This is a genomic window from Actinomadura gamaensis (assembly GCF_042652125.1).
Taxonomy (GTDB): domain Bacteria; phylum Actinomycetota; class Actinomycetes; order Streptosporangiales; family Streptosporangiaceae; genus Spirillospora; species Spirillospora gamaensis.
Genome location: NZ_JBHSIT010000003.1, coordinates 341,378 through 399,048, shown reverse-complemented (window position 1 = coordinate 399,048; position 57,671 = coordinate 341,378). Strand labels below are relative to the sequence as shown.

Here is a 57,671-nt window from a genome sequence, read left to right as displayed (position 1 = left end):
TCAGCAGGCCCAGGGACGGCTGGCAGTCGATGAGGATGTAGTCGTAGTGCGGGACGGCCGACTTCAGCGCCCCGGCGAGGATGTACTCGCGGCCGACCTCGTGCACGAGCTGCACTTCGGCGCCGGACAGGTCGATGTTGGACGGCAGCAGGTCCATCCCGTCGACGCCGGTCTCGATGACCACGTCCTCCCACTCGGTGTCGCGTTCGAGCAGCAGGTTGTGGATGGTGACGTCGAGCTGGCGGGGGTCGCCCTTGCCGAGGCCCACCGACAGGGCGCCCTGCGGGTCGAAGTCGACCAGCAGCACGCGGCGGCCGTACTCGGCCAGCGCGGCGCCCAGGTTGATGGTGGTGGTCGTCTTGCCGACGCCGCCCTTCTGGTTGCAGATCGACACGATCCGCGCCGGGCCGTGCTCGGCGAGGGGCTCGGGATCCGGGAAGACCGGGACGGGGCGTTGCGTCGGGCCCAGGGCACGACTCGGGTCGGTCTCGATGGTGGCGGAGGACAGCATGCCCTCCGTAGCCCGTGTGCTCGTCACCAGATCCCTCCCCGGCGGCCTGAAAATGCCTACCAGAACGGGGACTCTATGGCCCCGCCGCCGCCGTCTCAAGCCGACTCGCGGTCGATGCGTCGCGTTTTGTCAGCCGCTCTTGTCAGCCGCGCGCCCGCGGATGCTCAGCCGCGCGCCCGCGGATGCGACGTGGCGTAGACCTCGCGCAACAGTTGAACCGTTACGAGAGTGTAGACCTGGGTCGTCGTCACCGAGGCGTGACCGAGCAATTCCTGGACGACCCTCACGTCGGCGCCGCCGTCCAGCAGATGCGTCGCGAAGGAATGGCGCAAGGTGTGCGGTGACACGTCGGTCAGTTTCGCGCGGTCGGCGGCGGCTCTGAGGACCATCCACGCGCCCTGCCGGGAGAGGCGTCCGCCGCGCGCGTTGAGGAAGAGGGCGGGGCCGCCGCGTCCGGTGCCCGCCAGTTCGGGACGCGCGCGCACGAGGTACGCCTCGACGGCCCGCCGCGCGTACTCGCCGATCGGGACGATCCGGGTCTTGCCGCCCTTACCGGACACGCGTGCGAAGCCCTCGGCGAGGTCGACGTCGTCCACGTCCAGGCCGACGGCCTCGGAGATGCGCGCACCCGAGCCGTAGAGCAGCTCCAGCAGGGCGCGGTCGCGGAGCGCGCGGGCGGCGGCGGTGGCGTCCCCGCCGTCCCCCTCCCCCGGCCCGGAGGCGGCGTTGAGCAGGCGCTCCACCTCGGCGAGCGAGATCGCCTTCGGCAGCCGCCGGGGCGGCGTGGGGGGCCTGACCTCGCGCGCCGGGTCGTCCGCCGCGAGGCCCTCGCGCAGCGCGAACCGGTGCAGCCCCCGGACGGCCACCACCGCGCGGGCCGCCGACCCGGCCGAGAGCGGCGGGTGGTCGGCGTCGCCCTCCCGCAGCCCGACCAGGAACGCGCGGACGTCGTCCTCGGTGACCCGGGCGATGTCGGCGCGCCCGCGCGCGGCCAGCACCTCGACGTAGCGGCGCAGGTCGCGCCGGTAGGAGCTGAGGGTGTTGGCGGCGAGGCCCCGCTCGACGGCCAGGTGCCCGAGGTAGGTGCGCACGGCGGACTCCAGCGCCGTCCCGGACGCGCCCTCCGGGGCGGCGCTCTCGGCGCGCGCGCCGCTGCGGCCGGTCGTGCTCGGTGTCAGTGGGGGACCTCGTTCCGGACGCGTCGCGCGGGCGGACGGTCCGCCGCGCCGGGTCGCTCCCGTCCCGCCGGGCGGGGGGCCCGCGCCCCATCATGCCCCCTCGCGAGCACCGGGGTTACGTCAACGCCCCGCCGTCCGGCAGGACGGCGGGGCGTGGCGGTAACGATTCGGCGATGACGGCCGACGGCCGCCGGCCGCCGATGCCGGGAGAGCGGTCCCGAGGGCGGTCCCGCAAGGGCGGTGCCGCGAGGTGCCGGACGGTCAGCCCTCCGGCGCCTCGACGGGACGCAGGCCGGTGAAACCGTCGGCGCGGGCCGCGTGCGCGGCGAGCACCCCGGACACGGCGATCATGTTGTGCAGCTCGCCGGCCAGCGCCTTGCGGACGGCCTCGGCCAGCGGCACCCACACCACCGGCATGTCGGCCTCCTCGTGCACCCGCTCGAAGTCGATCTCGTCGTCGGGCACCCGGACCAGGTCGCGGGCGAGGAAGATCCGGGTCCGCTCGTCCGACATGCCGGACGAGGGGAACAGGTCGAGCAGGACGTCCCAGCGCCCGGCCCGGTACCCGGCCTCCTCCAGCAGCTCGCGGGCGGCGAGCGTGTGCAGCGGCTCGCCGTCCACGTCGCGGAGCCCGGCGGGGGCCTCCCACAGGTAGTGCCCGACCGGGTGCCGGTACTGGCGCAGCAGCAGGACGCGGTCCCGGTCGTCCAGGGCGAGGATGCCGACCGAGCCGGGATGCTCGATCACGTCCCGGCCGACGACCTCGGTCCCGTCGCCCTTCGGCATGCGGACCCGGTCCCGCCGGACGCGGAAGACGTGCCCGGAGAAGACCTCCTCGGCGCCCTCGGTGGGCCAGCGCTCGGGGACGTCCCGGACGTCCCCGACCCCGAACCCGGTCACGGCGCGGTCGTCGCGGAGGCGGCCGCCCGGCGGGCGTCGGCGTAGTCGATCGCGGCGGCGACCAGGCCCGCGAACAGCGGGTGCGGGCGGGTCGGGCGGGACCGGAACTCCGGGTGCGCCTGGGTGCCGACGAAGAACGGGTGCGCCTCGCGGGGCAGCTCCACGTACTCGACCAGCCGCCCGTCCGGGGACAGGCCGGAGAACCGCAGGCCGGTCGCCTCCAGTTGCGCGCGGTAGGCGTTGTTCACCTCGTAGCGGTGCCGGTGCCGCTCGGACGCCTTCGCCTCGCCGTACAGCTCGCGGACGATGGACCCCTCGGCGAGGTCGGCCGGGTAGAGGCCGAGCCGCATCGTGCCGCCCATGTCGCGCTCGCCGGACACCACGTCCAGCTGGTCGGCCATGGTCGCGATGACGGGGTGCGCGGTGGCCGGGTCGAACTCGGCGCTGCCCGCGTCCGGCATGTCGCCCAGGTTCCGGGCGGCCTCGATGACCATGCACTGGAGGCCGAGGCAGATGCCGAGCAGCGGGATCCGGTTCTCGCGGGCGTACCGGATCGCGCCGAGCTTGCCCTCGATGCCGCGCACGCCGAAGCCCCCGGGGATGAGGACGCCGTCCACGCCGTCCAGCTCGCGCTTGGCACCCTCCGGCGTCTCGCAGTCGTCGGACTTGACCCAGCGGATCGTCACGCGGGCGTCGTTGCCGAACCCGCCGTGCCGCAGCGCCTCGGTGACCGACAGGTACGCGTCGGGCAGGTCGATGTACTTGCCGACCAGCGCGATCGTGACCTCGCGGGACGGCTGGTGGACGTGCTGGAGCAGCTCGTCCCAGGAGCCCCAGTCGACGTCCCGGAAGGGCAGGCCGAGCCGCTGCACGACGTAGGCGTCCAGGCCCTCGGCGTGGAGGACCTTCGGGATGTCGTAGATGCTGGCGGCGTCCACCGCCGAGACCACGGCCTCGCGGTCCACGTCGCACATCAGGCTGATCTTCTGCTTCAGCCCCTCGGTGATCGGCCGGTCGGAGCGGCACACGATCGCGTCCGGCTGGATGCCGATGGAGCGCAGCGCCGACACCGAGTGCTGGGTCGGCTTGGTCTTCAGCTCGCCGGACGGCCCGATGTAGGGCAGCAGCGAGACGTGCAGGAAGAAGCAGTTGTCCCGGCCGATCTCGTGCCGGATCTGCCGGACGGCCTCCAGGAACGGCAGCGACTCGATGTCGCCGACCGTGCCGCCGACCTCGGTGATGACCAGGTCGACCTCCTGGCCGTCGGCCATGCCGCGGATGCGGTCCTTGATCTCGTTGGTGATGTGCGGGATGACCTGGACCGTGTCGCCGAGGTACTCGCCGCGCCGCTCCTTGGCGATCACGTTCGAGTAGACCTGGCCGGTGGTGACGTTGGCCGATCCGTGCAGCTCGGTGTCCAGGAAGCGCTCGTAGTGGCCGACGTCCAGGTCGGTCTCGGCGCCGTCGTCGGTGACGAAGACCTCACCGTGCTGGAACGGGTTCATCGTTCCGGGGTCGACGTTGAGGTAGGGGTCGAGCTTCTGCATGGTGACCCGCAGGCCGCGCAGTGCGAGGAGTCGTCCCAGGCTGGAGGCCGTCAGTCCCTTGCCGAGGCTGGAGGCGACACCGCCGGTGACGAAGAGATGCTTGGTAGGACGCGAGCTACCAGTGGTGGCCGAAGGCAAGAAGAACTCTCCCGTGGTCGAAACGAGGCGGATGAACCGGAGATCGGTCCCGCACTGTCCACGGGCCACCAGGATATCATCCGCCGACCGTGCGACATCCGGGACGGCCCCGTCCGGGCGTGTCCCGCCCTGAAACGGCACGCCGAACCGGACGCGGCGCACGTTCCAGGCCCACTCGACGCGGCGACACGAGCGATTCGCCGCCAGGCCCCCGAGTGACGCCTGATGCCCTGCGAGGCGGCGTCCCCGGCCGCGGGCCGTCCGGACTGAGGAGCCGAGGGGGCCCGCGACCGGAGCGGCGAGGGAGGACGGCCCGCGGCCAGGGGCCGCGCGAGCGCAGCCAGGGGCCGCGCGAGCGCGGCGAGCCGGGCTAGCGCTGCGCTCCCGTGGGCATGATGGTGCGGAGCTGGCGGGTCAGCTCGTCGATGAGGCCGCGGGCCTGCTCGGACGCCTGCTTGGCGGCGTCGCGCTCCTGGGTGAGCTCGGCGATCTGGGCGCGCTGCTCGGTGACGGCCTGGGCGAGCTGGTCGACCCACTGGTCGCGCTCGGCGAGCTTCTCGGCCACCGCGTCGCGCTCGCTGGCGAGCTGCCGCATCGCGGCGGACGCCTGGTCGCGCTCGCGGACCGCGGTGTCGGCGCGCCCGCGGGCGATGGTCAGCTCGGAGTCGGCGCGGGCCTGGGCCTGGACGGCGGCCTCCCGCTGGCGTTCGGCTGCCTCCAGCGCGGCGACGGCGGTGTCGCGCTCGCGCTCGGCCTTCTTGGCGGCGTCGAGGGTCTGCGCGGCGGTGTCGAGGGCCTGCTTGCGCTCGGCCTCGGCGGCGTCCGCGCGCCGGTCGGCGTCGGCGGCGCGGCGGTCGGACTCGGCGAGCCGGCGCTCGGCCTCGGCGGCGCGGGACTCGGCGGCCTTCATCCGGGTCTCGGCGGCCTGGCCGCGGCGGTCGGCGTCGGACGCGCGCCGAGTGGCCTCCTGGGTGCGGCGCTCGCTCTCGGCGGCGCGGCTCTCGGCGGCCTTGGCGCGGACCTCGAACTCCTGGGTGCGGCGCTCGGCCTCCTGGGTCCGGCGCTCGGCCTCGTTCGCGCGGGCCTCGGCGGCGCGCATCCGCGTCTCGGCGGTCTGCGCGACGTTGCGGGCCTCCTCGGCCTCCTTCGCGGCGGCGGCGACGGCGTGCTGGAGGTTCTGCGCCTGCATCTCGGCGTCGGCGAGCTTGGCGCGGGCCTGGGCGAGCTCGCCGCGCGCGCTCTCCAGGGCGCGGGACAGCTCGGCCGCCTGCTCGGCGAGCCGGTCGCGCTCGGCCTCGACGGCGCGGCGGGCGGAGACGGAGTCCTCGACGGCGCGCAGGGCGTCGTCGCGGGCCTCGCTCATCTGGTCGCGCTGCGTCATCGCCTGCCGGACGGTCGCCTCGGCCTCGGCCGTGCGGCGCTCGGCGGCCTCGGCGCGTCCGGCGGCGGCCTGGGCCTCGGCGCGCGCCTGCTGCTCCTGCTGGCGGGCCTGCTCGGCCTGCGCCCTGGCCTGCTGCTCCTGCTGGCGCGCCTGCTCGGCCTGCGCCTGCGCCTGCTCCATCGCGGTGCGGGCCTGGTCGGCCTGGACGCGGGCCTGCTCGGCCTGGACCTGCGCCTGCTCCATCTGCGCGCGGGCCTGGTCGGCCTGCTGGCGGCCCTGCTGCGCCTGGTTCCAGGCGGCGGCCGCGTCGCGCTGCGCCGCCTCCTTCTCGGCCTGGACGGCCTGGATCTGCGCGGCGGCCTCGGCCTGCGCCTCGGCGAGGCGCCGCTCGGCGTCCACGGCGCGGCGCTCGGCCTGCTCGGCCTGGCCGCGCGACCGCTGGACCTCGCCCCACGCGGCGGCGGCGTCGCGCTGCGCGGTCTCCTTCTCGGCCTGCATCGCCTGGACCTGCGCGGCGGCCTCGCTCTGCGCGCCGGCGACCTGGGCCGCCGCGTCCGCCTGGACGGCCTGGATCTGCGCGGCGGCCTCGGCCTGCGCCTCGGCGAGGCGCCGCTCGGCGTCCACGGTGCGGCGGTCGGCCTGCTCGGCCTGGCCGCGGGCGCGCTGGACCTCGCCCCACGCGGCGGCGGCGTCGCGCTGGGCGGACTCGCGTTCGGCCTGGAGGGCCGAGATCTGGGCGGCCGCGTCGTTCTGCGTCTGCTCGACCTTGCGCTCGCCGGCGGACAGGGCGTCGCCGATGAGGTCGGCCATCTGCCGGAGCCGCTCGACGATGTCCCAGGGCTGCGCCTCGACCTCGCCCGCCGGGGCGGGTCCGCCCGACTGCCCGTTCGCCTGGCCGTTCGCCTGGCCCTGGACGACCTGTCCGGGCACGATCTGCCCGGGGACGACCTGCCCGTTCGCCGGTCCCGCCGCCTGCACGGGAACGTCCGGCTGGGGGGCGGTGTCCCGGCCGAGCACGGGCCAGGCCGCGTCGGCGCCGGGGACCCCGCGCGAGCCGCCGGATCCGTTCAGTTCGCTCACCGCATCCCTCGCCTGGAGTCAGCGAGCCGTGACCCGGGGCGGGCCGGTCGCGTGGGGGGCACCGCCGCGATCGCGGCGTTCCCCGCCGCACGGCTCGTCGCTTCGCTCACCAAAGGCACTCTAGTGCCGACACGCAGAGCGTTTGCCCAGTTTGGGGTTTGGTTCCTTGATCCTCACGATCACCTAGCCGCGGGGCCAGCGTGGAAAATCACAGCTCATTCGCCTTCAACGGGACTCGTCGGGAGTCCGGATCCGGGCGATCACCAGTTCTTCGGCGGCCGTCCTGCGGTCGGCGAGCAGCGCCGCGCCCGCCGCGATCCGCACGAGGTCCCGTTCGATGTCCGGAAGGTCGCCCGCCCGGCGCAGGGCGCGGGTCCGTCCGCCGGTGATCGAGTCGGAGCGGTGCCGGAGCTCGTCGGCGAGTTCGGCCACTCCGACCGCGACGCACACCGCGCCGAGGAACAGGTCGGAGACGTCCGGCGCGGGCAGCGCGGCGCGCGAGCGGATCCGCTCGGAGCGGCCCGCGAGACGGCCCACCACCCCGGCCGCCCACCGGGTCGAGCCGTCGGCTTCCGGGGTGTCCAGGACGTTCGCGTGGCGCCGCGCGGAGGCCAGCAGCGCGGCGAGGTCCTCCAGCGGGTCGTCGGCGTCGGGACGGTCCAGTTCGGCGACGCTCGCCGCGAGACGCTTCTCCAGCTCGTCGCCGAAAGCGCCGTGGAGCTCGCGCGCCCGGTCCCAGCCGGACGGCACGGCGAGCGCGCGGCCGAGGGCGTGCCCGAACATCTGCACGCCGATCTCCTCGGCGACGCGCGCGGTCAGTTCGGCGACGGACCGTCCGAGGGGTTCGCGTTCGATCAGGGCCTCGGCCCGGCGGCGCTCGTTCTCGGACGGGTCGGGCCCGGCGATCTCCACGATGCGCCGCGCCAGTTCCGCCTCGCGCCGTTCGGCGTCCTCCATCGCGCGGTGCAGGCCGTAGGAGTGCGCTTCGTCGTCGACCCGGTCGAGCGTGAGGGCGAGGGACGGCGGCATCCGGTCGGCGAGATCGCGGCAGAGTTCCTTGAATTCCGCTCGGATATCGGCACTCGACCGTCCTTTCGGAAGGTCTCCTTTGGACGCGGCCTGCGTCGCCCAGAGCGCCTTCATGCGCGCGCGTCGGAGCATCATCAGGCGGTGCGGGTTCGCCTCGCGTTCTTCAGCACGCCGCAGGACGGCGTCCACGCCCAGCCAGCGCAACGCCGTTAAGCACACGGCCAGATCGGGGAAATCCGCGCAGGCCGCATGGATGTGCTCGTGTGCGGTGGCGAGAATCCCCTCGGTGGTGCACAGCGCGGGGGTTTCGTCGTAGGTCACGCGCAGGTGCTTCCCCTGGGAAGGGCCCTGGGCCCAGACGCCGCGCTCCAGTGGGTCGCCGTGCATGGCCGCTCCGGCGGCGTGCAGCTCTCCCGCCGTGGGAAGCCGGTAGCGGGGCGTCTCGCACATCGCGTTCGCCCAAGCCACGAACGCGCGCGCGTCACCCGCCCGGACGCCGGTCACGACCGCGCCCGGATCGTCGTGCGGCACCGGCGCGGGCGCCGCCGGACGGCCCGCGTCCGGCGCGCGCGGCTCGCCCCGCGCGGCGCAGTCGTCGAGGAACGGCTGGTACAGCAGCCACCGGACGGACCGCAGGCACACGCCCGACGCGTCCGCGTACCGGTCCAGGTCCTTGGCCAGCAGCGCCCGGACGACCCGCGCCCGCAGCTCGCCGCCCGAGCGCCCGCCGCGCAGCGCCCCGAACAGCCAGCCGAGCCGGTCGGCCCCGGACCAGCCGACGAGCAGGGCGTCGGCGATCCGGTCGAGGCGCCCGCTTCCGGAGCGTCCCCTGCTCAGCGCCCGCAGGCTCACCGCGAGCCGCCCGTCGCCGCTCCGCTGGGCGAGGGCCTCGCCGATCCAGGTCCGGAACCGCGCGCGCAGCTCCTCGGGCAGCCGCGCCCCCTGCTCGTCGATGTCCAGGGCGAGCGCCAGCGCCGCGTCCGTGCGCAGCTTGAGCGCCCGCTCCAGGATCGGCCCGGCGGGGGCCTGCGCGGTGTAGAGCAGGATCGTCTCCCACCACCACGACTCGCCGACGTGCCTCCTCAGCTCGCGGATCTGCGCCGGGTCGTCCCGGACGTACCCGGCGGCCAGGTACTCCTGCAGCGTGAGGTGGGCGAAGGCGCAGCCCCCGGCGCGCGTCTCGACCATGAGGCCGCTCGCGAGGAACTCCCGGACGACGTCGTCCTCGTCCAGCCGCTCGGCGTACTGCCGCAGCTGCGCGGCGACGATCTCGCGGAGCCGCGCCGCGCCCAGCTGGGTGCGCCGCTCGACCATCATCCGGAACGCGACCGCGCTGAGGGCCTGGTCGAGCCGCTCGCCGCGCACGACGCCCTCGTCCCGCCAGCGCCACAGCAGGCCCGTGCAGATCTCGCCGTACAGGTCGGCGCGGGCGTCCGGCAGCCCGCCGCGGAACCGCTGCACGTAGATCATCATGGTGAGCAGCAGCGGGTTGACGGCGAGGGCCCGCAGGCCGGGGTTCAGCTCCAGGTTCGCCAGGAGCCGCTCGGTGGCCCGGTCCGCGCGCGCTTCGGCGCCGTCCGCGCGTTCGTCCCGCTCGGCCGCCAGGTACCACGCGCGCACGAGCCGCCGGACGCGTTCCTCGCTCAGCGGCAGCGGACGGTACGTCCGCACGCCGTCCACGGGCGCTTCGAGGTATCCGGGCGGACGGGACGTGACGACGAAGTCGCAGTCGCGGTACAGGTCCATCTGGTGCTCGACCCAGCGGGCGACCTCGTGCCGCCGTTCGGGGTCGGCGATCTCGTCCAGGCCGTCCAGCAGGACGACGCACTCCCCCGCCTCCAGCCTGCGCACGAGCCACTCGTCCGGCATGCGGCGCGCGTCGTCGTCGCCGAGCGAGTCGCGGACGCACGCCTCCAGCCCGATCCGGGGGCGCGCGGCGATGGCGGCCGCGTGCTCGTGCAGGCGGAGCAGCACGGGGATCGGCCGCCGCGGCCCTCCGCGCCGTCCCCAGCGCGGACGGTCCGCCTCGCAGAGCGTCCGCACCAGGTGGCGCAGCATGGTCGACTTCCCGGTTCCGGGCGCGCCGACGAGCGCGATCGCGGCCCGCTCCTCGCGCCCGACGAGGTCGGTGAGGAGGCACTCGCCGTCCGGCCCGTTCCGCTGGTGCTGCTCGTAGGCGCCGCCGAGCGGGTCGTTGCTCACGTCGATGGCGGCGCTCTTGGCGAGCGGGACGTCCACGTGGACCGCGTCGGTGCGCGGCTGCTCGGCGACGTTGACCAGGGCGCCGCGTCCGCCGCCCGTCCGGAGCATCAGCCTCCGGTAGCGGGTCTCGTACCGGCGCATCGGACGGTCCGCATGCAGCGGCCGTTCGACCCGCCGCTCCACGGCGGCCGGGATCACCGCGGTGGCCCCGCCGGCGGCGGCCCCGAGCACCAGCCAGGGCCAGTGCAGCGTGCCGCCGGCGTAGATCTGGTCGCCCGCGACGTTGCCGAGCACCCCGACGACCGGGGCCGCCACGGCCCACCGCAGCGTCCACCGGTACCTGGCTCTCCAGCCCATCATGCGCCCCGCCCGCGGTCGGCACCCCCCGCCGTCCGCTGGTGACGGTACCCGGCGTGCCCCGGACTCACCGCGGAACCGGCGGCCTGGTGCGGACACGCCGCCGTCCGCCGCCGCTACGTTGGGCGGGGCCGATCGGTGTGCCATCGTGTGCCCGGTCGCCCCTTCACCAGGAGTTTCTTGACGGGAGAGTTGAACGTGGGAACCGAGCTGCGCACCCTCTATCCGCCGATCGAGCCGTACGACTCGGGCATGCTCGACACCGGCGACGGCGACCAGGTCTACTGGGAGGTCTGCGGGAACCCCGAGGGCAAGCCGGCCGTGATGCTGCACGGCGGCCCCGGCGGCGGCTGCTCCCCCGACCACCGCCGCCAGTTCGATCCGGAGAAGTACCGGATCGTGCTGTTCGACCAGCGCAACTGCGGCCGCAGCACGCCGCACGCGTCCGACCCGGCCGTGTCGCTGGAGAACAACACCACCTGGAACCTCGTCGCGGACATGGAGCGGCTGCGCGAGCACCTCGGCATCGAGCGCTGGCTGCTGTTCGGCGGATCGTGGGGCAGCGCGCTCGCCCTCGCCTACGCCGAGACGCACCCCGAGCGCGTGACCGGGCTGGTGCTGCGCGGCATCTTCACCCTGCGCCCGTTCGAGCTGACGTGGTTCTACGAGGAGGGCGCGTCGCTGCTGTTCCCCGACCTGTGGGAGCAGTACGTCGCGCCGATCCCGGAGGAGGAGCGGGAGAACATGCTCGCCGCCTACCACGAGCGGCTGAACTCCCCCGACCGCGAGACGCGGGAGACGGCGGCGCGGGCGTGGGCGAGCTGGGAGGGCGCGACGGTCTCGCTGCTGCCGAACCCGGACCGCGTCGCGGAGTTCGCCGAGGTGGACTACGCGGTCGCGTTCGCCCGGATCGAGAACCACTACTTCGTCAACGACGGGTTCTTCGAGTACGAGCAGCTCATCGGCGACGTCGACCGGATTCGGCACATCCCGGCGGTGATCGTGCAGGGCCGGTACGACGTGTGCACGCCGCCGGCGACGGCGTGGGACCTGCACCGGGCGTGGCCCGAGGCCGAGTTCCACCTGGTGCCGGACGCGGGCCACGCCTACAACGAGCCGGGCATCCTGCACCACCTCATCGAGGCGACCGACCGCTTCGCGAACGAGGACTGACGGCAAAGGCGCCACGACCGGCGCCGGCCTGCGCCCATCGGACCCGACCGTTCTCACGACCGCGGGCCGTTCAGCAGAAAGGGCTCCACGCTTCGGCGTGGGGCCCTTTCGCGTCGGCGGCCACGGCCCTACCGTGGCTCTCTTGGGCGGCGCCGTGCGGGACGCGCGGGCCTTCCGTCGCGATGACACCTCCTCGAGTGATTCACATCACAAAATCGAGACCCGATGTCCCGGAGGCGCGCGGCGCCGGGGCAGGGGATCGTCCTGCGCCCGGACGCGCCGGGCCCGTCCGCCGCGACTGCGGCGTCTCCCCTGGGCAGCACCGGAAAAAAGCGTCCCGAAGGCGTCCCGAAACGTTCGGGAAACGTCCACGGAAATGCAAGCGGGTCACCCTACCCGCTCCCGGCGGCACCAAACATTCGAAAAATAACGAAAGATAACGATGGCCACCGGCATTCGCTAGGTTGCCTGGACATGGCAGTGAAACCCCTGCGTTCCGCCCCAGGACGGACCGTTCCAAGCGCCGGTTTCGTCCTCGCGGAACCGACCCTCCGGGACGGCCCGGAGTTGTGGCGCATGGCGCGCGACTCAGCGGTCCTCGACGTCAATTCCCCCTACAGCTACACGCTGTGGTGCCGCGACTTCGCGGCCACCTCGATCGTGGCCCGCGAGGACACCCCGCAGGGCCGCCCGTGCGGATTCGTCACCGGATATCTGCGTCCCGACGCCCCCGCCACGCTCTTCGTCTGGCAGGTCGCCGTGGACCGCGAGCACCGCGGCCACGGCCTCGCCCGGCGCATGCTGGACGGCCTCGCCGAGCGCCTGGTCCCCCGCGGCGCCCGCGCGCTGGAGGCCACCGTCACGCCGGACAACACCGCCTCGACCGCGCTGTTCACCTCGTTCGCCCGCGACCACGGCGCTGAGCTGACCCGCTCACCGCTGTTCGGACCGGACGTGCTCGCCGGCGGCCACGAGCCCGAGGTGCTGTTCCGGATCGGCCCGCTGGGACGGGGCTGACCGCCCCGCGTATCCCGGCCGGATCTCTCCGCCACCCACCCGCCAGAACGAATCCCGCCAATCCCAAGCTCCTACCTCCGGAGGAACACATGGACGTTTTCGCGCGCCTGGAATCGGAAGTCCGCGGTTATTGCCGAGGCTGGCCCACGGTGTTCACCACCGCCCGGGGCAGCCGGCTCACCGACGAGAACGGACGATCCTTCCTCGACTTCTTCGCGGGCGCCGGAACGCTCAACTACGGACACAACGATCCCGCGCTGAAACGGCGGCTGCTCGACTATCTGGCGCAGGACAGCATCGTCCACGGCCTCGACATGCACACCGCCGCGAAACGCCGGTTCCTGGAACGTTTCGACGAGATCGTGCTGAAGCCGCGCGGGCTCGACTACAAGGTCCAGTTCCCCGGCCCGGCGGGGAACAACGCCGTCGAGGCGGCGCTGAAGCTGGCCCGCAAGTACACCGGCCGCGAGACGGTGGTGTCGTTCACCAACGCGTTCCACGGCATGACGCTCGGCGCGCTCGCGGTCACCGGCAACTCGATGAAGCGCACCGGCGCGGGCGTCCCGCTCGGCCACGGCGTCGCGATGCCGTACGACAACTACCTCGACGGCCGCACCCCCGACTTCCTGCTGTTCGAGACGATGCTGGACGACTCGGGCAGCGGTCTCGACAAGCCCGCCGCGGTGATCGTGGAGACCGTCCAGGGCGAGGGCGGGGTCAACGTCGCCTCCGCCGACTGGCTGCGCGGCCTCGCCGACCTGTGCCGGCGGCACGAGATCCTGCTGATCGTCGACGACGTGCAGATGGGCTGCGGCCGGACCGGCCCGTTCTTCAGCTTCGAGGACGCCGGGATCACCCCCGACATCGTCTGCCTCTCCAAGTCGCTCTCCGGCTACGGGCTGCCGTTCGCGGTCACGCTCATGCGCCGCGACCTGGACGTCTGGGAGCCCGGCGAGCACAACGGCACCTTCCGCGGCTTCAACCCGGCGTTCGTCACGGCCGTCGGCGCCCTGGAGGACTACTGGACCGGGGACGGCCTGGAGGCGCAGACCCTCGCCAAGGGCCAGCAGATCGAGCGGGCGCTGGGCGACATCGCGCTGGAGCACGCGGGCGCGATCGCCGACGTGCGCGGCCGCGGCATGGTCTGGGGCCTGGAGACGCGCGACCCGGAGACGGCCTCGCGGATCTGCGCCGAGGCGTTCGGCCGCGGCCTGCTGATGGAGACGTCCGGGCCGGACGACGAGGTCGTGAAGCTGCTGCCGCCGCTGACCACCACCACCGCGGAGCTGGCCGAGGGCCTGGAGGTGCTGGCCGACTCGGTCGCCGCCGTCCGCACCGCGGTGCACGCCTGACCCGACCCCTTTCCGACACGGAGGAGACCCAGTTGATCGTCCGATCTCTGAACGACATCGTCGGCACCGACCGGGACGTCCAGGCCGAGACCTGGGCGAGCCGCCGGCTGGTGCTGGCGAAGGAGAAGGTCGGCTTCTCGCTGCACGACACCGTCCTGTACGCCGGGACGGAGACCCGCATGTGGTACGCGAACCACATCGAGGCCGTCTACTGCATCGAGGGCGAGGGCGAGCTCGTCAACGAGGAGACCGGTGACAAGCACCGGATCGAGCCCGGCGTGATGTACCTGCTGGACGGCCACGAGCACCACGTGCTGCGCGCCCACACCGACGTGCGCACCGTCTGCGTCTTCAACCCGCCGTGCACGGGGCGGGAGGTCCACGACGAGAACGGCGTCTACCCGCTGATCACCGAGCAGGAAGGAACGGACGCGTGAGCGTGATCGAGACCCATCCGAGCATCGACGACGCCTATCCGACCCGCAAGTGCGAGGAGGCCGCGCTCCTCTACCGGCAGGACCCGGTGGTCTACGGCACGCCCGCCGACGGCCCGATCGACGCGGCGACGCTGGAGGGCTACGACGCCGACGGCTACCTGACGATCGACCGGCTGCTCGAACCCGGCGAGGTCGAGGACTACCGGGCCGAGCTGCGGCGGCTCGCCGCCGACCCGCGGATCCTCGCCGACGAGCGGACGGTGACCGAGCGCGGCACCGACGAGGTCCGGTCGATCTTCGAGGTGCACCGGATCAGCGAGGTGTTCGCCCGGCTGGTGCGGGACGAGCGGGTCGTCGGCCGGGCCCGGCAGATCCTCGGCTCGGACGTGTACGTCCACCAGAGCCGCGTGAACTACAAGCCGGGCTTCACCGGCAAGGACTTCTACTGGCACTCCGACTTCGAGACCTGGCACGCCGAGGACGGCATGCCGCGCATGCGCGCGGTGAGCATCTCGATCGCGCTCACCGAGAACTTCGTCCACAACGGCGGGCTGATGATCATGCCCGGCTCGCACCGGACGTTCGTGGCGTGCACCGGCGAGACCCCGGCCGACCACTACAAGGAGTCGCTGAAGAGCCAGGAGATCGGCACGCCCGACCCGGGCAGCCTGTCGATCCTCGCCGACAAGCACGGGATCGAGCTGTTCACCGGCCCGGCGGGCTCGGCGACGATGTTCGACTGCAACTGCATGCACGGGTCGAACGGCAACATCACGCCGTTCCCGCGCTCGAACGTGTTCATCGTGTTCAACAGCGTCGAGAACGCGTGCGTGGAGCCCTTCTCCGCGCCGACCCGGCGTCCGTCCTTCATCGGCGCGCGCGACTTCACCCCGGTCCGCTGACCCCACGCCGCTAGAAGCGACCCCTCTTCTCAGCACGACCTCTTTCTCAGCACGACCTCTCCTCCACTGTCCGACCCGAGTACCGGCCGCGTCCGCCGGTCCCGTCCACGGGGGCCCGGCGGGCGCGGCTCATCCCAGGAGTCGAAGATGACCAACGACAGAGCGTCCGGCACCGACCGGCGCGGGTTCCTGCGCACCGCCGCGCTGCTCGGCGCCGCGGTGCCCCTCGCCGCCGCCGGCTGTTCCACCACCGACCCGAAGGCCGAACGGGAGGGCGGCGGCACGCTGAAGCGGGCCCGCCAGGACGGGAAGATCACCGTCGGGTTCGCCAACGAGTCGCCCTACGGCTACACCGACAAGGACGGCAGGCTCACCGGCGAGGCGCCCGAGCTGGCCCGGGTGATCTGCAAGGAGCTCGGCATCGGCAAGATGGACGGCGTCAGCGTCGACTTCGGCGGCCTGATCGGCGGCCTCAAGGCCAAGCGTTTCGACGTGATCGCCGCCGGCATGTTCGTCACGCCCGAGCGCTGCGGCGAGGTCGCCTTCGCCGACCCGGAGTACGTCGCCAAGACCGCCTTCATGGTGCCGAAGGGCAACCCGAAGGGCGTCCACAAGTTCGAGGACGCCGCCCGCCAGAAGCTGAAGGTCGGCGTGCTGACCGGCGCGGTGGAAGGCGACTACGCCACCAGGCTGGGCGTGTCCAAGGGGAACCTCAAGACCTTCCCCGACCAGCCGAGCGCGTTCGAGGGCCTGAAGGCCGGCCGGATCGACTGCATCGCGCTGACCCGCATCTCGCTGGCGGACCTGCTGGCCAAGCACCGGGGCTCGGCCTTCGAGGTGACCGACGCGTTCGTGCCGGTGATCGGCGGCAAGGAGCAGTTCGGCGCGGGCGCGTTCGCGTTCCGCAAGGCCGACACGGACCTGGTCCAGGCGTTCAACGGCAAGATCGCCGAGCTGAAGAAGAGCAACCGGCTGCTGCCGGTGATCAGGCCGTTCGGGTTCACCGAGGCCGAGCTGCCCGGCCCGAACGACACCGCCGCGCGCTTCTGCAAGGGCTGACCGCGCATGTCCGAGGTTCTCGACAGCTATCCCCAGCTGCTCCGGGGCGCCTGGATCACCGTCCAGATCACGGTGTACGGAGCGGTGCTCGCGCTCGTGCTCGCGCTGGTCTTCGGGCTGGCCGGGACGGCGCGCAGCGCCCTGCCGCGCGCGCTCAACCGGATCTACGTGGAGTTCTTCCGGGGCATCGCCGCGCTGGTGCTGATGTACTGGTTCTTCTACGCGCTGCCGCTGCTCGGGCTGCGGTTCACGCCGATCGCGGCGGCCGTGCTCGCGATCGGCCTGAACTACGGCGCGTACGGCGCCGAGGTCGTGCGCGGCTCGGTCAACGCCGTCCCGCGCGCCCAGTGGGAGGCGGCCCGCGCGCTGAACTTCACCCCCTTCCAGCGGCTGCGCCGGGTGCTGCTCCCGCAGGCGTTCGCGCTGATGCTGCCGCCGTTCGGCAACCTGCTCATCGAGCTGATGAAGGCGACGGCGGGCGTGTCGCTGGTGTCGATCGCCGACCTGACGTTCCGCGCCAAGCAGGTCCAGGCGTCCACGGGGCAGACGGCCACGACGTTCGCGGTCATCCTGGTCGTCTACTTCGTGATCGCGCAGGCGCTCCAGGTGCTGGTGCGGCTCGCCGAGCGCCGGTCCGACCGGGTGCTCGGGCGCCGCCTTCCGACGCGTCCGGCCCCCGTCGCCGCGACCACCGGGACGGTGGTGTCGCCGTGAGCTGGGACTGGCACTACAGCGGGCAGGTCATCCCGGACCTGCTGGACGGCCTGCGCGTCACGGTCATCGCGACGCTGCTCGGCTACCTGATCGCGCTGGCGCTCGGGCTGGTCTGGGCGCTGCTGCGGCGCTCGCCCTACGCGGTCGTCAGCCGGACCGTCCGGTGGGTGACCGAGTTCGTCCGCAGCACGCCGCTGCTCGTGCAGCTGTTCTTCATCTTCTACGTGCTGCCCTCGTGGGGGATCACGCTCGGCGCGCTGACCGCCGGGATCGTGGGCCTCGGGCTGCACTACTCGACCTACACCGCCGAGGTGTACCGGGCGGGCATCGAGGACGTGCCGCGCGGCCAGTGGGAGGCGGCGACCGCGCTGAACCTGCCGCGCCGCCGCGTCTGGCTCGGCGTGATCCTGCCGCAGGCGGTCCGCCGGATCATCCCGACGCTGGGCAACTACCTGATCGCCCTGTTCAAGGACACGCCGTTCCTGCTCGGCATCACCGTGACCGAACTGCTGGGCAGCGCCTACGACGCGGGCGCGCACAGCCTGAAGTACCTGGAACCGATCACCGTCGCCGGGCTGTTCTTCATCGTCGTGAGCGTCGCGTCCTCCCTGGCCCTGCGACGTCTGGAGCACCGCTATGCCACCAACTGACCTCACCTCGCCCGCCGAGCCGCTGCCGGAGCGGGCCGCGGGCGGCGCGACCGCCAAGGCGCCGACCCGCAAGCCGTGCGGCATCAAGTTCGAGAAGGTGGTGAAGCGGTTCGGCGACAACGTCGTCCTGGACGACCTGGACTTCCGGGTCGCGGCCGGGGAGCGGGTCACGCTGATCGGGCCGAGCGGCTCGGGCAAGACCACGATCCTGCGGCTGCTGATGACGCTGGAGCGCCCGGACAGCGGGGTGATCCGCGTCGGCGACGACCCGCTGTGGCACATGGAGCGCGGCGGGAGGCTCGTCAAGGCCAACGAGAAGCACCTGCACGAGATGCGCAAGCGGATCGGCATGGTGTTCCAGCAGTTCAACCTGTTCCCGAACATGAGCGTGCTGCGCAACCTCACCGAGGGGCCGGTGCACGTGCTCGGGATCAGCAAGGACGAGGCGGTCGAGCGGGCCCGCGGCCTGCTGGACATGGTCGGCCTCGCCGACAAGGAGGACGCGCACCCGACCCAGCTGTCGGGCGGGCAGCAGCAGCGCGTCGCGATCGCGCGGGCGCTGGCGATGGAGCCGACCGTCCTGCTGCTGGACGAGGTGACCTCCGCGCTCGACCCGGAGCTGGTCGTCGGGGTGCAGGACCTGCTGCGCGACATCGCCCGGAGCACGGACGTCACGATGCTGTGCGTGACGCACGAGATGGGCTTCGCGAAGGACATCTCGAACCGGGTCCTGATGTTCGACCAGGGCCGCATCGTCGAGGAGGGCACCCCGGAGGCGATCTTCGAGGACCCGTCCGAGGAGCGGACCCGCGAGTTCCTCCGCGCCGTCCTGGCGTCCTGACGGCTCCGCCGGAAACCCTCCCCGGCGCTGCGCCGGCGCCTTTCCGGCGCCGCGTCGGCGCCCTTCGGGGCGCTGCGCCGGTGCCGTCCGCGCGCGGCGGGCGGCGCCGGCGTGCCGGGGATCGGCGCGTGAAGCCTGCGTGAACGCGGGCCGAGCGCGGGGGCGGGACGCGGCCGTGACCTCGGCCGCGTTCCGCCCATAGGCGTTCCTTATGGCGGCCATCGCGCGATCAGTCTGGGCCGGGCCGTGCTCCGGGGGTTGCATGACGGGCGGAATCTCCGTGCGTTCCTCCCCCAGAGAGGTCTCCCCCGATGCACCGATCCGCCCGACTCCTGCCGTCCCTGGCCGCCGCCGCGCTGGTCGCCGCGCTCTCCCCCGCCGCCGTCGCCCACGCCGCGCCCTCGCCGACCGCCCCGAGGACGGCACGCGCTGCCGCCCAGGCCGCGCCGTCCAACCGCCACGTGGTGGTGTTCGGCACGGACGGGACGCGGTGGGACAAGGTCCTGGCGTACGACACTCCGACGATCAAGTCGCTGATCGGCTCGGGGTACGCGTCGCCGACGTGGCTGTACGCGCAGCCGATGGCGCCGACGCTGAGCGGTCCCGGCTGGTCCACGAACCTGACCGGGGTCTGGCCCGACAAGCACAAGGTCGTCGACAACTCCTTCGCCGGCAACCAGATCGCGCAGTACCCCGACTTCCTGACCCGCATCAAGAGCGCGAACCCGGCGTTCAGGACGTACGCGGCCGTGGACTGGAAGCCGATCGGCACCTACCTGCTCGGCGCGGGCGTGGACCGCAAGGACGTCCTGGACGGCGACACCGACGGCTACCCGGGCGACGACGCGAAGATCGCGAACACGGCGGCGTCCTACATCCGCGACAACGGCCCGGACGCGTCGTTCGTCTACCTCGGCAACGTGGACGAGGCGGGCCACCAGTACGGCGGCGCGAGCACCCAGTACCGGACGGCCGTCGAGACCGTGGACAAGCAGATCGGGCAGGTGATCAGCGCGATCAGGAGCCGCCCGACGTACTCGTCCGAGCAGTGGCTGTTCGTGGTGACCACCGACCACGGGCACACCGACGCGGGCGGGCACGGCGGGAACTCGCCCGAGGAGCGGCGTTCGTTCGTGGTGGCGTCCGGCCCGGGCATCCCGCACACCACTCCGCCGATCACCGGCAAGAACGTCGATGTCGCCGCGACGGCGCTGGACTATCTCGGCGTCGCCCGGCCGTCCGCGCTGGACGGTCAGGACGTCACGGCCGGATCGTCCGACCCGTTCGACGCCCTCGCCGGGAGCCTGAAGTCCCGCGTGGACGAGACCGGCATCCCCGCCTCGACGCTCGGCTGGACGCAGCAGGCCCCGTCCGGCTGGAAGATCGACAACACGGGGATGGGCACCGGCGGTGTCACCGAGTGGCGCGGCTGGTCGTTCACCGACGACGAGTTCTGGACGTCCGCGCAGCGCGGCCAGGGACGCGAGGACAACGTGCGGGCGCGCGGGGTGTTCGCGGTCGCCGACTCCGACGAGTGGGCCGACAAGTCCTACAGCGGCACGTTCAACAGCAGCCTGGTCTCGCCCGCCTACCCGGTCGCGGGCAAGAGCCAGGTGACGGTCTCGTTCGGCTCGCACTACCTGAAGGACGGCAATGAGACCGCGCAGGTGTTCGTGTCGTTCGACGGCGGTGCGCAGAAGCAGATCCTGGCGTACACCGGCGACGCGCAGGCCCGGATCGAGCACGTGACGACGGCCGTGCCGAGCGGCGCGAAGACCATGACGGTGACGTGGCGGCTCTCCAACGGAAACAACAACTGGTACTGGGCGGTGGACGACCCGCAGGTGTCCTGACCTGGCCCCGCCCGCGGCCCGGTGACGTCGATCACCGGGCCGCGGCATGGCCAGGACCGAACGTGGTTCGGTACGGTGGCGGCATGAGTGACCGGACGGTGGCGGAATGAGGGACGGCGCGGCCATCGCCGGGCTCGGCATGACCGAGCTCGGCAGGGTGTACGGGCGCAGCCCCCGCAGGCTCGCCGCGGACGCGGTGCGCGCCGCGGTCGCCGACGCGGGCCTCGGCCTCGGCGACCTGGACGGGCTGCTGGTCAGCCACGGCATGGGCGGCTCGCCCGGGATCGAGCTGGCCGACGTGCTCGGCCTGCGCGAGCTGCGGCTGCTGACCCAGATGAACTCCTTCGGCGCGACCGCCGGAGCGATGATCTCCTACGCGGCGATGTCGGTCCTGTCGGGCGCGGCGACGACCGTCGCCTGCGTGTTCGCCGACGCGCCGCTCAAGCCGAAGCAGTCGGCCGGCTCGGCGTACCACCGCGACGCCGCCGAGTGGTACGGCTTCGGCGGGATGACCGCCGCGCTCGGCTTCCGCAGCGTCAACGCCTTCTACGCGCTCGCCGCGCAGCGGCACATGGCGCACTACGGCACGACCGGCGAGCAGCTCGGCGCGATCGCGGTCAGCACCCGCGCGTGGGCGACCCGCAACCCGCTCGCCCAGATGCGCGAGCCGATCACGCTGGAGGACCACCGGAACTCCCGCTGGGTCGCCGAGCCGCTCCACCTGCTCGACTGCTGCCTGGTCTCCAACGGCGCGATCGCGGTCGTCGTCACCTCCGCCGACCGGGCCGCGGACCTCGCCCGTCCGCCCGTCCACCTGTGGGGGTGGGGGCAGGGGCATCCGGGCCACCGCAAGGAGCGCGGCAGCGCGTTCGGGCTGGCCACGGGCGCGGCGACGTCCGGGCCGGTCGCGATGAAGATGGCCGGGATCACCGTGGACGACGTCACCCAGGCGCAGCTCTACGACTGCTACACCTACACCGTCCTCGTGTCGCTGGAGGACTACGGGTTCTGCGCCAAGGGCGAGGGCGGCGCGTTCGCCGCGTCGGGGGCGCTCGGCCCGGGCGGGACGCTGCCGACCAACACCGGCGGCGGCCAGCTGTCCGGCTACTACATGTGGGGCATGACGCCGGTGTCGGAGGCGGTCATCCAGGCGCGCGGCGACGGCGGCGACCGCCAGGCCGCCAACGACGTGATCCTCGTCAGCGGCAACGGCGGCATCCTCGACCACCACGCGACGCTGGTCCTCAGCCCGCACCGGAAGGGGGCCTGATGGACATCGGGATCCTGCGCCGCGACGGGCGCACCGACGGGTTCTTCGACGCCGCCGCGCGCGACCGGCTCGCCGTCCGGCGCTGCGCCGGCTGCGACGCCTTCTTCCCGCCGGACGCCACGTCCTGCCCGGGCTGCGGCACCGAGGACCTGGAGTGGGCGGACGTCTCGGGCGACGCGACCCTCGTCACCTGGACGATCCTGCACGGCCGTCCCGCCGAGGACGGCACCGCTCCCCCGCCCGCGCTGCTCGCGATCGTCGAACTCGCCGAAGGCCCGTGGCTGCACGCCCGCCTCGACGGCGTGGACGCGGCGGACCTGCGCGAGGGGCTCGCGCTGCGGGTCCGGTTCGTCCACCCCGAGGAGGGCGAGCCCTACCCGCTCTTCGCTCCGGCCTGAATTCCGGGCTCGAGCAGGGCACACCCGCATGATCCCGATGCGCCGGGCATGCGGGACACTGTGATCATGAGGGGACTGTATCCACCGGTCGAGCCGCACGCGGTCGGCATGCTGCCCGTCGGCGGCCAGGACGAGATCTACTGGGAGACCTGCGGGAACCCGGACGGCACGCCCGTCGTGTTCGTGCACGGCGGGCCCGGCGGCGGCTGCACGCCGACGAGCCGCCGCCTGTTCGACCCGGACGCCTACCGGATCGTCCTGTTCGACCAGCGCAACTGCGGGCGCAGCAAGCCGCACGCCTCGCGGCCCGACATCGACCTGTCCGCGAACACGACGGCCGCGCTCGTCGCCGACATGGAGCTGCTGCGCGAGCACCTCGGCATCGAGCGCTGGGTGGTGTTCGGCGGCTCCTGGGGCAGCACCCTCTCGCTCGCCTACGCGCAGGCCCACCCGGACCGCGTGCGCGCGCTGGTGCTGCGCGGCGTCTACCTCGTCAAGCCCGAGGACGAGCCGTGGTGCTACGCGGAAGGCGGCGTCTCCCGGCTGTTCCCGGACGCGTGGGAGGGCTTCCGCGACGCGATCCCCGAGGACGAGCGCGGCGACTACATGGCCGCCTACGCGCGCCGCCTCACCGACCCCGATCCGGGCGTCCACGTCCCGGCCGCGCTCGCCTGGACCCGCTGGGAGGACGCCACCTGCTACCTCGTCCCGCGCGACGAGGACGACGACGTCCCCGCGGCCGTCGCCGTCGCCCGCCTGGAGAACCACTACTTCCGCAACGGCTGCTTCCTCGAACCGGGCCGGCTGCTCCGGGACGCGCCCCGGCTGGACGGCATCCCCGGCGTCATCGTCAACGGCCGCTACGACCTGCTCACCCCGCCGGACGCCGCCTGGGAGCTGCACCGCGCGTGGCCCGGCTCGGAACTGCACCTCGTCCCGGACGCGGGCCACGGCTTCGACGAGCCCGGCACGCTCGACCTCCTCATCAAGGCCACAGACCGGTTCCGGGACGCACGCTGAACTCGCCGCGAGGCAAGGGTCACCCTCTGTAAGACTTCACGCCGGAGGGTGTTCCGGCGCGAGGCGAGAGGGTGGTCCGCTCATGGGCGTGGCCGGCACGGCGCAACCGTTCCAGCTCCCGAGGTTCTACACCGCGTATCCCGCGCGGCTGAACCCGAACCTCGACGCCGCCCGCGCCCACTCGGTCCCCTGGGCCCGCGACATGGGCATGCTGGACGGCTCCGGCGTCTGGACGCGGGCCGACCTGGAGGCGCACGACTACGCGCTGCTCTGCGCCTACACCCACCCGGACTGCGACGCCGCGGAGCTCGCGCTGGTCACCGACTGGTACGCGTGGGTGTTCTTCTTCGACGACCACTTCCTCGAACGGTACAAGCGCACCGGGGACCGCGAGGGCGGCCGCGACCATCTGGCGCGGCTGCCCCTGTTCATGCCCGCGGGCGGCGACATGAGCGGCGTGCCCGAGCCGTCCAACCCGGTGGAGGCGGGCCTGGCGGACCTGTGGGCGCGGACCGTCCCGGCGATGTCGCGGGCCTGGCGCGAGCGGTTCGCCGAACGCACCACGCACCTGCTGAACGAGTCGCTGTGGGAGCTGTCGAACATCAACGCGCACCGGATCGCCAACCCGGTCGAGTACATCGAGATGCGGCGGCGGGTCGGCGGCGCGCCCTGGTCGGCGTGCCTCGTCGAGCACGCCGCGAACGCCGAGATCCCCGCGCGGATCGCCGGGTCGCGCCCGCTGCGCGCCCTGTGCGACGCGTTCGCCGACGCCGTCCACCTGCGCAACGACCTGTTCTCCTACCAGCGCGAGGTCGAGGAGGAGGGCGAGCTGAGCAACGGCGTCCTCGTCCTGGAGACGTTCTTCGACTGCACGACGCAGGAGGCGGCCGAGGCGGTCAACGACATCCTCACCTCCCGGATCCAGCAGTTCGAGCACACCGCGTTCACCGAGGTCCCGCCGCTGTGCGTGGAGGCCGGGCTCGACCCCGCCGAGATCGCGCGGGTCGGCGCGTACGTCAAGGGACTCCAGGACTGGCAGTCCGGCGGCCACGAGTGGCACCTGCGCTCGTCCCGGTACATGAACGAGGGCGCGCTGGACGGCGCGCGGGCCGCCGCGCGCGAGCTCGCCTACCCCGGCGCGTCCGGGCTCGGGCTCTCCGGGCTGGACGTCCGGTCGCTGTTCGGGCCGCCCGCCGCCGCCCGGCTGCGCAAGCACGCGCACGCGCCGGGACGCGTCGGCCCCGCGGCGGTCCCCGAGATCGAGATGCCGTTCGAGGTGACGCTGAACCCGCACCTGCCCGCCGCGCGCGACGGTCTCGCCGAGTGGGCCGAGCGGATGGGCATGCTGCGCGCCCAGCCCGGCGTCCCCGGCTCGGGCGTCTGGGACGCGGCGCTGCTCGCCGGGTTCGACCTCGCGCTCTGCGCCGCCGGCATCGCCCCGGACGCCGGTCCGGACGAGCTCGACCTCGGCGCGCGGTGGCTCGCGTGGGGCACCTACGGCGACGACTACTACCCGGCCGTCTTCGGCCGCAGCCGCGACCTCGCGGGCGCGCGGGCCATGAACGCCCGCCTGGGGCTGTTCATGCCCGTGGACGACGGCGTGCCCGTCCCCCCGGCGCGCGACGCGCTCGAACGCGGCCTCGCCGACCTGTGGCCCCGGACGGCCGGCCCGATGGCCCCCGAGGCGCGCCGCGCGCTCCGCGCCGCGGTGGAGGACATGCTGGAGAGCTGGCTGTGGGAGCTGGGCGACCACGTCCAGAACCGCGTGCCCGACCCGGTGGACTACCTGGAGATGCGCCGCCGCACCTTCGGCTCCGACCTGACGATGAGCCTCGCCCGGATCGGCCGCGCTCCGGCGATCCCGGCCGAGGCGTACGCCACCGGCCCGATGCGGTCGCTGCTGACCAGCGCCGCCGACGTCGGCTGGCTGGTCAACGACATGTTCTCCCACCAGAAGGAGATCGAGTTCGAGGGAGAGCTGCACAACGCGATCCTCGTCGTGCGGAACTTCTTCGGCTGCGACCAGCAGGACGCGCTGCGGATCGTCGCCGACCTGGCGTCCTCGCGGATGCGGCAGTTCCAGCACGTGGTGATGCACGAGCTGCCCGTCCTGTGCGACGACCTGGAGCTGCCGAACGAGGCGCGGGCGGCCGTCGGCGAGCTGGTGCGGCAGCTCCAGGACTGGATGGCCGCGGTGCTGCACTGGCACCGGAACGCCCGCCGGTACGGCGAGGAGGACCTGCGCCGCCGGTACCGCGAGAGCCCCTGGACCGAATGACGTTCGGTCCAGTACCGTCGGCGCCATGCGCACCGACGTCTGCGAGCTGCTCGGCATCGAGTTCCCCCTCTTCGCCTTCTCCCACTGCCGCGACGTGGTCGCCGCCGTCACCAACGCCGGCGGGTTCGGCGTCCTCGGCGCGGTCGCCTACTCCCCCGGACGGCTGGAGGAGGAGCTGCGCTGGATCGACGACCACGTCGGCGGCCGTCCCTACGGCGTCGACGTGCTCGTCCCCGCGAAGATCGACGAGTCCGCCGAGCGCGCCGCCCGCGGCGACGGCGGCCTCGACACCATGCTCGCGGCCGTCCCCAAGGAGCACTGGGAGTTCCTGTTCGGGCTGTTCGAGAAGTACGGCGTCCCGCTGCCCGACTTCGAGGCCGCCAAGCGCGCGGGCGGACGCGGCGGAACCCAGGTCACCACGCGCGGCGCGACCGAACTGATCGACGTCGCGCTCGCCCACCCGATCGGGCTCATCGCCAGCGCGCTCGGCACCCCGCCCCCGCTCATGGTCGAGCGCGCCAAGGCCGCCGGGATCCCGGTCGCCGCGCTCGTCGGCACCGTCGAGCACGCCCGCCGCCAGGTCGCCGCCGGGGTGGACCTCATCGTCGCCCAGGGCGGCGAGGCGGGCGGCCACACCGGCGAGGTCTCCACCATGGTGCTCGTCCCCGAGGTCGTGGACGCCGTCGCGCCGCTGCCCGTGCTCGCCGCGGGCGGCATCGCCACCGGACGGCAGATGGCGGCGGCGCTCGCGCTCGGCGCGTCCGGGGTCTGGTGCGGCTCGGTCTGGCTCACCACCGAGGAGGCCGAGACGTCCCCCGCCGTGAAGGCCAAGCTGCTCGCCGCGACGTCCCGCGACACCGTCCGGTCCCGGTCGCGCACCGGCAAGCCCGCCCGCCAGCTCCGCTCGGCCTGGACGGACGAGTGGGAGTCGGACGCCGGCCCCGGCCCGCTCGGCATGCCGCTCCAGATGATCATCGCCGAGGGCGCGATGCGGCAGATCACCAAGGTCGCCGAGACCGGCAACGAGGGGGCGCGCGAGCTCGCGAACTACTTCGTGGGCCAGTGCGTCGGGCTGATGAACACCGTCAAGCCCGCGCGGCAGGTGGTCTACGACATGATCGAGGAGTTCGCCGAGGCCGTCGAGCGCCTCGACCGCGTCACCGCCACCGGCGACTGACCCCCGCCGGGCGGCGGGTCCGCCGGGCCGCGGGTCCGCCGGGCCGCGGGTCCGCCGGGCCGGGGCGCGCGAAGGCCGGGACGTGCCGGGAGCGGGATCCGCTAGGGCCGGGGCCCGCCGGAGCCGCGGTCCGCCGGAGCCGGGACGCGCCGGTCAGGCGAACTGGTTGAGCGTGCGGCCGGGGCCCCTGTTGATCTGGTCGACGAACAGCTTGGCCAGGGCCTCCTGGCCCTTGACGGTCGGGTGGTAGCTGCGCGGCTCGGCGGCGAGGGCGCCCAGGTCGAGCGACAGGCCGTTCATGTACGGGTCCGAGCTGCCCGCCTCGTGCCCGGAGAACGCGCTGTAGGCGTCCACGAACTCGACGCTGCCCTGCGCGTGGACGGCCGCGAGGTGCTGGTCGGCCTCCGTCACGGTCTGCCGGATCAGCTCGTTCAGGTCGCGGGCGCGGCCGTTCAGCCAGCGCTGGTCGTCGAGCGTGAGGTTGTCGCCGCGGTTCGCCGAGATCTCCGAGAACGGCCGCGGGTAGCCCATCATGATCACCCGGGCGCGCGGCGCGCGGGCGGTGATCTGGGCGACCAGCTCGGGCAGGCTCTCGCGGAGCCCGGCCATCCGGTCGGCGATCTCGCCGCCCTGCTTCTCGCAGCCCTTGGACCACGGCAGCTTCACCACGCAGCCCGCCATGATCTTGGAGAACCCGATGTCGTTGCCGCCCACGCTGATCGTGACCAGGCTGGTGTTGCCGTCCACCCGGTTGAGCTGGGACGGCTCCCCGTACCGGCCCTTGCGGACGTCGGCGGTGGTCGCCCCGGAGCAGGCCCAGAACGAGCTGCCGCCGGCGAACCGGAAGGTCTTGGCGACCGTGTGGTAGTACGCCTTCGACGTGCGGTGGCACCCGCTCAGCGGGTTGGAGTCGGCCAGCGTGGCCTCGGCGCCGACGCCCGCGGAGTAGGAGTCGCCGAGCGCGACGTAGGACCCGCGCGTCGCTGCCTCGGCCGGGCTGAGCGGGCGGCCCCCGTCATGCGCGGCGGCGTGGGCCTGGATGCCCGGAAGCGGCGCGCGGCAGCCCGCGCCGAACGCCTCGCAGCGGACGGCGGGCAGCGCCACGAGCGGGACGATCGCCACCGCGAGCAGTACGAGAAGGAGGGCGACGGCGAGGCCCCGATCACCGAGACGGGCTCGCGCCCGTGCCGGCCATGTCCCCGGCCCCGCCATCGTCCTCCCTGTCCCTCGTCCCGACCGTATTGACGATCGGAGGTCGCCCCGGGTTCCCACCTTTACATAGTAGACCTGATAAATCCCCTCCCCGGCCCGGGACCGCCGCGAACCCGCAGGTAGAACCGGACGCGCGCCGGGGAACATCTGATCCGGGGGACGGCCGCGAACGGCCGGGCCCGGCCCGCGCACCGCGCTCGTCCGGGCCATCGAACACTCACGGGGGCGAACGATGCGAACGACGCGGACGACGCGCACGACGCAAGCGACGCGCACGACGCAAGCGACGCGCACGGTGCAAGCGACGCGCACGGTGCAAGCGACGCGCACGGCGCAAGCGACGCGCATGATGCCGGCGATCGGCGGACGATGCTGGCGATACTGACGGGGCTCGGCCTGTCCACGGCGGCGGGGCTGAACGCCTACATCCCGCTGCTGCTGGTGGGGCTGCTCGCCCGCTACACCGACGTCCTGCACCTGCCGGGCGCGTTCGGGTGGCTGACGAACGGATGGGTGCTGACCGGGATCGCGCTGCTGCTCGGCACCGAGATCATCCTCGACAAGGTGCCCCTGGTGGACACCGTGAACGACGCCGTGCAGACGCTCGTCCGGCCCGCGTCCGGCGGCGCGGTCTTCGCCGCCACCGACGCCGCCGCGCGCGCCGACTCGTCCACGTTCATGCACGACCACCCGTGGATCGGCTGGGTGCTCGGCATCGCGGTCGCCTTCCTCGTGCACGGCGCGAAGGCGAGCGTCCGTCCCGTGGTGAACGCCGGCACGCTCGGCACCGGCGCGCCCGTGGTCAGCGTCGTCGAGGACGTCATGGCGCTCGCCATGAGCCTGCTCGCCGTCCTCGCCCCGGTCATCGGGCTGATCGCGATCGTGCTGTTCGCCTTCGCCGCGCTCCGGCTGGTCCGGCTGGCCCGCCGCCGGCGACGGCGACGGCGGCGCCGGGCCACCGCCGCCGTCTAGCCCCGCCCGCGTCCGCAGCAGGGACGCGGGCGGGGCGGGTCAGTCGGCGGTGGGGAAGGCCATCGCCGCGGCGGGCTCCAGGGTGGGCCGGTCGGGCCAGCGGCTCGTCACCGCCTTGGCGCGGGTGTAGAAGCGCACCCCCTCCGAGCCGTGGACGTGCGTGTCGCCGAACAGCGAGTCCTTCCAGCCGCCGAAGGAGTAGAACGCCATCGGGACCGGGATCGGCACGTTCACGCCGACCATCCCGACGCGCGCCTCGCGCTGGTAGCGGCGGGCCGCCGCGCCCGACGAGGTGAAGACCGCCGTGCCGTTGCCGTACGGGACGGCGTTGACCAGCGCGATCGCCTCGTCCAGGGTGTCCACGCGGAGCACGACCAGGACCGGGCCGAAGATCTCCTCGCGGTGCGCGGCCATCGCCGGGGTCACCCGGTCCAGCAGGCACGGGCCGAGGAAGTGGCCGGGGCCGGGCAGGCCGCGGCCGTCCACGACCAGGAGCGCGCCGTCGCGCTCGGCCCGCTCGACGTGGCCGGTCACCCGGTGGAGCGCGTCCCGGCCGATCAGCGGGCCCATCTCGCTGCCGGGCTCCGCGCCGGGGCCGACCTTCACCGCGCGTGCCCGGTCGGCCAGGCGGGCCACCAGCGGGTCGGCGGCGGCGCCGACCGCGACGACGGCCGAGATCGCCATGCACCGCTGCCCGGCGGAGCCGTAGGCGGCGGCGGTGATCTGGTCGGCGGCGTGGTCGAGGTCGGCGTCGGGCAGCACGACGGCGTGGTTCTTGGCCCCGCCGAGCGCCTGCACGCGCTTGCCCGCCTCGCTCGCCGTCCGGTGGACGTGCCGGGCGACCGGCGTGGAGCCCACGAACGACACCGCCGCGACGTCCGGGTGGGTGAGCAGCGCGTCGGCGGTCTCGCGGTCGCCGTGGACGACGTTGAACACCCCGTCCGGCAGCCCCGCCTCGGCGTACAGCTCGGCGATCAGGTTCGACGCGGACGGGACGCGCTCGCTCGGCTTGAGCACGAAGGCGTTGCCGCACGCGATCGCGATCGGGTGCATCCACAGCGGCACCATGACGGGGAAGTTGAACGGGACGATCCCGGCGCACACCCCCAGCGGCTGCCGGAAGGCGTAGGCGTCCACGCCGGACGACACCTGGTCGGAGTAGTCGCCCTGGAGCTCGCGCGGGATGCCGCAGGCGAACTCGACGACCTCCCGGCCGCGGACGATCTCGCCGCGCGCGTCGTCCAGGACCTTGCCGTGCTCCTGGGTCACCAGGCGGGCCAGCTCGTCGGCGTGCCGGTCCAGCAGGTCGCGGAAGGCGAACATGATCCGGGCGCGGCGGGTGACCGACACCTCCGCCCAGGCCGCCGCGGCGCGCGCGGCGGCGGCGACGGCGGCGTCCACCTCGGCGCGGCGGCCGAGCGCCACCTCCCCGACCGGGCGGCCGGTGGCCGGGTCCTCGACGGGCAGGGTGGGTCCGCCGCCGGTGCGGGCGCCGTCGATCCAGTGCTCGATGGAGCGCATGAAGCAGGGTTCCTTCCGGGTCACAGGTAGCGGCGCTGGGCCCGCTTGTCCTTGTCGTAGCGGGCGCGGGCCTGCCGGGTCTCGTCCAGGCCGGACACCTCGGCCACCGGGACGTCCCACCAGGCGTCGCCGCCCGGCGCGCCCGCGAGGGGGTCGGTCTCGACGTGCACGACGGTCGTGCGGGGCGAGGCGACCGCGGCGCGCAGGGCCGCGCGGAAGTCCTCGGCCCCCTTGGCGCGCAGCACGTCCGCGCCGAGGCTCTCGGCGTTGGCGGCGAGGTCCACCGGGAGCACCGCGCCGTCCAGGCCGGTCTCGGTGCGGACGCGGTGCCGGGTGCCGAAGCGGCCCGCGCCGACCGACTCCGACAGGTTGCCGATGGAGGCGAAGCCGTGGTTCTGGACGAGGACGACCACGAGCTTGACGCCCTCGGCGACGGCGGTGCTGATCTCCTGCGCCATCATCAGGTACGAACCGTCCCCGACCAGGACGAACACCTCGCGGGACGGGTCGGCGAGCTTCACCCCGAGGCCGCCCGCGATCTCGTAGCCCATGCAGGAGTAGCCGTACTCGACGTGGTAGCCCTTGGGGTCGCGGGGCCGCCAGAGCCGGTGCAGGTCGCCCGGCATCGACCCGGCGGCGCACACCACCACGTCGCGCGGGCCGGACTCGGCGTTGACGACGCCGAGGATCTCCGCCTGGGTCGGCGGCGTCCGGCCGGTGACGGCGTAGGCGCGGTCGACCTCGGCGTTCCAGCGGGCGGTGAGGTCGCGGGTCTCCTCGCGGTAGGCGTCCGGGACCGTCCAGCCGTCCAGGGCGCGGGTGAGCGCGCGCAGTCCCTCGCGGGCGTCGGCGACGAGCGGGACGGCGCTGAGCTTGGCCGCGTCGAAGGACGCCACGTTCAGGTTCACGAACCGGACGCCGGGCCGGGCGAACAGGCTGTGCGAGGCGGTCGTGAAGTCGCTGTAGCGGGTGCCGACGCCGACCACGACGTCCGCCTCGCGGGCCAGCTCGTTGGCGGCCGTCGTGCCCGTCGCGCCGACCGCGCCCACGGCCTGCGGATGGTCCCAGGGCAGCGAGCCCTTGCCCGCCTGCGTCTCGGCGACCGGGACGCAGGTGCGCTCGGCCAGCTCGCGCAGGGCGTCGGTCGCGCCGGAGTAGATCGTCCCGCCGCCCGCGACGATCAGCGGACGCTCGGCGGCGCGCAGCACCTCGGCGGCGCGGTCCAGCGCGGCGGGCTCGGGCACCGGCCGGGGCACCCGCCAGACCCGGCGGGCGAACAGCTCCTCGGGCCAGTCGTACGCCTCGGCCTGGACGTCCTGCGGAAGCGCGAGCGTGACCGCGCCCGTCTCGGCCGGGTCGGTGAGCACGCGCATCGCCGCCAGCAGGGACGGGACGAGCTGCTCGGGACGGTTGATCCGGTCCCAGTACCGGGACACCGGCCTCAGGCAGTCGTTGACCGACACGTCGTAGGAGCGCGGATCCTCCAGCTCCTGCAGGACGGGGTTGGCGCGGCGCGTGGCGAACACGTCGCCGGGCAGCAGCAGGACGGGCAGCCGGTTCACGGTCGCGAGGGCCGCGCCCGTGACGAGGTTGGTCGCGCCCGGGCCGATGGAGGTCGTGCAGGCGTAGGTCGCCAGCCGGTCGGCGGCCCGCGCGTACCCGGCGGCGACGTGCACCATCGACTGCTCGTTGCGGGCCATGTGGTAGGGCAGCTCCCCCGCGTGCTCGAGCAGCGCCTGCCCGAGCCCGGCGACGTTGCCGTGCCCGAAGATGCCGAAGCAGCCGGCGAAGAACGGGCGTTCCGCGCCGTCCCGCTCGGACCACTGGGCGGCCAGGAACTTCACGATCGCCTGGCCGGTGGTCAGGCGGAGGGTCGAGGTCACGATGTGCTCCGCTCGGATTCGGGGTGGGAGATGAGCTCGTTCGGAGAGGGGTCGGCGGAGGTCATGGGGAGGCGCGGGTCGGTCTCCTCGTCCGCCCAGGTGCCGCGCACCCAGGCGTGCGCGGGGTCGTCGCAGATCAGCCAGGCGCGCTCGGCGGACGGCCCGGCCATCACGTTCAGGTAGTACAGGTCGTAGCCCGGCACCGCCATGGACGGCCCGTGCCAGCCGCGCGGGATCAGCACCGCGTCCCCGGACCGGACCTCGGCGAGCACGTCGGTGGCGCCGTAGACGCGCTGGTAGCCCATGCCCGCCTCGCCCGCGACCTCGAAGTAGTAGATCTCCTCCAGGACGCTCTCGGTCGGGGTGTCCTCGTCGTGCTTGTGCGGCGGGAAGGACGACCAGTTGCCGCCGGGCGTCAGCACCTCGCAGGCGATCAGCCTGTCCGCGTGCGGGAACGCCTCCGGCGTGCAGAAGTTGTTGACCTGGCGGCTCGCCCGGCCCGCGCCGCGCAGCTCGACCGGGACGTCCTCCGCCGGGACGTACCGGGGCGCGAGCCGCCGCTCGCACCGGGCGGCGGGCAGCGCGAAGCGCCCGCCGCGCTCGCTGGCGACGGTCACCCGCGCCGAGCGCGGCGCGTAGACGAAGTCGGTGACGCGGGCGAACACGCTCGTCCGGCCCTCGACCTCGTACGTCTCGTCATCGCAGGAGACCGTGCAGCCGCCGGACAGCGGCAGCACGAGCGTCTCGAACTCGCCGGTGTCGAAGGTGTGCTCGCCGCCGGGCGGCAGGTCGAGCACGCGCAGCGCGCTGTGGGCCCAGCCGGCGGACTCCGGGGTGATCTCCACGGTGTAGGGGGCGCGGGCGGCGCTCCCGGCGGGCAGGTACGTCACGGTGCCTCCTCGGCGAGGGCCTCGACGGCGGCGTCCACGGCGCCCGCGACGTCGCCGTCCGCGGGGTACAGCAGGGTGCGCCCGGCGACCAGCCCCATCACGGTCGGCAGCCGGAGCGCCCGCCGCCACCCGGCGAGCGCTCCGCCGGGGTCGGCCGGCACCTCCCCGCCGAGCAGCAGGGCGGGCAGCGTCGAGGCCGCCATCACGCGCTCCATGTCCGGGACGACCGGCACCTTCAGCCAGGTGTGCGCGGACGTCGCGCCGAGCCCGGCGGCGATCGCGACGGCGCGGATCATCGCCTCCGGCGTCAGCTCGTTGCGCACCCGGCCGTCCACCCGGTGCGAGACGAACGGCTCGACCATGGCCATCAGGCCGTGCCCGGCGAGGCCGGACACCGCGCCCGCGCAGCGCTCCAGCGCGCCCGCGGTCGCCGGGTCGTCCGGATCGACGCGCAGCAGCATCTTGCCGCCGTCGAACCCGGCGGCGGCGAGCGCGTCCGGATCGTAGGCGGTGAACCGGTCGTCGATCTCGAACGCCGAGCCGGCCAGGCCGCCGCGGTTCATCGAGCCGATCACGACCTTGCCGTCCAGGGCGCCGAGCAGCAGCAGGTCCTCCAGCACGTCGGGGGTGCCGAGGACGCCGTCCACGCCGGGCCGGTCGAGCGCGGTGCAGAGCCGGTCGAGCAGCTCGCCGCGGTCGGCCATGGCGAGCGGGTCGCCGCCCGCCGCGAGCGCGCCCCGCGCCGGATGGTCGGCGGCCACCAGCATGAGCCGGCCGGTCGGGCCGAGCAGCGAGGCCCGCCGGACGCGCCGGGCGGCGCGCTCGGCGACCGCTCCGGGGCGCCGCGCCCGGGTCTCGGTCAGCTCCGCCATCCGCCCGGCCCGGGACCCGGCGGCGGGGCCGGTCGTCTCCACGGTCATGCCCGCACCCCTTCCAGCAGTGCCTCCACCTCGTCCTCGGACGGCATCGCCGCCGCGCAGGGCAGCCGCGCCGCGACGTGCGCGCCCGCCGCGTTGGCGAACGCGACCGTCCGGCCGAGCTCCCAGCCGGCGAGCAGGCCGTGGCACAGCGCGCCGCCGAACGCGTCGCCCGCGCCGAGGCCGTTCACGACGTCCACCGGGACGGGCGCGCCTTCGACGATCGCACCGTCCGCCGAGGCGGCCAAGACTCCGCCGGGGCCGCGCTTGACGACCGCGAGCCGGACGCCCGCGTCCAGCAGCGCCTTCGCGGCGCGGTGCGCGTCGTCTCGGGCCGCCAGGTCACCGGCGGCCACGGCGCACTCGGCGAGGTTGCCGACCGCCACGGTCGCGTGCCGCAGCGCCTCCTTCGCCTGACGCGTCGCCTCCGCCTCGTCCTCCCAGAACATCGGCCGGTAGTCGAGGTCCAGGACGGTGAGCGCGTCGCGCGGACGGGAGCGCATCGCGGCGAGCGTCGCCGACCGGGACGGCTCCTGGCACAGGCCGGTGACCGTCGTCCAGAGGACGCGGGCGGAGGCGAGCGCGTCGAGGTCCAGCTCGTCCGCGCGGATCTCCAGGTCGGGGGCCTTGGGGAAGCGGTAGAAGTACAGCGGGAAGTCGTCCGGGGGGAACAGCTCGCAGAACGTGACGGGCGTCGGCAGGCCGGGGACGTCGGCGACGAACCGGGCGTCCACCCCGTACTCGGCGAGGGCGCGGCGGACGTACCGTCCGAACGGGTCCGCGCCGGTGCGGGTCACGACGGCGGCGCGGCGCCCGTACCGCGCGGCGGCCACCGCGACGTTCGTCGGGCTGCCGCCGAGGAACTTGCCGAACGACTCGACGTCCTCCAGGCCGACGCCGGACTGGAGCGGGTACAGATCGACTCCGACGCGTCCCATCGTGACCACGTCGAACGGCCCGTCCCCGGATGTGGACGGCGGGGCCGCGTCCTCAGACGCGGCCGCCGAGGTCACGCGGCCGGACGCGGCCGCCGGGCTCACGCCCTCGGGGTGGGACGGCGGGGTCACGCGTCGATCCCGGCGAGGAAGTCGAGGCAGGCGCGCACGTCGTCGATCGGGCCCGCGCCGGGGGCGGGGGCGCCGGTCAGCACCGTGTCCTGTTCGAGCACGTACCAGCCGTCGTACCCGGCGGCCTCCAGCGAGGCGACCAGTTCGGCGACGTCCACGTCGCCCTTGCCGAGCGGGCGGTAGAGCCCGTCGCGGACGGCTTCGGTGTAGGTGAGGCCGCCGCTGCGCACGCGTTCGGCGAGCGCCGCGTCCACGTCCTTGAGGTGGACGTGCGCGATGCGGTCGGGCCGGCGGGCGGCGAGCCCGACGGGGTCGGTCCCGCCGATGAGCAGGTGCCCGCTGTCGAGGCAGAGCCCAATGGACGTGCCGTCGAGCACGCGTTGGACCTCCCCGGGGCGCTCCACCATCGTCCCCACGTGCGGGTGCAGGACGGCGCGGACGCCGGCGTCCGCGGCGTGCGCGGCGATCCGGTCGAGGTTGGCGAGCAGCGTCAGCCAGCCGGTCGCGTCGAGCAGGGGGCGCTCGTCGTAGCCGTCCAGGCCGGTCGCCGCGGCGAGGACGAGCACCAGACCGTCACTGGAGCGTTCCACATCGTCCCCGGCGAAGGCGGCGAGGGCGGCGGCGACCTCCGGCAGCGGGTCGCGGTCGGGGTCGTGCAGGACGACCGGGACGAACCCGCCCACCGGACGCAGCCCGTGGCGGGCCAGCAGCTCCGCCCGCTCGGCGGGCGCGTCGGGCAGGAACCCGGCCGGACCGAACTCGGTCGCGGCCAGCCCGAGGTCGCGCATCTCCGCCAGGACCCGTCCGGGGTCGAGCTGGTGCCCCCAGCCGGGCACCTCGCACACCCCCCACGAGATCGGGGCTCCCGCGACACGATCATTGATCATCGGATCACACCAACTCCCACGAGGCGTTCGGCAGGCGGGCCGGCCGCAGACCGGCACGCCGAGAGTCTCGATGACCTCTCGAAGCCTTGTCAATAGTTTGTCATGACATTATGAGGTAATAAGCTAATCGCCGCGCGGCGGTACCATGAAGCCCCGTCCCGCTCCCGAGAGGCCTCGATCGGTGAACCGTCCCGTCCTGTCCGTGGACCGCAACAGCCCGGTCCCGCTGTACTTCCAGGTGGCCCAGCAGCTGGAGGCCGCCATCCGGGACGGGAACCTCACCCCGGGCGAGCGGCTGGAGAACGAGGTCCAGCTCGCCGACCGGTGCGGGCTGTCGCGGCCGACCGTCCGGCAGGCGATCCAGCACCTGGTGGACAAGGGGCTGCTCGTCCGCAAGCGCGGCGTCGGGACGCAGGTCGTGCAGGCGCAGGTGCGCCGCTCGGTCGAGCTGACCAGCCTCTACGACGACCTGGCCGCCGCGGGCGGGGAGCCGCGCACCGAGGTCCTGGAGCTCGCCTCCGCCGAGGCCCCCGACCAGGTCGCCAAGGAGCTGGGAGTGCCGCCGGGCACGGAGGTGACCAAGCTGCGGCGGCTGCGCTACACCGGCGCCGAGCCGCTGGCCCTGCTCACCAACTACCTGCCCGGCGGGCTGCTGGAGCCGACCGCCGCCGACCTCGCCGAGCACGGCCTGTACGAGCTGCTCCGCGCCGCCGGCATCAACCTGCGCATCGCCAACCAGACGATCGGCGCGCGCGGCGCGACCGCCGCCGAGGCCCAGGCGCTGGACGAGCGGCGCGGCGTCCCGCTCCTCACCATGACCCGCACCGCCTACGACGACAAGGGACGCGCCATCGAGTACGGCTCGCACGTCTACCGCGCCAGCCGCTACTCCTTCGCCCTCACCCTGGTCGAACGCTGACCCCCGCCCCGCACGGACGTCCGCTCCTGCGGCGCACCCCGGACACACGGCGTCCATGCGGGCGACAGTCCCGCCGGGCGGACGGTGACCATCCGGGTCACGTGCCCACCAGACGCACGGCGGATGCCAGCGTCCGGGCCGCTGGTCGCGCACCGGACGTCCGAGGGCCGGGCAGACAGCGACCGACCGAGTGCCGGCCGCACGGCGAACGAGCCGACGGCGGGCCGCCGGACGCGCGGCGGACCTCTGCGCGGCGGACCTCTGCGCGGCGCGCCGCGGGGCGCGCGGCGGACGTCTGGGCGGCGGGCCGCAGGGCGCGCGGCGGACGTCCGAGTCCCGGGCAGGCAGCGACCGACCGAGTGTCGAACGCGCGGCGAACGTGCCGGTGGTGGGCCGCAGGGCGCGCGGCGGACGTCCGGGTGACGGGCGGGGGGCGGGTGGGCGACGAATTGGAGCGCTCTATTGAATTAGAGCGCTCTAACGCTTAGCGTACCGGGCGTTCCCCTCTCACCCCCGACGACCGGAGGAACGTTCCATGCGCTCTGCACGCAGCGCCCGCCCCCTCGCCCTCGCCGCCGTCACGGTGGCCCTGGCGGCGTTCGCCGCGCCCGCCGCGGCGGCCGACGACCTCGCCACCGCGCACGCCCGCCTGGAGACCCCGCCGAACTTCGACGACAAGGCCGGCGGCTCGGCCAACGCCGACGACCCGGCCATCTGGAACCACCCCTCCGACCGCGGCGGCGACCTGGTCATCGGCACGCTGAAGAAGGCGGGCCTCGCCGTCTACGACACCGCCGGGCACGAGATCCAGCGGCTGCCCGCCCCCGCCGCGCCCGGGGACGGCGACTCCCCCGGCCGGTTCAACAACGTGGACGTCGTGTACGGCTGGAAGCTGGGCGGCAAGAAGGTGGACGTCGCCGTCGTCTCCGACCGGGGCCGCGACACCATCCGCACGTACGTGATCGACCCGGCGGCGGCCAAGGAGCACCGCGCTCCGCTCACCGACGTGACCGACCCGTCCGCGCCGCCGGTCTTCTCGTCCTCCGCCGCCGAGGTCAACGGCCAGCGGACCGCCTACGGCCTGGCGGCGTGGCGCGGCGGCGACGGCGTCCCGTACGTCGCGGTGAGCCGCCGCAACACCACCCGCGTCGGGCTGTTCCGGCTGGTCGCGACGGCGTCCGGCAAGGTCGGCTACGCGCCCGTGCGCAACGTGGACCTGCCGTCCTCGTTCGCGCTGCCCGACGGCGGCACGTGGACGCCGTGCGAGGAGCCCGGCGAGGACCCGCAGGTCGAGGGCATGGTCGGCGACGCCGAGCACGGCGTGCTGTACGCGGCGCAGGAGGACGTCGGCATCTGGCGCATCCCCCTGGACGGCGGCAAGCCGAAGCTCGTCGACCGCGTGAAGAGCTACGGCGTGCCGTCAGCCTACGACCCGCAGACCGAGGAGTGCCACGTCACCGGCGCCGACCCCGGCTACGGCGGCAAGCACCTCACCGCCGACGCCGAGGGCCTGACGATCTACGCCAAGGACGACGGCGAGGGCTACCTGCTGGCCTCCAGCCAGGGTGACAACACCTTCGTCGCCTACGACCGCGAGGACGGCAACGGCTACCTCGGCCGGTTCCGCATCGCGCCCGGCACGAGCGTGGACGGCTCGGAGGAGTGCGACGGGGCGATGGTCACGAGCGCCCCCGTCGGCGACTTCAAGCACGGCCTGCTCGTCGTCCAGGACGGCTTTAACGCGCCCGACGAGACCGGCGCGGACGGTCAGGTCCGCACGAACACCAACTTCAAGTTCGTGGACTGGCGCGAGGTCGCCGAGCCGCTCGACCTCGACGTCGCCCCCGGCGACTGGAACCCCCGCGACTGACCCCCTACCCCGCGCGGGATTCTCAGCAACCGACGTGCACAGCCCCCCGCGCGGGGCCCCTGGGGCTGAACCTCGCGTCGCACCCCGCGCGGCTGAACCTCCCTTCCCACCCTGCGGGGGCCGCGCGACTCCCCCCATTACCTTCTTGGTGGTCCCGCAATGGGGCTCCCGGCCTCCGGGCTCGGCATGACTCCCCCCGCGGGACCCTCGCGCGACTTCCCCCCGCGCGGGACCCTCGTCTGCCCCTCACGACCGAGCCTCGCGGGACTCCCGCGACTGACGTACACGGCCCCGGCGCGGGGTTTTCGCGTCCCGGCCGGCGTACTCCGGGGGTCGCGCGGTCGGGCCGGGGGCTTGCGCGAACGTTCTCGCGGTCCGGGGGCCGGCACGGGTAGCGTCCTGGCCACCGGACCGTCCGCCGCCCCGAGGAGCCGCTGCCCGCATGCCGTATCCCACGCTGGAGGACGTCGCCGCGCGCGCCGGGGTGTCGCGCGCCCTGGTCTCGCTGGTCATGCGCGGCTCGCCGAAGGTCGGCGCGGCCCGGCGGGCGGCGGTGCTGGCCGCGGCGCGCGACCTCGGGTACCGGCCGAACGCGATGGCCCGGAGCCTCGCCGCGGGACGGACGGGCATCGTCGGCGTCCTCGCCGGCGACCTGGCCGATCCGGCGGTCGCGCTCGTCCACGACGGTCTCGCGGACGCGGCGGAGGGCCGTGAGCTGCGGTTGCTGCTGGCGGCGGGCCGGGGCGACACCGCCGCCGCCCGCACCGCCCTGGACGAGCTGCTCGACCTGCGTCCGGACGGTCTCGTCCTGGCCGGGCCGAGGCTGACGTCCGCCGACCTCGACCGGGCCGCCGCGAGCTGCCCGGTCGTCGTCATCGATCCGGTTCCGCGGGCGGGCCTGGCCGACGCGGTGCGTTCGGCGTCCGGCGAGACCGTCCGGCTGGCGGTCTCCCACCTGGTCGGGCTGGGGCACCGCCGCATCGCCACCGTGCACGCCGGTCCGCGCCGGCCGCTGACGCATCGCGCCTACCGCAGCGCGCTACAGAAGCACGGAATCGATGCCCTGGCGCTCGGCATCGACGACCTTCAGTCCGTGCTGCGCCCCGAATCACCTGCGGGCGCGGCGGAGAAGCCAACGGCGGTGGTCGCGCTCTGCGACTCCAGCGGTGCGGCGGTGCTCGCGGCGCTGATGCGGGCCGGAGCGCGGGTTCCGGACGACGTGTCGCTCGTCGTGCACGGCGAGGCGACCGCCGCGGACGCGGTCGGCGTGACGACGGTCGCCGTCCCCGCGCGCGAGCTCGGCCGCCAGGCGATGGCCGCGCTCCTGGACCGGCTGGACGGCGGCGACCCCGACCGCCGCCCCCTGCGCGCGAACGTCCACCCCCTCCTGACTGACCGAGGGAGCACGGCGCCCGTTCCGCCTGCCGAGCCGGACGCCTGAAGCCGCAGCGACCGAAGCCGCAGCGATCGCAAGCACAGAACCGAAAGCGCGGCGATCAAAAGCACAGGACTGAAAGCGCGGCGGTCAAAAGCGCAGAACCGAAGGCGCAGCGATCAAAAGCGCAGAACCGAAGGCGCGGCGATCAAAAGCGCAGCGACTGGGGTCGTGGCGGTTCTAGACCGCCACGCGCAGGCCCGGGACGGCCAGGCTGACCGGTCGCGCGCTGTGGACGCGGGCTTCGGCGAGCGCGGCGGCCGGGTCGGCCCAGGGCCGCAGGTGGGTGAGGATCAGCTGGCCCGCCCCGGCGCGGGTCGCCGTCGCCGCCGCCTGCGCCGGGGTCAGGTGGTTGCGCGACGCGCCGGGCGTGTCCACGGCGGCAGCCGCCTCGCACAGCAGGACGTCGGAGCCGCGGGCGAGATCGTCCAGTTCCGCGCACACGCCGCTGTCCCCGGAGTAGGTGAGGGTCGCGTCGCCCGCCGACACCCGGACGGCCACGGCGGGCACCGAATGGGGAACCGGGGTCGTCCGGACGGTGAAGGGCCCGATCCGGAACGGCTCCGGCCCGGCGTCCAGCCACTTGAGGGCGTCGGTGTAGGGGCGTCCTTCACCTACGACCCGTTCGGCGGACCCCGCCGGGGCGAGCACCGGGAGCGGCCCGGACACGCCCCGGCGGTCACGCAGGTAGACCAGCGGCACGAGGTCGGCGCAGTGGTCGCGGTGCGGATGGCTCAGGACCACGGCGTCCACGGCGCACGGGTCGGCGAACCTCTGGAGCGGGCCGAGCGCGCCGGTGCCGAGGTCGAGCAGGATCCGGACGCCCGCGTGCTCCAGCAGGTAGCAGGAGCACGCGGCGTCCGGGCCGGGGACGGTGCCGGAGCAGCCCACGACGGTGAGGATCACGGCAGGAGGCGTCCGACGAGATCGGCGACCGCGCCGTCCGCGCACGCGGCGACGACCAGGTCGGCGGCGGCCCGGACGTCGGGGTGCCCGTCGCCGACGGCCACGCCCGTCCCGGCCACGCGGATCATGTCGATGTCGTTCGGGTTGTCGCCGATCGCCGCGATCTCGGCGAGCGGCACGCCGCGCGCGGCGGCCAGCTCGCGCAGCGCCGCGCCCTTGGTCGCGCCCTCGGGCAGCACCTCCAGGTACGTCGCCTCGGACCGGACGAGCGTGACGCCCGGCACGGTCGCGGCGACCGCGCGCTCGGCCGGGTCCATCAGCGCCGCGTCCGCGCAGACCAGCATGACCTTGGTGATCCCGTCGGACGGCAGCTCGCCCCAGGACGCGACGCGCGCCAGCGCGATCCCGTCCCGCCCGGCGTAGTCGCGGAGCGCCGCGCCCTCGTCCCGGACGTGCCCGCGCCCGTCGCTGAACGCGACCACGTGGACGCCTTCGGGCAGGTCGTCCAGCAGCAGCGTCAGCTTGGCCCAGGACGCCGAGGCGAGGCAGCGCCGGTACAGGACGTCGCCGGTCGCGAGGTCCACGACCCGCGCGCCGTTGTAGAGGATCGCGGGCGTGGCGAGGCCCAGCTCGCGGTGGTAGGGCAGCGCCGACTCCTCGGTGCGGCCGGTGGCGATGACGACCTCTCCCCCGGCGTCCGCGAACCGGCGCAGCGCGGCGACGTTCGCCGCCGGGATCCGCAGGTCGCGGCCGACGAGCGTGCCGTCCAGGTCGGTGACGATCCAGCGGACCGCCGGACGGCCGGTCACGCGCCGCTCCGGGCGGCGGCCAGGCCCGCGACCTCGGTGAGGACGGAACCGTCCAGGTCGAACCCGCCGACGCAGGCGAGGTAGCCGGGGGCGGCCCAGTCGGGGCCGTCCGGCTCACCGCCGAGCGGCACGTACACGCCGCCCGCGCGGCGGACCAGCAGCAGCGCGGCCGCCACGTCCCACGCGTTGACGGACACGCCATAGGCCGCGTCGGCCCAGCCGCCCGCGACGTGCGCGAGCGACAGCGCGGCGCTGCCCGGCCGCCGGACGGTCGCGAACGCCTCGACGAGCCGTCCGAACCGGCGCAGCGACTCCTCGCCGCCGCGCCGCAGCTCGCGCGCGTTGGGGAAGCCGGTGACGAGCACGCCGGTGCGGTCCTCGGCCGCGCCCGCGCTGCGCAGCGGTATGCCGTTGCAGGTCGCGCCGTCCGGGCCGGCGGCGAACAGGTCGTCGCGCACCGGGTCGTAGACCGCGCCCGCGACGACCTCGCCGTCCACCACGGCGGCGACGGACGTGCAGAAGAACGGCAGCCCGGCGGCGAAGTTCGCGGTCCCGTCGATCGGATCGACATACCAGCGAACCACGCCGCCCGCCCCTTCGCCGCCGGCTCCCGCCCCGTCCGCGCCCTGCCCGCCGCTTCCCGCGCCGACCGCGCGCTGACCACCAGCTCCCGCGCCGGCCGCGCGCTGACTGCCGCCTCCCGCGCGCTGCCCGACTGCTGCCGCGTCATCCGCGCGCTGACCGCCGGCTCCCGCGCCGGCCGCGCGCTGACTGCCGCCTCCCGCGCCGGCCGCGCCCTCGCCGCCCGCTCCCGCGCCGCCGGCGCGCTGACCGCCGACTCCGGCACCGGTCGCGCCATGGCCACCGGCTCCGGCGCCGGTCTGTTCGCCGCCCTCCTCGCCGACCACGACGCTGTTCGGGGCGTGGCGGGCCAGGACCGCGCGGATGGTCTCCTCGGCGGCGCGGTCGTGCTCGGTCACCGGGTCGTGGAAGTCGCGCTTGGTCTGCACGGCGGGCCGGGAGCGGAACGCGGTCCGCAGCCGGTCGGCGGGCGCGCAGGCGGCGGTCTCGGCGATCCGCTGGAGCTCGCGGGCGGTGGCCGGGTCGGTCATCGGTCTCCCTCGGGGGCGTCGGTGAGCAGGGCGAGCAGGCCGTGGCCGTCGTCGACCACGGCGTCCGGGCGGTGCCGGATCTCGAACGGGACGTCGTAGGTGCCCTTGGCGACCATCAGCACGTTGCCGCCGATCCCGGCGCGGTGCCCGCACAGCACGTCGCGGTCGAAGTTGTCGCCGACGTACCAGGCGCGGGCGGGCGGTACGTCCAGGGCGCGGGTGGCGATCCAGATCATCTCGGGGTTGGGCTTGCGGACGCCGACCTCGTCGCTGTAGACCTCCACGGCCAGCTTCCCGGCGAGGCCGGTCGCGGCGGTGAAGTCGCGGTGCACCGCGCCGGACAGCGCGTTGCTGACCACCGCGCAGGGGATGCCCAGTTCGGCGGCGGCGTCCAGCAGCTCGGGGATGCCGGGGCGGATCGTCCGCTCCTGCCGCACCTCGCCCATCCGCTTGCACAGCGGCGTCGCGTGGGCGACGACGAGCTGGCGGGCGGCGGCGGGCCAGTCGGCGGCCACGTAGTCCCGCCAGAACTGGACGTGCGTCATCTCGACGGGCGCGAACGGGCGGGACATGGCGTTCTTCCAGCTCTTGTCCCCGGCCGCGCCCGCCTTGATGTCGGCCTCGACGTCGGCGACGTCCAGGGCGGTGCAGCCGCCGCGGGCGAGCAGGGCGTGCACCTCCTTGGCGAGCACGGCCGTCCAGCCCGGACGGGTGCGGGTCTCCACGAGCACCCCGCCGAAGTCGAGCAAAATCGCGTCCGGCCGCGTCAGCGCACGGGACGACCTCAGCCCGCCGGACGGCGTCAACTCGCGGGACAGCGTCAGCTCGCCGGACGACTTCAGCCCGCCGGACGACTTCAGCGCGCCGGACGGCGTCAGCTCACCGGACGGCGTCAACTCACCGGACGGCGTCAACTCACCGGACGGCGTCAACTCACCGGACGGCGTCAACTCACCGGACGGCGTCAACTCACCGGACGGCGTCAACTCACCGGACGGCGTCAACTCGCCGGACGGCGTCAGCTCGCCGGACGGTGTCTGCGCGCGGGGCGGGGTGTGCGGGTGGGAGGTGTCGGGGGTCGGGTCGGTCACTGGGCCGCCTTCCCCACCGGCGCGGACGCGTCGTCCCAGGCGGTCAGGCGGGTGCCGTCCGCGGCGAAGACGTGCAGGCGGTCGGGCCGCGCCCAGCAGCGGACGGTGTCGCCGGGCGCGACGCCCGGGTCCTCGTGCGTGACGGCGAACAGCTCGGTGTCGTCCGCGCGGAGCTGGACGGTCCAGCTAGCCCCGGCGGGCAGGACGGTCTCGACGGCGACCTCGTGCGCCCAGGCGTCCGGCGGCGGCGCGTCCGGTCCGGCGGCGAGGCGCAGCGCCTCGGGACGGACGCCGACGCAGCCCGGCGCGGCGAGCCCGGCGCGCTTCTCGACGTACCGCAGCAGCGATCCGGCGAGGCCGCCGAGCGGTTCGGCGACGCCGACGACGTTCATCGGCGGGCTGCCCACGAACTCGGCGACGAACCGGTTGCCGGGCCGCTCGTACATCTCGACGGGCGGCGCGACCTGCTGCAGCTCGCCCTCGTTCATGACCGCGACGTGCGTCGCCATCGTCATGGCCTCCATCTGGTCGTGGGTGACGAACACGACGGTCGCGCCGGTCTCGTCGTGGATGCGCTTGAGCTCGGTGCGCATCTCCAGGCGCAGCCGCGCGTCCAGGTTGGACAGCGGCTCGTCCAGCAGCAGGACGGCGGGGTCCACGGCGAGCATCCGCGCGAGGGCGACGCGCTGCTGCTGCCCGCCCGACAGCTGCGAGGGGTAGCGGTCGGCGCACTCGGCGACGCGGACCTTCCGCAGCGCCTCCATGGCCCGCTCGCGCCGCTGCGCGGCGGGGACCTTGCGCATCCGCAGCCCGAACTCGACGTTCCGCAGGACGGTCAGGTGCGGCCAGAGCGCGTAGTTCTGGAACACCAGGCCCATGCCGCGCTTCTCGGGCGGGACGTAGACGCCGCGCTCCACGGCGTCCAGGACGCGGTCGCCGACGCGGATCTCGCCCGCGGTCGGCTGCTCCAGCCCGGCGATCATGCGCAGGGTGGTGGTCTTGCCGCAGCCGGACGGGCCGAGCAGGCAGGTGAACGACCCGTCCGGGATGGTCAGGTCGAGGTTCCGCACCGCGACGTGGCCGCCGGGGTACTGCTTGACCACTCCGCTGAGGGTGATGGCCGACATGGTCAACCTCCGATGCCCGAGGCCAGGCTGCTCCGGGTGAGCCGCTGGGCCAGGTAGGTCAGGGTGAACGAGAGCAGGGCGATGACCAGCACGACCGCGTTGGCGAGCTGGGTGTAGCCGTAGTCGACCAGGCCGATCGACAGGGTGGTGAGCAGCTGGGTGCCGGAGGTCGTCAGCATGATCACGATGCTGAGCTCCTTCAGCCCCGACACCAGCGGCAGCACGACGCCGGTGACGAGGGCGCCCTTCTGGATCGGCACGATGATCCGGAACATCCGGACCGGCCAGCGCGCCCCGGCGACCTGCGCGGCCTCCTCGGGTTCGCGGCCGAGCTGCATCATCGCGGCGATCCCGGACCGGGACGAGTACGGCAGGTGCGTGACGACAAGCACGAGGACGAGCAGCGTGACCGTCCCGTAGAGGGCGGGGATCGGCCCGCGCCGCACGGCGAACAGCGACAGGCAGGCGGCGGCGAACGCGATGCCCGGCACGAGGTACGGCAGGAACGACACCTGCCGCAGGAACCCCGACACCCGGCTGCCGTCCCCGCGGACCACCACGTAGCCGATGAGCAGGCCGACGAACCCGCAGATCAGCGCGGCGATACCGACGATGCGCACGCTGTTCCAGGCCGCGTCGTACAGGTCGGAGCCGCGCAGTACACCGTGCGGGAAGCCGACCGCGCCCGGGATGCTCTCGCCGATCCAGAACGTCAGGGTGAAGTTGTCGGCGCGGAACACCCCGGGCGTCTTGGTGACGGTGGACAGCAGCAGCGTCAGCACCGGCGCGGCGACGCTGACCAGGAAGACCGCCATCCCGACGGCGAAGGCGGGCCAGCGCCAGCGGCGCAGGTCCGAGCGCCGGTCCATCGCGCCCTTGCCGCCGACCGTCACGAACCGGCGCTGCTCGCGGACGAGCCGGGTGTCCACGACCACGACCAGCACGCCGACCAGGACGATCACGCCCGCGAGTACCGACGCCACGCCGGTGCTGCGGTCCCGGATGGCGTGGTAGAGGCTGGTGGACAGCACGTTGTAGTCGCTCGGCAGGCCGAGGATGTAGGGCGTGCCGAAGGTGCCGAGGACGCGGCCGAGCACGAGCAGCACCGCCGACGACAGGGCGGGCAGCATCAGCGGCAGCGTGATGCGGCGCAGGACGGTCCGTCCGCCCGCGCCGAGGATGCGCGCCGAGTCCTCCAGCTGCGCGTCGATGCGGCGCAGCGCGTTGCCGAACAGCAGCAGGACGAACGGGTAGTAGTGCAGCCCGAGCGTCACGATGATCGGCAGCGGGCCGTAGGCGAGCCAGTCGGGCGTGGAGATCCCGGCGCCCTGGAGGTAGCCGACCTGGCCGCCGGACCGCTCGTTCTTGAACAGCGTCAGCCAGGCCAGCGCGAACGTCCAGGACGGCAGCATGTACGGCACCACCAGCGCGGCGGCCAGGAACTTGCGGCCGGGCACGTTGGTCCGGGTGACCAGCCAGGCCATCGACCCGCCGACGACCAGGGCGAACACGATGACGCCGGCCGAGACGACGAGCGTGTGCAGCAGCGGTTCCCAGAACAGCAGCCGGCTGACGGGCGAGCGGAACACCCGCCACAGGTAGTAGCTCGTCCAGTCCCCGGTGTGCTGGCCGGAGCGCGCCTCGTCCCCGTACTGGACGCGGCCCGCGTCCGAGAAGACCGAGACGAGCGGCGCGATGACGAGGTAGAGCAGCGCGAGGCACAGCACCACGCCGAGCAGCACGGTGGGCTCGCGCAGGAGCACGCGGGCGCGGTAGAGCACGCGTCTTCCGCGTGACGCCGGGCGCGCGGGGGCGGCGACCGCCATGACGATTCCTCCGGTGGGGTGGGGTCAGCGGTGGTTGACGCGCCAGAAGTCCTTGATGTCCTGGCGTTCGCGGAAGTCCTCGGTCATGGTCTGCGGCACGAACCGGAACAGCTGGTTGTCCCAGTCACCGAGGCCGGGCGGGTTGTTCGGGCTCTTCCCGACCGCCTTGTTGCCGGACACGCCGCCGCTGCCGGACTCCAGCGCGAAGCCCTCCTTCTCCAGGACGAAGTGGACGAACAGCTTGGCCGCGTTCGGGTGCTTGGAGCCGGTCGCGATCGTGGCGTACTTGGGGTAGGAGAACCCGACCCACGGCGTCAGGCCCTCGCAGACCTTCATCTGGAAGCCCTTCTGCTCCACGTCGCGGAACTTCGCGATGGACATCAGGCCGAGGGTCTGCTTGGTCTGGTTGGGGGCGGACACGCCGGTCGCGACGTCCTCGTCCTCGGTGGTGAGGACGGGCGAGTTCTTCGCGAACCGCTTCACCCACTCGTGCGCCGGGTCCTTCTCGGAGAGCTGGAGCTTGCCCTTGCCGAGCGCCTCGTAGGCGGCGTTGAGCTTGTCGGTCCCGTGGTCGGCGAGCTGGGTGTACCACTGGGTGAAGACCTCCTTGCCGAGGGGGTCCTGGAGCAGCACCTTGCCCTTCCACGCGGGCTCGGTCAGCTCCCAGAGGTTCTTCACCGGGCAGCCGTTCGGGCTGAGCTTGGGGTTGTAGACGAAGACGTACGCCTTCATCAGCATCATCAGCGGGTTCCGGTCGCCCTCGTCGATGTTCGACGCCAGGTCCGGCGGGATCCACGTCTGGACGATCCGCTGCGGCAGGAGCTGCCCGACCAGCATCGGGCCGTCCTCGAACAGGTTGACGTCGATGGTGACGTTCTTGGCCTGGGACTCGCGCGTCATCTTCTCGGCGGTCGCGGCCGCCTTCGACTTCACGCCCTCGGCCTTGATCCCGTACTTCTTGGCGAACGCCGCGGCCACGTCCTTGACGTCGCCGCTGCCGTCGTAGGCGAGGACGGAGCCCTCCTTCTTCGCGGCGGCGATCAGGGCGTCGAGCTTGAAGGTCGCGGCGTCCTCGACGGTGGCCGACGGCAGCGGGCTCGCGCCGCCGCCCGCCTCGCCGCCGGTGGACGGGGCGCACGCGGTGAGCGCGGACGCGGCCAGGGCGAGCAGGCCGGCGCAGGCGGCGCGGGCGCGCCGCCGTCCGGGGGCGGATCCGGTCATGGTCGAACTCTCCTTGGGGGACGCGCCGCCGGTACCCCGGACCGGCGGCGCTGGGGGTGGGGGTGAAAGGTGCGTGGTGCGGAGTGAAGAGGGCGGTGTGAAAGGTGCGGTGTGAGGGGTGCGGTGTGAGGGCTGCGGTGTGAGGGGTGCGGTCAGTGGCTGCGCTTGAGCATCGCGTCGGACAGCGCGTCGGCCGCCTCGCCGAGCCGCCGCCCGACCGCGTCGAGCCGCTCCAGCAGCTCCCGGCGGCGCAGCAGCTCGACGTCCAGCGGTCCGGCGAACGCGTCGGCGAGGGCCGCCTGCCGGGTCTGCCGGACCCGGTTGCCGGCCTTGCGGGCGCCGAGCGCGGCGACGGTGACCGCCGCGGGCTCGGCGAGGACCTTGCCCACGGCGGCGTCGAGGGCGGTCAGCCCGTCGTGCACCGCCGCGAGCGGCGGGACCGCGAAGCCGAGCGAGCTCGGCCCGTAGAGGTCGGCCTCGCGGACGAAGTCGCGGAGGTTGTCCAGGACGTCGTCCACCGACCGGGACAGCCGGTACAGGTCCTCCCGGTCGATCGGGGTGGCCAGGGCCCCGCGGAGCATCGCGGCGAGCGCGGCGCGTTCGGCGTCGCCCGCGTGCTCCAGCTCGGTCATGCGGGCGCGGGCCTCGCCGGGCGGGACGCGTCCGGCGGCCATCTCGGCGGCCAGGTCCGCGCCGCGCCGGACCGTCCCGACCTGCCGGGCGACCTGCCCGAGGACGCGTTCGGCGGACCGTCCGCGCAGGTCGTCCCAGACCAGCCGGAGGCGGCGCCCGGCGCTCAGCCGGCGCGCGCCCGCGCGGGGGGCGGTGGCGTTCACAGGGCCCGCACCGCCAATCCGGCGAAGGCGCCGGCGGCGAGCGCGAGCGGGAGGGTGAACACCCACGCCGCGCCGATGCGGGCGACGTTCGGCCAGCGCACCCGGGTCGGGCCCTCGCTGGCCGCGACGCCGACGACCCCGGCCGCCACCGACTGGGTCATGCTGACCGGGGCCCCGGCGAACGAGCTGGCGGTGACGGCCGCCGCGGCGGCGGCCTCGGTGGACACCACGTGCAGCGGACGGGCGAGGACGAGCCCGCGGCCGAGCCGCTCCCCGACCCGGTGCACGGCGCTGAGCGCCCCGGCGCAGAACACCGCCGCGACCGCGACGAGCACCAGCGGCGACACCTGCACCGGGCCGACGGCGCCGAGCCGCCGCGCCACCGCGACGTCGCGGGCCACGCTGACGACCGCGTACATCTTCTGGCCGTCGTTGGCGGCGTAGGCGGCGCACTGCGCGCCGTACGCCAGCACGTGGACGGTCCGGACCGCGCGCGGCATCCCGCCGAACCCCGGCACCCGGCGCGCGCCGACCCCGAGCAGGTAGCCGAGCGCGAGCCCGGCCAGCGGCGCGGCGGCGCCGATCGCCAGCACGCGGACGAGCCCGGACCAGGACACCGGCAGCCCGGCGCCGAGTCCCGCCCCGCCGATGCCGCCGACCACCGCCAGCGTCAGGCTGGTCGGCAGGCCGCGCCGGGACAGCCCGACGACCACGGCGAGCGCGATCGTCACCCCGCACAGGAACGCCTCCGCGCCGCGCGGGTCGCCGAGGTCGGCGAGGCGCTCGGTGAAGGTGCGCGCGACCGTCAGCCCGATCGCCTCGGGGACGAGCACGAGCGGCAGGACCACCAGCGCGGCGAGTGCGAGCCGCGAGGAGCGCGGGTACCGGCCGCCGAGCCCGAGCAGCGTGGCGCCGTCGTTGACGCCGCTGACGTAGACGAACCCGAGCGCCACGACGCCGAAGGCGATGGCCCAGGTCATCGCGCCTCCGCCGGGGCGAACTCGGCGGGCCGGACGGTGCGTCCCTCGCGCCGGGACAGCGTGGCGGCCTCGGCGATCAGCAGGGCGGCGAGCGCGTCGTCCACCGTGCAGGGGCTCGGCGCGTGCCCCCGGGCCACGTCTAGGAACGTTCCAATTTCGTTCGCGTAGGCGGGCTCGAACCGCTCGTGGAAGTCGCCCCACGGGTCCCCGGACGGCCAGTCGACGCCCGGCTCGGCCGAGCGCAGCGGCGCCCGCTCGTCCAGCCCGACGACCCAGGTCCCGGCGGTGCCCGCCAGCTCCATCCGCACGTCGTAGCCCGCCGCGTTGTAGCGCCCGCCGTGCGCGGTGGCGACCGTCCCGTCGGAGAGGACGAGCAGGACGGCGCTGGCGTCCACGTCGTCCGCCTCGCCGAAGTACGCCGCGCCCCGGTTCGCGCCGACCGCCGTGACCGACTCGACCTCCTGGCCGGTGACCCAGCGCAGCACGTCGAAGTCGTGGATCTGGCAGTCGCGGAAGATCCCGCCCGAGACCGCCACGTACTCGGCGGGCGGGGGCGCGGGGTCGGCGGTGACCATGTGGATCCGGTGCAGGACGCCGAGCCGCCCGTCCCGGAGCGCGGCGCGCGCGGCGGCGTAGCCGGGGTCGAACCGGCGCTGGAACCCGATCTGGACGGGCACGCCGGTCGCGGCGACCCGGTCCCGGACGCCGAGGGTCGCCGCCAGGCTCTCGGCGACCGGCTTCTCGCAGAAGGCCGGGATCCCGGCCTCGCACGCGCGCACGAGCAGCTCGGCGTGGGTGGCGGTCGGGGTGGCGATGACGACCGCGTCGGGCCGTCCGGCGAACACCTCCTCCGGATCGGCGGGACGGGCTCCCAGCGGGCCCGCCAGCGCGTCCGCGCGGCGGCGGTCGGCGTCCGCCACCAGCAGCTCGTCCACGAGCGGATGCCGCGCCAGCAGCCGCGCGTGCCACGCGCCGATCCGTCCCGCACCCAGTAGCCCGACCCGCATCGTGTCCTCCTGTGGCCCGTCGTCCACCTCGGGTTAACGACCGGTTCACGTAGTGTTCACCGATGCGACACCCCTGTGGCTTGGAGCACATTTGTAGTAGGCCTCCGCGGTCACGTCAATACTTTGTTCTTACATACTGACGTACTTACCTGAAGTCATCTTCACCTGACGCCCCGCGCCCGGCGGGCCGAAGCTCCGGGTTCCTCGGCGGCCGGGCATGCGAAAGGAGCGCCGTCCGCGTCCGGCATCGGACACGAGCGGCGCTCGGGAGTCGGGAGGCCCCGCGGTCTCGGGGGCGGGATCAGGCGGTGACGGCGGCCCACATGACCACGCGCGGGCCGAGGGCGTGCAGGCCCGCGGCGACCTCGGCGTTCCAGTGCCTGCGCAGGCCCGGCGTCCAGCGGTCCTCGGGCAGCTCGGCGAAGCCGTGCCGGGCGTACCAGGGGGCGTTCCAGGCGACGTCGCGGAAGGTGAGCAGGCTGACGCCGGGCGACCCGGCCGCCGCCGCGTGGTCCAGGACGGCCCGCAGGAGGCGGGTGCCGATGCCCTGCCCGGCGAGGTCGGCGTGCACCGAGATCTGGTCGAGGTGGGTCGCGCCGTCCAGCGGCGAGAGCGCCGCGTACCCGGCGGGCGGGTCCCCCGCCACCAGGATCTCCGCGTCCCGGCCGATCATCTGCTCGACCACGGTCGGGCCCGGCGGGAACACGATCCCGACCGCGCCGAACATCCGGTCGGCGGAGTTCTCGATGGGGGGCAGCAGGTCCAGGTCGCCCGGCGAGGCCGGGCGGATCTCGTACGGATCGGTGCTCACGTCCCCGATCGTAGGCCCGCCCGTCCCGCCCCTCCACTCCACGCCGTCCCCGGCCCGCACCACCCCGCCGTCCCCGCGCCCCGCCGACCACCGCGCCCCCTCGGGCGAACGAGCCGCGCCCGAACGACGGCCCGCGACAGGACAACAGGCCGCGCCCGGACAACGGGCCGCGCCCCGACGGCGGGCCGCGCCCCGACGGCGGGCGGCAGCGGACAACGAGTCCGCCCAGACCGCGGGCCACGATGGGACAACGAGTCCAGGCGGACGGCGGGCCACGGCGGAACGGCTGGTCCGACCGGACCGCGGGCCACGACGGGACAACAGGCCCGGCCGGACTGCGGGCCGCAGCAAACAACGGGTCCGGTCGGACCGCGGGCCACGGCGGGACGGCGAGTCCGGCCGGACGGCGGGGTGCGGTCAGCCCTCGGGGTAGCGGAACGCCCAGGGAAGGGGCGGGGCGCCGCCGGTGCCGGGTTCGGCGGGCGGGTTGGGGCCGAACTCCAGGGCGCAGTCGGCGGCGAGGCGGGCGACGGCGTCCGCGACCTCCAGGCGGTCCCGCCACGGACGCGGGAACGCCTCGGCGCCGTGCGCGGCGCCGAGCAGGTTCCCGCAGATCAGGGCCGTGGAGTCGCTGTCGCCTGAGTGGTTGACCGCGACCAGCAGGCCGAGGCCGCCGAGCGCGGCCCGGCCGCCGGGGCCGTCCGTGCGGGCCCAGCGCTCGGCGGCGAGCGCCGCGTACACGCCGATCGCGAGCGCCTCCTCGCCCGTCCAGCCGGCGCCGAGCGACTCGACCTTCTCCGGCGTCGGCTCGCCCTGCCCGGCCAGGGCCGTCGCCGCGTCGAGCGCCCGCGCGGTCTCCTCGTGCCCCCGCTGGCCCGCCAGCTCACCGCGCGCGACGGCCAGCGCGTCCGGAAGCGGCTGCCCGCGCAGCAGCCCCCACACCGTCGCGGCGAGGACGCCGCCGGGCAGGTGGCCGCTGGGGTGACCGTGCGTGAGGGCCGCCGCGTCGCGGCCCAGCGCGAACGCGGCCTGCGCCGTGGGGGTCCCGAAGCCGCAGGGCGCGGTCCGGGTGACGCCGCCGCACCCCTTGGAGTCGTTGATCGGCTCGTCCACGGTGCCGAGCGGCCAGCCCGGCTTGCGGCGCTCGGCGGCCTTGTGCAGCGCCGCGAGCAGCGTCCGGCCGGGGCTGCGCCGCGCGGTCATCGCGGGATCGGAGAGCAGCCAGCCGCCGCCCGGCCACCCCTGGTCCGGGATGGTCTCCCCCTGCCCCCGCAACCAGGACAGGTACGCCACCTGGAGCAGCCCGAGCGTCGCGCCGCCGATGCCCCGGGACCGGGCCCGCACGGACGACTGCACGAGCGCCTGCGCGGTGAGCAGCATCAGCTGCGCGTCCCCGGCGATCGCCCCGGCCGGAGCGCGCCCGTCCACGTAGTCGGTGAGCCCGGTGGGTCCGTGGCGGCGCCGGATCTCCTCCAGCGACACGCCCTCGACGGGCATGCCCAGGGCCGTCCCGACCGCCCCGCCGACCAGGCATCCGAGCACCCGGTCCTCCGGCGGGTACGAGCTGGACGGCATCCCGGCGGGCGGCGGCGAGAACGACATGCCTCACAAGTTACCGGCCACCCCACGCCAACCGCCGACCGGACTCCGGCCTCCCCCAGAACGCCCTCCCGCCGCACGTATCCCGCGCACCGGCCTCCCGCGCGGAAGCCCCCCGCGCAGAAGCCTCCCACGGGACGGCTTCCCACCCGGATTCCGCACGGCGGCCTCCCACGCGGCCGGCCTCCCGCGCGGCGACCTCCCGCACGGATCCCGTGTGGCAGCCTCCCGCGCAACGGCCCCCCGGTGGCGGGCTCCCGTGGGGCGGGCTCCCGTGCGGCGGCCTCCCACGCGGCCGGCCTCTCGCGCGGCGACCTCCCGCACGGATCCCATGTGACGGCCTCCCGCGCAGCGGCCCCCCGGTGGCGGGCTCCCGTGCGGCGGCCTCCCGGTGGCGGGCTCCCGCGCAGCGGCCCCCGGTGGCGGGCTCCCGTGGGGCGGGCTCCTGTGGGGCGGGCTCTCGGCTTGCGGCGTCTTACTCGACCCGGGGCTCTACTGGACGCCGGCCTCCTTCATCTCGCGCAGCTCGCGCTTGAGCTCCTTGATCTCGTCGCGGAGGCGGGCGGCGAGCTCGAACTGGAGGTCGGTGGCGGCCTGGTGCATCTGCACGGTCATCTGCTCGATGAGGGACTCCAGCTCGGCGCGCGGGCGCTCGCCGACCAGGTCGGCCGCGTGCCGGCCCGCCTCGCGGCGGGACGCCAGGCCGGGCACGGGCGCCTTGCCGCGGGACTGCTGGCGTCCCGCGCCGCCGATCAGGGTCTCGGTGTCGGCGTCCTCGCGGGCGAGCGAGTCGAGGATGTCGGCGATCTTCTTGCGCAGCGCCGTCGGCTCGATGCCGTGCTCGGCGTTGTAGGCCTCCTGCTTGGCGCGGCGGCGGTTGGTCTCCTCGATGGCCCGCTGCATGGACGGCGTGACCGTGTCGGCGTACATGTGCACCTGGCCGGACACGTTGCGGGCGGCGCGGCCGATGGTCTGGATCAGGGACGTCTCGGAGCGCAGGAAGCCCTCCTTGTCCGCGTCGAGGATCGCCACCAGGGACACCTCGGGCAGGTCGAGGCCCTCGCGGAGCAGGTTGATGCCGACCAGCACGTCGTACTCGCCGGCGCGCAGCTCGCGCAGCAGCTCGATGCGGCGCAGCGTGTCGACCTCGCTGTGCAGGTAGCGGACCTGGACGCCGAGTTCGAGCAGGTAGTCGGTGAGGTCCTCGGCCATCTTCTTGGTGAGGGTGGTGACCAGGACGCGCTCGTCCTTCTCGGTGCGCAGCCGGATCTCGTGCACCAGGTCGTCGATCTGGCCCTTGGTGGGCTTGACGATCACCTCGGGGTCGACCAGCCCGGTCGGCCGGATGACCTGCTCGACCACGTCGCCCTTGGCGCGGCCCAGCTCGTAGGGGCCGGGCGTCGCCGACAGGTAGACGGTCTGGCCGATGCGCTCCAGGAACTCCTCCCACTTCAGCGGGCGGTTGTCCATCGCGGACGGCAGCCGGAAGCCGTGCTCGACCAGCATCCGCTTGCGGGACGCGTCGCCCTCGTACATCGCGCCGATCTGCGGGACGGTCTGGTGCGACTCGTCGATGACGAGCAGGAAGTCCTCGGGGAAGAAGTCGAGGAGGGTGTTGGGGGCGGTGCCCGCCTCGCGGCCGTCGATGTGCCGCGAGTAGTTCTCGATGCCCGAGCAGGTGCCGACCTGGCGCATCATCTCGATGTCGTAGGTGGTGCGCATCCGCAGCCGCTGCGCCTCCAGCAGCTTGCCCTGCCGCTCCATGTCGGCGAGGGTGACCTCCAGCTCGGCCTCGATGTCGCGGATGGCCCGCTCCATGCGCTCGGGCCCGGCGACGTAGTGCGAGGCGGGGAAGACGTAGACCTCGTCGTCCTCGGTGAGGACCTCGCCGGTGAGCGGGTGCAGGGTGGCGAGCTTCTCGATCTCGTCGCCGAACATCTCGATCCGGACGGCGAGCTCCTCGTACTGCGGGATGATCTCGATCGTGTCGCCGCGGACGCGGAAGGTGCCGCGGGTGAAGGACAGGTCGTTGCGGCTGTACTGCATCTCGACCAGGCGGCGGAGCAGGTCGTCGCGCTCGATCTGCTGGCCGACCCGGAGCCGGGCCATCCGGTCGACGTACTCCTGCGGGGTGCCGAGGCCGTAGATGCAGGACACCGACGCGACGACGATGGTGTCGCGGCGGGTCAGCAGCGAGTTGGTCGCCGAGTGCCGCAGCCGGTCGACCTCGTCGTTGATCGAGGAGTCCTTCTCGATGTAGGTGTCGGTCTGCGGGATGTACGCCTCGGGCTGGTAGTAGTCGTAGTACGAGACGAAGTACTCGACCGCGTTGTTGGGCATCATCTCGCGCAGCTCGTTGGCGAACTGGGCGGCGAGCGTCTTGTTCGGCTGCATGACGAGCACGGGCCGCTGGAGCTTCTCCACCAGCCAGGCGACCGTGGCGGTCTTGCCGGTGCCGGTGGCGCCGAGCAGGACGGTGTCCTTGTCGCCGCGCCGGACGCGCTCGGTGAGCTCGGCGATGGCCTGCGGCTGGTCGCCGGACGGCGTCATGTCGCTGACGACCTCGAACGGCGCGACTTTGCGCTGCAGGTCGGTGACCGGTCGCATGTGGCCTTCTCCCCTGATGATCTACCTGGCCGCCGGGCGCGGTTCCCACCCGGTCGACCCACTCTATGCACGGGGTAGGACAATCTCCCGCCCCGGCTTATTTCCGCAGGTCAGGTCGTCGGTACGGGGAGCCTGGCGCGGACCGCGAAGCCGCCGTCCCGGGCGGGCCCGGCCTCGAAGTGGCCACCGAGCGCGACGACCCGCTCGCGCAGGCCGACCAGGCCGTTCCCGCCGCTCGGGAGGCCGTGCTCGGCGGCGCCCTCGGGGGCGGCCCGGTTGACGACCGAGACCTCCACGGCGTCCGGGGGGAGCCGCACGTCCACCCGCGTGGACGCGCCGCCGGCGTGCTTGTGCACGTTCGTCAGGGCCTCCTGGACGATCCGGTACACGGTCCGGGAGATCGCCGACGGCATCGGCCGCTCCTCGCCGAGGACCACCAGGTCCACGACCAGCCCGGCCGCGCCGGACTGGCCGACCAGGTCGCGCACGTCGTCCAGGGTGGGCGCGCGGGTGGCCAGCTCGTCCTCGCCCTGCCGCAGGACGCCGATCACCTGCCGCAGCTCCTCCAGCGCCTGGCGGCCCATGTCGCCGATCACGGTCGCGGTCTGGACGGCCCGGTCCGGGTCGCGGGCGGCGACCGCCTTCAGCGCCCCCGCGTGGACGACCATGACGCTGACCCGGTTGGCGACGACGTCGTGCATCTCGCGGGCGATCCGCGTGCGCTCCTCGGCGCGGGCGCGCTCGGCGAGGAGGTGCTGCTCGCGCTCCAGCCGGGCGGCGCGCTCCTGGAGGGAGGCGAGCAGCTGCTTCCGCGCCCCCATGTACATGCCGAGGATGACCGGGAAGGAGGTGAAGAGCAGCCCGAACGTGGCGCTCGCGGCGAACGAGCCGCTGTCGCCGTTCGGCGAGGGGACGACCAGGAACAGCACGTAGCTGGTCGCGGCGATCGCGATGGCCGTCCAGCGGGACGCGGCGTAGGCGCCCAGCGAGTACAGCATGATCCCGCCGGCGATCGGCCCGCCGCCGACGGCCGTCCCGACGACCAGGGCGAGCAGGGCGAGGTGGACGGGGTAGCGGCGGCGCAGGACCAGGCCGAGGGCGATCACCATCGAGCCCCCGGCGACCGCGTAGCCCGGCAGCCAGAACCGCGACGACGTCGCGGCCAGCATGATCGCGCCGTCGCCGACGGCGGCGCCGGCCGCCAGCGAGACGTCGAGGAGACGGGACCGGCGCGTCGGCCACGACGTCGTCCACCACCCCCGCAGGTCCATGGCGCCGAGCCTATAGCGGAGCGGCGACGAAGATCCGCGGGTCGCCGCGATCTCCCCCGGGGAGTTACATATCACCCCGTAAACCCACGAATGCCACCGTCGCATCGTCGGACGGCTTGCTCCGCGGCCACCGGACGGCGTGCGGATCGGTCCGTTCGACCGCGCGCGTGCGCGCGATGAGCGCCTCCGGGCCGTCCTGCCGGACGAGGCGGACCAGCCCGGCCCAGTCGGTCTCGCGGAACAGGTCCGCGAGGCGGGTCGCGCCGTCCGTCAGGAGCAGGACGCCCCGCAGGTCGGCCAGCGGGACGGTCCCGGTGATCGCGTACTCGGCGACCGACGGGTCCGCCGCCGCGTACGCGACGCCGCCGGTGATCTCCCGGACGCCGCGCGGGCCGTCCAGCAGCAGGGTCGAGTCGGCCAGCACCAGGTAG

47 protein-coding genes (2 of these 47 running past the window's edge) are annotated in these 57,671 nt (G+C 74.1%); 19 read left to right on the top strand and 28 right to left on the bottom strand.

Translation table 11 applies throughout. From position 1 onward, the window contains the following. The 6 genes from ACFPCY_RS12195 to ACFPCY_RS12170 form a co-directional block, all read right to left on the bottom strand. Positions 1-511, bottom strand: partial view of a ParA family protein gene (locus ACFPCY_RS12195; RefSeq protein WP_378255138.1) — the 5' portion only. Its footprint begins 374 nt before the window's first position; 511 of the gene's 885 nt are visible here — the first part of the coding sequence; it begins with the start codon at positions 509-511; its stop codon lies beyond the left edge, outside the window. A gap of 164 nt (positions 512-675) precedes the next feature. After that, a complete protein-coding gene (gene xerD, locus ACFPCY_RS12190) occupies positions 676-1,602 on the bottom strand; it encodes a site-specific tyrosine recombinase XerD (RefSeq protein WP_378254397.1) in 927 nt (308 codons plus the stop codon). A 348-nt stretch (positions 1,603-1,950) separates the two neighbouring features. After that, entirely contained in the window at positions 1,951-2,589 is a 639-nt protein-coding gene (locus ACFPCY_RS12185) for an NUDIX domain-containing protein (protein ID WP_378254394.1), read from the bottom strand. Then, complete coding sequence (locus ACFPCY_RS12180; RefSeq protein ID WP_378254392.1) at positions 2,586-4,274, bottom strand: CTP synthase; 1,689 nt, start codon at positions 4,272-4,274, stop codon at positions 2,586-2,588. Before ACFPCY_RS12180 ends, ACFPCY_RS12185 begins: the two co-directional genes overlap by 4 nt. 370 nt (positions 4,275-4,644) lie before the next feature. Continuing rightward, the gene (locus ACFPCY_RS12175) at positions 4,645-6,735 is read right to left on the bottom strand and encodes a coiled-coil domain-containing protein (protein WP_378254389.1); all 2,091 of its coding nucleotides are present in this window, start codon (positions 6,733-6,735) and stop codon (positions 4,645-4,647) included. A gap of 225 nt (positions 6,736-6,960) precedes the next feature. Next, a complete protein-coding gene (locus ACFPCY_RS12170) occupies positions 6,961-10,326 on the bottom strand; it encodes an NACHT domain-containing protein (RefSeq protein WP_378254387.1) in 3,366 nt (1,121 codons plus the stop codon). A 207-nt stretch (positions 10,327-10,533) separates the two neighbouring features. On the opposite strand from ACFPCY_RS12170, the gene pip (ACFPCY_RS12165) reads away from it, so the two are divergent. From pip (ACFPCY_RS12165) to ACFPCY_RS12095, 15 genes are all read left to right on the top strand, one after another. After that, a complete protein-coding gene (gene pip, locus ACFPCY_RS12165) occupies positions 10,534-11,496 on the top strand; it encodes a prolyl aminopeptidase (protein WP_378255136.1) in 963 nt (320 codons plus the stop codon). A 474-nt stretch (positions 11,497-11,970) separates the two neighbouring features. Then, positions 11,971-12,513: a diaminobutyrate acetyltransferase gene (ectA, locus tag ACFPCY_RS12160; protein ID WP_378254385.1), complete on the top strand. Its 543-nt coding sequence runs from the start codon at positions 11,971-11,973 to the stop codon at positions 12,511-12,513. Positions 12,514-12,602: 89 nt separating this feature from the next. Further along, positions 12,603-13,865: a diaminobutyrate--2-oxoglutarate transaminase gene (ectB, locus tag ACFPCY_RS12155; protein WP_378254383.1), complete on the top strand. Its 1,263-nt coding sequence runs from the start codon at positions 12,603-12,605 to the stop codon at positions 13,863-13,865. A gap of 32 nt (positions 13,866-13,897) precedes the next feature. Next, entirely contained in the window at positions 13,898-14,302 is a 405-nt protein-coding gene (locus ACFPCY_RS12150) for an ectoine synthase (protein WP_378254381.1), read from the top strand. After that, positions 14,299-15,204 carry an ectoine hydroxylase gene (gene thpD, locus ACFPCY_RS12145; RefSeq protein ID WP_378254379.1) on the top strand — a complete coding sequence of 302 codons (906 nt, stop codon included), beginning with the start codon at positions 14,299-14,301 and terminating at the stop codon, positions 15,202-15,204. Before ACFPCY_RS12150 ends, thpD begins: the two co-directional genes overlap by 4 nt. Before the next feature lie 147 nt (positions 15,205-15,351). Then, positions 15,352-16,263 carry an ectoine/hydroxyectoine ABC transporter substrate-binding protein EhuB gene (gene ehuB / locus ACFPCY_RS12140; RefSeq protein ID WP_378254377.1) on the top strand — a complete coding sequence of 304 codons (912 nt, stop codon included), beginning with the start codon at positions 15,352-15,354 and terminating at the stop codon, positions 16,261-16,263. A 6-nt stretch (positions 16,264-16,269) separates the two neighbouring features. Then, complete coding sequence (gene ehuC / locus ACFPCY_RS12135) at positions 16,270-16,977, top strand: ectoine/hydroxyectoine ABC transporter permease subunit EhuC (protein WP_378254375.1); 708 nt, start codon at positions 16,270-16,272, stop codon at positions 16,975-16,977. Beyond that, positions 16,974-17,627 carry an ectoine/hydroxyectoine ABC transporter permease subunit EhuD gene (ehuD, locus tag ACFPCY_RS12130; RefSeq protein ID WP_378254373.1) on the top strand — a complete coding sequence of 218 codons (654 nt, stop codon included), beginning with the start codon at positions 16,974-16,976 and terminating at the stop codon, positions 17,625-17,627. Before ehuC ends, ehuD begins: the two co-directional genes overlap by 4 nt. After that, on the top strand, positions 17,614-18,468 hold the full coding sequence (ehuA, locus tag ACFPCY_RS12125; protein WP_378254371.1) for an ectoine/hydroxyectoine ABC transporter ATP-binding protein EhuA: 855 nt from the start codon (positions 17,614-17,616) through the stop codon (positions 18,466-18,468). Before ehuD ends, ehuA begins: the two co-directional genes overlap by 14 nt. 311 nt (positions 18,469-18,779) lie before the next feature. After that, positions 18,780-20,321: an alkaline phosphatase family protein gene (locus ACFPCY_RS12120; protein ID WP_378254370.1), complete on the top strand. Its 1,542-nt coding sequence runs from the start codon at positions 18,780-18,782 to the stop codon at positions 20,319-20,321. Between the two features lie 106 nt (positions 20,322-20,427). Continuing rightward, the gene (locus tag ACFPCY_RS12115; RefSeq protein ID WP_378254368.1) at positions 20,428-21,591 is read left to right on the top strand and encodes a thiolase family protein; all 1,164 of its coding nucleotides are present in this window, start codon (positions 20,428-20,430) and stop codon (positions 21,589-21,591) included. Next, the gene (locus ACFPCY_RS12110) at positions 21,591-21,989 is read left to right on the top strand and encodes a Zn-ribbon domain-containing OB-fold protein (protein WP_378254366.1); all 399 of its coding nucleotides are present in this window, start codon (positions 21,591-21,593) and stop codon (positions 21,987-21,989) included. The genes ACFPCY_RS12115 and ACFPCY_RS12110 overlap by 1 nt, the downstream gene beginning before the upstream one ends. Before the next feature lie 66 nt (positions 21,990-22,055). Next, complete coding sequence (gene pip, locus ACFPCY_RS12105) at positions 22,056-23,009, top strand: prolyl aminopeptidase (RefSeq protein ID WP_378254364.1); 954 nt, start codon at positions 22,056-22,058, stop codon at positions 23,007-23,009. 82 nt (positions 23,010-23,091) lie between these two features. Then, positions 23,092-25,287, top strand: a complete 2,196-nt coding sequence (locus ACFPCY_RS12100) for a terpene synthase family protein (RefSeq protein ID WP_378254362.1) — start codon at positions 23,092-23,094, stop codon at positions 25,285-25,287. A gap of 25 nt (positions 25,288-25,312) precedes the next feature. Then, a complete protein-coding gene (locus ACFPCY_RS12095) occupies positions 25,313-26,464 on the top strand; it encodes an NAD(P)H-dependent flavin oxidoreductase (protein ID WP_378254360.1) in 1,152 nt (383 codons plus the stop codon). 153 nt (positions 26,465-26,617) lie between these two features. On the opposite strand, the gene ACFPCY_RS12090 is transcribed toward ACFPCY_RS12095, so the two are convergent. Then, complete coding sequence (locus tag ACFPCY_RS12090) at positions 26,618-27,586, bottom strand: SGNH/GDSL hydrolase family protein (protein ID WP_378254358.1); 969 nt, start codon at positions 27,584-27,586, stop codon at positions 26,618-26,620. A 459-nt stretch (positions 27,587-28,045) separates the two neighbouring features. Here ACFPCY_RS12090 and ACFPCY_RS12085 point away from each other — a divergent pair, with 459 nt between their 5' ends. Further along, the gene (locus ACFPCY_RS12085; RefSeq protein WP_378254356.1) at positions 28,046-28,648 is read left to right on the top strand and encodes a DUF4126 domain-containing protein; all 603 of its coding nucleotides are present in this window, start codon (positions 28,046-28,048) and stop codon (positions 28,646-28,648) included. Positions 28,649-28,687: 39 nt separating this feature from the next. On the opposite strand, the gene ACFPCY_RS12080 is transcribed toward ACFPCY_RS12085, so the two are convergent. From ACFPCY_RS12080 to ACFPCY_RS12055, 6 genes are all read right to left on the bottom strand, one after another. Beyond that, on the bottom strand, positions 28,688-30,169 hold the full coding sequence (locus ACFPCY_RS12080; RefSeq protein WP_378254354.1) for a CoA-acylating methylmalonate-semialdehyde dehydrogenase: 1,482 nt from the start codon (positions 30,167-30,169) through the stop codon (positions 28,688-28,690). Between the two features lie 20 nt (positions 30,170-30,189). Then, the gene (iolD, locus tag ACFPCY_RS12075) at positions 30,190-32,052 is read right to left on the bottom strand and encodes a 3D-(3,5/4)-trihydroxycyclohexane-1,2-dione acylhydrolase (decyclizing) (RefSeq protein WP_378254352.1); all 1,863 of its coding nucleotides are present in this window, start codon (positions 32,050-32,052) and stop codon (positions 30,190-30,192) included. Beyond that, positions 32,049-32,942, bottom strand: coding sequence for a 5-deoxy-glucuronate isomerase (gene iolB / locus ACFPCY_RS12070; RefSeq protein ID WP_378254351.1), 894 nt, complete (start codon positions 32,940-32,942; stop codon positions 32,049-32,051). Before iolB ends, iolD begins: the two co-directional genes overlap by 4 nt. After that, on the bottom strand, positions 32,939-33,862 hold the full coding sequence (locus tag ACFPCY_RS12065) for a Cgl0159 family (beta/alpha)8-fold protein (protein ID WP_378254349.1): 924 nt from the start codon (positions 33,860-33,862) through the stop codon (positions 32,939-32,941). The genes iolB and ACFPCY_RS12065 overlap by 4 nt, the downstream gene beginning before the upstream one ends. Beyond that, positions 33,859-34,806: a 5-dehydro-2-deoxygluconokinase gene (iolC, locus tag ACFPCY_RS12060; RefSeq protein WP_465251223.1), complete on the bottom strand. Its 948-nt coding sequence runs from the start codon at positions 34,804-34,806 to the stop codon at positions 33,859-33,861. Before iolC ends, ACFPCY_RS12065 begins: the two co-directional genes overlap by 4 nt. Before the next feature lie 116 nt (positions 34,807-34,922). Then, positions 34,923-35,813, bottom strand: a complete 891-nt coding sequence (locus ACFPCY_RS12055; RefSeq protein ID WP_378254348.1) for a sugar phosphate isomerase/epimerase family protein — start codon at positions 35,811-35,813, stop codon at positions 34,923-34,925. Positions 35,814-35,958: 145 nt separating this feature from the next. Between ACFPCY_RS12055 and ACFPCY_RS12050 the strand changes: the two genes are divergently transcribed. The 3 genes from ACFPCY_RS12050 to ACFPCY_RS12040 all read left to right on the top strand — a co-directional run bounded on the left by ACFPCY_RS12050 (position 35,959) and on the right by ACFPCY_RS12040 (position 40,043). Continuing rightward, the gene (locus tag ACFPCY_RS12050) at positions 35,959-36,732 is read left to right on the top strand and encodes a GntR family transcriptional regulator (protein WP_378254346.1); all 774 of its coding nucleotides are present in this window, start codon (positions 35,959-35,961) and stop codon (positions 36,730-36,732) included. Positions 36,733-37,267: 535 nt separating this feature from the next. Then, positions 37,268-38,602 (top strand): phytase, encoded by a 1,335-nt coding sequence (locus ACFPCY_RS12045; protein WP_378254344.1) that lies wholly within the window; start codon positions 37,268-37,270, stop codon positions 38,600-38,602. A gap of 442 nt (positions 38,603-39,044) precedes the next feature. Then, on the top strand, positions 39,045-40,043 hold the full coding sequence (locus ACFPCY_RS12040; RefSeq protein WP_378254342.1) for a LacI family DNA-binding transcriptional regulator: 999 nt from the start codon (positions 39,045-39,047) through the stop codon (positions 40,041-40,043). 174 nt (positions 40,044-40,217) lie between these two features. Here ACFPCY_RS12040 and ACFPCY_RS12035 read toward each other — a convergent pair whose 3' ends face one another. The 15 genes from ACFPCY_RS12035 to ACFPCY_RS11965 all read right to left on the bottom strand — a co-directional run. Beyond that, on the bottom strand, positions 40,218-40,943 hold the full coding sequence (locus ACFPCY_RS12035; RefSeq protein ID WP_378254340.1) for an MBL fold metallo-hydrolase: 726 nt from the start codon (positions 40,941-40,943) through the stop codon (positions 40,218-40,220). Continuing rightward, complete coding sequence (locus tag ACFPCY_RS12030) at positions 40,940-41,752, bottom strand: Cof-type HAD-IIB family hydrolase (RefSeq protein WP_378254338.1); 813 nt, start codon at positions 41,750-41,752, stop codon at positions 40,940-40,942. Before ACFPCY_RS12030 ends, ACFPCY_RS12035 begins: the two co-directional genes overlap by 4 nt. Beyond that, complete coding sequence (locus ACFPCY_RS12025) at positions 41,749-42,864, bottom strand: inositol monophosphatase family protein (protein WP_378254336.1); 1,116 nt, start codon at positions 42,862-42,864, stop codon at positions 41,749-41,751. The genes ACFPCY_RS12030 and ACFPCY_RS12025 overlap by 4 nt, the downstream gene beginning before the upstream one ends. Continuing rightward, complete coding sequence (locus ACFPCY_RS12020; RefSeq protein ID WP_378254334.1) at positions 42,861-43,955, bottom strand: HAD family hydrolase; 1,095 nt, start codon at positions 43,953-43,955, stop codon at positions 42,861-42,863. The genes ACFPCY_RS12025 and ACFPCY_RS12020 overlap by 4 nt, the downstream gene beginning before the upstream one ends. Continuing rightward, positions 43,952-45,082 (bottom strand): ABC transporter ATP-binding protein, encoded by a 1,131-nt coding sequence (locus tag ACFPCY_RS12015; protein WP_378254332.1) that lies wholly within the window; start codon positions 45,080-45,082, stop codon positions 43,952-43,954. The genes ACFPCY_RS12020 and ACFPCY_RS12015 overlap by 4 nt, the downstream gene beginning before the upstream one ends. A gap of 2 nt (positions 45,083-45,084) precedes the next feature. After that, positions 45,085-46,908, bottom strand: coding sequence for an ABC transporter permease (locus ACFPCY_RS12010; RefSeq protein ID WP_378254329.1), 1,824 nt, complete (start codon positions 46,906-46,908; stop codon positions 45,085-45,087). A 24-nt stretch (positions 46,909-46,932) separates the two neighbouring features. After that, on the bottom strand, positions 46,933-48,129 hold the full coding sequence (locus ACFPCY_RS12005) for an ABC transporter substrate-binding protein (protein ID WP_378254327.1): 1,197 nt from the start codon (positions 48,127-48,129) through the stop codon (positions 46,933-46,935). A gap of 152 nt (positions 48,130-48,281) precedes the next feature. Further along, positions 48,282-48,965: a DUF47 domain-containing protein gene (locus ACFPCY_RS12000; protein ID WP_378254326.1), complete on the bottom strand. Its 684-nt coding sequence runs from the start codon at positions 48,963-48,965 to the stop codon at positions 48,282-48,284. Then, positions 48,962-49,945: an inorganic phosphate transporter gene (locus tag ACFPCY_RS11995; RefSeq protein ID WP_378254324.1), complete on the bottom strand. Its 984-nt coding sequence runs from the start codon at positions 49,943-49,945 to the stop codon at positions 48,962-48,964. The genes ACFPCY_RS12000 and ACFPCY_RS11995 overlap by 4 nt, the downstream gene beginning before the upstream one ends. Further along, positions 49,942-50,952, bottom strand: coding sequence for a Gfo/Idh/MocA family protein (locus tag ACFPCY_RS11990; protein ID WP_378254322.1), 1,011 nt, complete (start codon positions 50,950-50,952; stop codon positions 49,942-49,944). Before ACFPCY_RS11990 ends, ACFPCY_RS11995 begins: the two co-directional genes overlap by 4 nt. A gap of 301 nt (positions 50,953-51,253) precedes the next feature. Beyond that, positions 51,254-51,763, bottom strand: coding sequence for a GNAT family N-acetyltransferase (locus ACFPCY_RS11985; protein WP_378254320.1), 510 nt, complete (start codon positions 51,761-51,763; stop codon positions 51,254-51,256). 417 nt (positions 51,764-52,180) lie between these two features. Continuing rightward, entirely contained in the window at positions 52,181-53,365 is a 1,185-nt protein-coding gene (locus ACFPCY_RS11980; protein WP_378254318.1) for an ADP-ribosylglycohydrolase family protein, read from the bottom strand. A gap of 489 nt (positions 53,366-53,854) precedes the next feature. Beyond that, complete coding sequence (gene uvrB, locus ACFPCY_RS11975) at positions 53,855-55,969, bottom strand: excinuclease ABC subunit UvrB (RefSeq protein WP_378254316.1); 2,115 nt, start codon at positions 55,967-55,969, stop codon at positions 53,855-53,857. Between the two features lie 110 nt (positions 55,970-56,079). Next, on the bottom strand, positions 56,080-57,240 hold the full coding sequence (locus ACFPCY_RS11970; RefSeq protein WP_378254314.1) for a sensor histidine kinase: 1,161 nt from the start codon (positions 57,238-57,240) through the stop codon (positions 56,080-56,082). Between the two features lie 64 nt (positions 57,241-57,304). Then, positions 57,305-57,671, bottom strand: partial view of an integrase gene (locus ACFPCY_RS11965; protein ID WP_378254312.1) — the 3' end only. It continues 395 nt past the right edge of the window; only the last 367 of its 762 coding nucleotides appear in the window; its start codon lies beyond the right edge, outside the window; the stop codon is at positions 57,305-57,307.

Coding starts and splice junctions, on each gene's coding strand:
- ACFPCY_RS12170 (WP_378254387.1), bottom strand. CDS start 10,326: ATGATGGGCTGGAGAGCCAGGTACCGGTGGACGCTGCGGTGGGCCGTG.
- ectA (WP_378254385.1), top strand. CDS start 11,971: ATGGCAGTGAAACCCCTGCGTTCCGCCCCAGGACGGACCGTTCCAAGC.
- ectB (WP_378254383.1), top strand. CDS start 12,603: ATGGACGTTTTCGCGCGCCTGGAATCGGAAGTCCGCGGTTATTGCCGA.
- ehuB (WP_378254377.1), top strand. CDS start 15,352: ATGACCAACGACAGAGCGTCCGGCACCGACCGGCGCGGGTTCCTGCGC.
- ehuC (WP_378254375.1), top strand. CDS start 16,270: ATGTCCGAGGTTCTCGACAGCTATCCCCAGCTGCTCCGGGGCGCCTGG.
- ehuA (WP_378254371.1), top strand. CDS start 17,614: ATGCCACCAACTGACCTCACCTCGCCCGCCGAGCCGCTGCCGGAGCGG.
- ACFPCY_RS12120 (WP_378254370.1), top strand. CDS start 18,780: ATGCACCGATCCGCCCGACTCCTGCCGTCCCTGGCCGCCGCCGCGCTG.
- ACFPCY_RS12115 (WP_378254368.1), top strand. CDS start 20,428: ATGAGGGACGGCGCGGCCATCGCCGGGCTCGGCATGACCGAGCTCGGC.
- ACFPCY_RS12110 (WP_378254366.1), top strand. CDS start 21,591: ATGGACATCGGGATCCTGCGCCGCGACGGGCGCACCGACGGGTTCTTC.
- pip (WP_378254364.1), top strand. CDS start 22,056: ATGAGGGGACTGTATCCACCGGTCGAGCCGCACGCGGTCGGCATGCTG.
- ACFPCY_RS12100 (WP_378254362.1), top strand. CDS start 23,092: ATGGGCGTGGCCGGCACGGCGCAACCGTTCCAGCTCCCGAGGTTCTAC.
- ACFPCY_RS12095 (WP_378254360.1), top strand. CDS start 25,313: ATGCGCACCGACGTCTGCGAGCTGCTCGGCATCGAGTTCCCCCTCTTC.
- ACFPCY_RS12085 (WP_378254356.1), top strand. CDS start 28,046: ATGCTGGCGATACTGACGGGGCTCGGCCTGTCCACGGCGGCGGGGCTG.
- ACFPCY_RS12080 (WP_378254354.1), bottom strand. CDS start 30,169: ATGCGCTCCATCGAGCACTGGATCGACGGCGCCCGCACCGGCGGCGGA.
- ACFPCY_RS12065 (WP_378254349.1), bottom strand. CDS start 33,862: ATGACCGTGGAGACGACCGGCCCCGCCGCCGGGTCCCGGGCCGGGCGG.
- ACFPCY_RS12055 (WP_378254348.1), bottom strand. CDS start 35,813: ATGATCAATGATCGTGTCGCGGGAGCCCCGATCTCGTGGGGGGTGTGC.
- ACFPCY_RS12050 (WP_378254346.1), top strand. CDS start 35,959: ATGAAGCCCCGTCCCGCTCCCGAGAGGCCTCGATCGGTGAACCGTCCC.
- ACFPCY_RS12045 (WP_378254344.1), top strand. CDS start 37,268: ATGCGCTCTGCACGCAGCGCCCGCCCCCTCGCCCTCGCCGCCGTCACG.
- ACFPCY_RS12040 (WP_378254342.1), top strand. CDS start 39,045: ATGCCGTATCCCACGCTGGAGGACGTCGCCGCGCGCGCCGGGGTGTCG.
- ACFPCY_RS12025 (WP_378254336.1), bottom strand. CDS start 42,864: ATGACCGACCCGGCCACCGCCCGCGAGCTCCAGCGGATCGCCGAGACC.
- ACFPCY_RS12015 (WP_378254332.1), bottom strand. CDS start 45,082: ATGTCGGCCATCACCCTCAGCGGAGTGGTCAAGCAGTACCCCGGCGGC.
- ACFPCY_RS12010 (WP_378254329.1), bottom strand. CDS start 46,908: ATGGCGGTCGCCGCCCCCGCGCGCCCGGCGTCACGCGGAAGACGCGTG.
- ACFPCY_RS12005 (WP_378254327.1), bottom strand. CDS start 48,129: ATGACCGGATCCGCCCCCGGACGGCGGCGCGCCCGCGCCGCCTGCGCC.
- ACFPCY_RS11995 (WP_378254324.1), bottom strand. CDS start 49,945: ATGACCTGGGCCATCGCCTTCGGCGTCGTGGCGCTCGGGTTCGTCTAC.
- ACFPCY_RS11990 (WP_378254322.1), bottom strand. CDS start 50,952: ATGCGGGTCGGGCTACTGGGTGCGGGACGGATCGGCGCGTGGCACGCG.
- ACFPCY_RS11980 (WP_378254318.1), bottom strand. CDS start 53,365: ATGTCGTTCTCGCCGCCGCCCGCCGGGATGCCGTCCAGCTCGTACCCG.
- uvrB (WP_378254316.1), bottom strand. CDS start 55,969: ATGCGACCGGTCACCGACCTGCAGCGCAAAGTCGCGCCGTTCGAGGTC.
- ACFPCY_RS11970 (WP_378254314.1), bottom strand. CDS start 57,240: ATGGACCTGCGGGGGTGGTGGACGACGTCGTGGCCGACGCGCCGGTCC.